This window comes from Pseudomonas sp. SHLD1 (assembly GCF_028640935.1).
Lineage (GTDB): Bacteria > Pseudomonadota > Gammaproteobacteria > Pseudomonadales > Pseudomonadaceae > Chryseomonas > Chryseomonas aestiva.
The window spans coordinates 1-53,844 of sequence record NZ_JAQZAD010000034.1 but is presented as its reverse complement, the minus strand read 5'-3'; the positions used below and the strand labels follow the sequence as shown (position 1 = coordinate 53,844).

General features: G+C 61.1%; 60 protein-coding genes and 1 pseudogene (1 of these 61 only partly in view). 26 read left to right on the top strand and 35 right to left on the bottom strand.

Annotated features, from left to right (window positions below):
• Positions 1–842, top strand: partial view of an alpha/beta fold hydrolase gene (locus PVZ77_RS23540; RefSeq protein WP_273806395.1) — the 3' portion only. The gene continues 49 nt to the left of window position 1, outside the view; only the last 842 of its 891 coding nucleotides appear in the window; its start codon lies beyond the left edge, outside the window; the stop codon is at positions 840–842.
• Positions 839–1,759 (top strand): alpha/beta fold hydrolase, encoded by a 921-nt coding sequence (locus tag PVZ77_RS23535; RefSeq protein WP_273806394.1) that lies wholly within the window; start codon positions 839–841, stop codon positions 1,757–1,759. Before PVZ77_RS23540 ends, PVZ77_RS23535 begins: the two co-directional genes overlap by 4 nt.
• 473 nt (positions 1,760–2,232) lie before the next feature.
• Here the strand turns inward: PVZ77_RS23535 and PVZ77_RS23530 are convergent, their stop codons facing one another.
• The 4 genes from PVZ77_RS23530 to PVZ77_RS23515 form a co-directional block, all read right to left on the bottom strand.
• Positions 2,233–2,739: a hypothetical protein gene (locus tag PVZ77_RS23530; protein WP_273806393.1), complete on the bottom strand. Its 507-nt coding sequence runs from the start codon at positions 2,737–2,739 to the stop codon at positions 2,233–2,235.
• Between the two features lie 11 nt (positions 2,740–2,750).
• The gene (locus tag PVZ77_RS23525; protein WP_273806392.1) at positions 2,751–3,224 is read right to left on the bottom strand and encodes a hypothetical protein; all 474 of its coding nucleotides are present in this window, start codon (positions 3,222–3,224) and stop codon (positions 2,751–2,753) included.
• Positions 3,225–3,949: 725 nt separating this feature from the next.
• Positions 3,950–4,270, bottom strand: coding sequence for a hypothetical protein (locus tag PVZ77_RS23520; RefSeq protein ID WP_273806391.1), 321 nt, complete (start codon positions 4,268–4,270; stop codon positions 3,950–3,952).
• Between the two features lie 289 nt (positions 4,271–4,559).
• Positions 4,560–4,853 carry a hypothetical protein gene (locus PVZ77_RS23515; RefSeq protein WP_273806390.1) on the bottom strand — a complete coding sequence of 98 codons (294 nt, stop codon included), beginning with the start codon at positions 4,851–4,853 and terminating at the stop codon, positions 4,560–4,562.
• Between the two features lie 820 nt (positions 4,854–5,673).
• On the opposite strand from PVZ77_RS23515, the gene PVZ77_RS23510 reads away from it, so the two are divergent.
• The 6 genes from PVZ77_RS23510 to PVZ77_RS23485 all read left to right on the top strand — a co-directional run bounded on the left by PVZ77_RS23510 (position 5,674) and on the right by PVZ77_RS23485 (position 12,155).
• Complete coding sequence (locus PVZ77_RS23510; protein WP_273806389.1) at positions 5,674–5,916, top strand: hypothetical protein; 243 nt, start codon at positions 5,674–5,676, stop codon at positions 5,914–5,916.
• A gap of 27 nt (positions 5,917–5,943) precedes the next feature.
• Positions 5,944–7,539: a hypothetical protein gene (locus PVZ77_RS23505; protein ID WP_273806388.1), complete on the top strand. Its 1,596-nt coding sequence runs from the start codon at positions 5,944–5,946 to the stop codon at positions 7,537–7,539.
• A gap of 204 nt (positions 7,540–7,743) precedes the next feature.
• The gene (locus tag PVZ77_RS23500) at positions 7,744–8,136 is read left to right on the top strand and encodes a hypothetical protein (RefSeq protein ID WP_273806387.1); all 393 of its coding nucleotides are present in this window, start codon (positions 7,744–7,746) and stop codon (positions 8,134–8,136) included.
• Entirely contained in the window at positions 8,133–8,693 is a 561-nt protein-coding gene (locus PVZ77_RS23495) for a hypothetical protein (RefSeq protein ID WP_273806386.1), read from the top strand. The genes PVZ77_RS23500 and PVZ77_RS23495 overlap by 4 nt, the downstream gene beginning before the upstream one ends.
• 35 nt (positions 8,694–8,728) lie before the next feature.
• Complete coding sequence (locus PVZ77_RS23490) at positions 8,729–9,451, top strand: hypothetical protein (protein WP_273806385.1); 723 nt, start codon at positions 8,729–8,731, stop codon at positions 9,449–9,451.
• Positions 9,452–9,491: 40 nt separating this feature from the next.
• The gene (locus PVZ77_RS23485) at positions 9,492–12,155 is read left to right on the top strand and encodes a DEAD/DEAH box helicase (RefSeq protein WP_273806384.1); all 2,664 of its coding nucleotides are present in this window, start codon (positions 9,492–9,494) and stop codon (positions 12,153–12,155) included.
• A 231-nt stretch (positions 12,156–12,386) separates the two neighbouring features.
• Here the strand turns inward: PVZ77_RS23485 and PVZ77_RS23480 are convergent, their stop codons facing one another.
• From PVZ77_RS23480 to PVZ77_RS23465, 4 genes are all read right to left on the bottom strand, one after another.
• Positions 12,387–13,418 (bottom strand): ParB/RepB/Spo0J family partition protein, encoded by a 1,032-nt coding sequence (locus tag PVZ77_RS23480; RefSeq protein WP_273806383.1) that lies wholly within the window; start codon positions 13,416–13,418, stop codon positions 12,387–12,389.
• Positions 13,419–13,689: 271 nt separating this feature from the next.
• Positions 13,690–14,817 (bottom strand): ParA family protein, encoded by a 1,128-nt coding sequence (locus tag PVZ77_RS23475; protein WP_273806382.1) that lies wholly within the window; start codon positions 14,815–14,817, stop codon positions 13,690–13,692.
• Positions 14,818–15,287: 470 nt separating this feature from the next.
• A complete protein-coding gene (locus tag PVZ77_RS23470; protein ID WP_273806381.1) occupies positions 15,288–16,109 on the bottom strand; it encodes a RepB family plasmid replication initiator protein in 822 nt (273 codons plus the stop codon).
• 791 nt (positions 16,110–16,900) lie between these two features.
• Positions 16,901–17,977, bottom strand: a complete 1,077-nt coding sequence (locus PVZ77_RS23465; protein ID WP_273806380.1) for a phosphoadenosine phosphosulfate reductase domain-containing protein — start codon at positions 17,975–17,977, stop codon at positions 16,901–16,903.
• A 147-nt stretch (positions 17,978–18,124) separates the two neighbouring features.
• On the opposite strand from PVZ77_RS23465, the gene PVZ77_RS23460 reads away from it, so the two are divergent.
• Both PVZ77_RS23460 and PVZ77_RS23455 read left to right on the top strand, forming a co-directional pair.
• The gene (locus PVZ77_RS23460) at positions 18,125–18,700 is read left to right on the top strand and encodes a hypothetical protein (protein ID WP_273806379.1); all 576 of its coding nucleotides are present in this window, start codon (positions 18,125–18,127) and stop codon (positions 18,698–18,700) included.
• Between the two features lie 279 nt (positions 18,701–18,979).
• Positions 18,980–19,390, top strand: coding sequence for a hypothetical protein (locus tag PVZ77_RS23455; RefSeq protein ID WP_273806378.1), 411 nt, complete (start codon positions 18,980–18,982; stop codon positions 19,388–19,390).
• Between the two features lie 637 nt (positions 19,391–20,027).
• Here PVZ77_RS23455 and PVZ77_RS23450 read toward each other — a convergent pair.
• Positions 20,028–20,609, bottom strand: coding sequence for a hypothetical protein (locus PVZ77_RS23450; protein ID WP_273806377.1), 582 nt, complete (start codon positions 20,607–20,609; stop codon positions 20,028–20,030).
• Positions 20,610–20,677: 68 nt separating this feature from the next.
• Here PVZ77_RS23450 and PVZ77_RS23445 point away from each other — a divergent pair, with 68 nt between their 5' ends.
• The 3 genes from PVZ77_RS23445 to PVZ77_RS23435 all read left to right on the top strand — a co-directional run bounded on the left by PVZ77_RS23445 (position 20,678) and on the right by PVZ77_RS23435 (position 22,524).
• Positions 20,678–21,880 carry a hypothetical protein gene (locus tag PVZ77_RS23445; protein ID WP_273829841.1) on the top strand — a complete coding sequence of 401 codons (1,203 nt, stop codon included), beginning with the start codon at positions 20,678–20,680 and terminating at the stop codon, positions 21,878–21,880.
• Between the two features lie 113 nt (positions 21,881–21,993).
• Positions 21,994–22,167 carry a hypothetical protein gene (locus PVZ77_RS23440; protein ID WP_273806337.1) on the top strand — a complete coding sequence of 58 codons (174 nt, stop codon included), beginning with the start codon at positions 21,994–21,996 and terminating at the stop codon, positions 22,165–22,167.
• Between the two features lie 6 nt (positions 22,168–22,173).
• Positions 22,174–22,524, top strand: a complete 351-nt coding sequence (locus tag PVZ77_RS23435; RefSeq protein WP_273806338.1) for a hypothetical protein — start codon at positions 22,174–22,176, stop codon at positions 22,522–22,524.
• A 45-nt stretch (positions 22,525–22,569) separates the two neighbouring features.
• Here PVZ77_RS23435 and PVZ77_RS23430 read toward each other — a convergent pair whose 3' ends face one another.
• The 4 genes from PVZ77_RS23430 to sppA all read right to left on the bottom strand — a co-directional run bounded on the left by PVZ77_RS23430 (position 22,570) and on the right by sppA (position 26,037).
• Positions 22,570–23,763, bottom strand: coding sequence for an ATP-binding protein (locus PVZ77_RS23430; RefSeq protein ID WP_273806339.1), 1,194 nt, complete (start codon positions 23,761–23,763; stop codon positions 22,570–22,572).
• A gap of 330 nt (positions 23,764–24,093) precedes the next feature.
• Positions 24,094–24,258, bottom strand: a complete 165-nt coding sequence (locus PVZ77_RS23425; protein WP_273806340.1) for a hypothetical protein — start codon at positions 24,256–24,258, stop codon at positions 24,094–24,096.
• Positions 24,259–24,499: 241 nt separating this feature from the next.
• Positions 24,500–25,087: an HNH endonuclease gene (locus PVZ77_RS23420; RefSeq protein ID WP_273806341.1), complete on the bottom strand. Its 588-nt coding sequence runs from the start codon at positions 25,085–25,087 to the stop codon at positions 24,500–24,502.
• A 5-nt stretch (positions 25,088–25,092) separates the two neighbouring features.
• On the bottom strand, positions 25,093–26,037 hold the full coding sequence (sppA, locus tag PVZ77_RS23415) for a signal peptide peptidase SppA (protein ID WP_273806342.1): 945 nt from the start codon (positions 26,035–26,037) through the stop codon (positions 25,093–25,095).
• 181 nt (positions 26,038–26,218) lie between these two features.
• Between sppA and PVZ77_RS23410 the strand changes: the two genes are divergently transcribed.
• The 4 genes and pseudogenes from PVZ77_RS23410 to PVZ77_RS26235 all read left to right on the top strand — a co-directional run.
• Positions 26,219–26,812, top strand: coding sequence for a hypothetical protein (locus tag PVZ77_RS23410; RefSeq protein ID WP_273806343.1), 594 nt, complete (start codon positions 26,219–26,221; stop codon positions 26,810–26,812).
• Between the two features lie 112 nt (positions 26,813–26,924).
• Entirely contained in the window at positions 26,925–27,128 is a 204-nt protein-coding gene (locus PVZ77_RS23405; protein WP_273806344.1) for a hypothetical protein, read from the top strand.
• A 104-nt stretch (positions 27,129–27,232) separates the two neighbouring features.
• Positions 27,233–27,550, top strand: coding sequence for a hypothetical protein (locus tag PVZ77_RS23400; RefSeq protein ID WP_273806345.1), 318 nt, complete (start codon positions 27,233–27,235; stop codon positions 27,548–27,550).
• Between the two features lie 159 nt (positions 27,551–27,709).
• A pseudogene (locus tag PVZ77_RS26235) lies at positions 27,710–27,790 on the top strand (hypothetical protein); the annotation flags it as partial.
• 54 nt (positions 27,791–27,844) lie between these two features.
• Here the strand turns inward: PVZ77_RS26235 and PVZ77_RS23395 are convergent.
• The 11 genes from PVZ77_RS23395 to PVZ77_RS23345 form a co-directional block, all read right to left on the bottom strand.
• Positions 27,845–28,183 carry a hypothetical protein gene (locus PVZ77_RS23395; RefSeq protein ID WP_273806346.1) on the bottom strand — a complete coding sequence of 113 codons (339 nt, stop codon included), beginning with the start codon at positions 28,181–28,183 and terminating at the stop codon, positions 27,845–27,847.
• A 92-nt stretch (positions 28,184–28,275) separates the two neighbouring features.
• On the bottom strand, positions 28,276–28,527 hold the full coding sequence (locus tag PVZ77_RS23390) for a hypothetical protein (RefSeq protein WP_273806347.1): 252 nt from the start codon (positions 28,525–28,527) through the stop codon (positions 28,276–28,278).
• Positions 28,528–28,537: 10 nt separating this feature from the next.
• Positions 28,538–28,957 (bottom strand): hypothetical protein, encoded by a 420-nt coding sequence (locus PVZ77_RS23385; RefSeq protein WP_273806348.1) that lies wholly within the window; start codon positions 28,955–28,957, stop codon positions 28,538–28,540.
• A gap of 93 nt (positions 28,958–29,050) precedes the next feature.
• Positions 29,051–29,323, bottom strand: coding sequence for a hypothetical protein (locus PVZ77_RS23380; protein ID WP_273806349.1), 273 nt, complete (start codon positions 29,321–29,323; stop codon positions 29,051–29,053).
• 226 nt (positions 29,324–29,549) lie between these two features.
• Complete coding sequence (locus tag PVZ77_RS23375) at positions 29,550–30,176, bottom strand: phosphohydrolase (protein WP_273806350.1); 627 nt, start codon at positions 30,174–30,176, stop codon at positions 29,550–29,552.
• A 407-nt stretch (positions 30,177–30,583) separates the two neighbouring features.
• On the bottom strand, positions 30,584–30,838 hold the full coding sequence (locus PVZ77_RS23370; RefSeq protein ID WP_273806351.1) for a hypothetical protein: 255 nt from the start codon (positions 30,836–30,838) through the stop codon (positions 30,584–30,586).
• 173 nt (positions 30,839–31,011) lie between these two features.
• Complete coding sequence (locus PVZ77_RS23365) at positions 31,012–33,222, bottom strand: DNA cytosine methyltransferase (protein WP_273806352.1); 2,211 nt, start codon at positions 33,220–33,222, stop codon at positions 31,012–31,014.
• Between the two features lie 213 nt (positions 33,223–33,435).
• Entirely contained in the window at positions 33,436–34,614 is a 1,179-nt protein-coding gene (locus PVZ77_RS23360; protein ID WP_273806353.1) for a tandem-95 repeat protein, read from the bottom strand.
• Positions 34,615–34,655: 41 nt separating this feature from the next.
• Positions 34,656–34,967, bottom strand: coding sequence for a hypothetical protein (locus PVZ77_RS23355; RefSeq protein WP_273806354.1), 312 nt, complete (start codon positions 34,965–34,967; stop codon positions 34,656–34,658).
• Between the two features lie 68 nt (positions 34,968–35,035).
• Positions 35,036–36,505: a tandem-95 repeat protein gene (locus PVZ77_RS23350; RefSeq protein WP_273806355.1), complete on the bottom strand. Its 1,470-nt coding sequence runs from the start codon at positions 36,503–36,505 to the stop codon at positions 35,036–35,038.
• A gap of 22 nt (positions 36,506–36,527) precedes the next feature.
• Positions 36,528–37,964, bottom strand: a complete 1,437-nt coding sequence (locus tag PVZ77_RS23345; protein WP_273806356.1) for an Ig-like domain-containing protein — start codon at positions 37,962–37,964, stop codon at positions 36,528–36,530.
• A 163-nt stretch (positions 37,965–38,127) separates the two neighbouring features.
• Between PVZ77_RS23345 and PVZ77_RS23340 the strand changes: the two genes are divergently transcribed.
• A complete protein-coding gene (locus tag PVZ77_RS23340) occupies positions 38,128–38,781 on the top strand; it encodes a hypothetical protein (protein WP_273806357.1) in 654 nt (217 codons plus the stop codon).
• A 94-nt stretch (positions 38,782–38,875) separates the two neighbouring features.
• On the opposite strand, the gene PVZ77_RS23335 is transcribed toward PVZ77_RS23340, so the two are convergent.
• Positions 38,876–39,088: a DUF3892 domain-containing protein gene (locus tag PVZ77_RS23335; protein WP_273806358.1), complete on the bottom strand. Its 213-nt coding sequence runs from the start codon at positions 39,086–39,088 to the stop codon at positions 38,876–38,878.
• A gap of 1,021 nt (positions 39,089–40,109) precedes the next feature.
• Between PVZ77_RS23335 and PVZ77_RS23330 the strand changes: the two genes are divergently transcribed.
• From PVZ77_RS23330 to PVZ77_RS23320, 3 genes are read left to right on the top strand one after another with little or no spacing between them, the layout of a single operon-like run.
• The gene (locus tag PVZ77_RS23330; protein ID WP_273806359.1) at positions 40,110–41,603 is read left to right on the top strand and encodes an ATP-binding protein; all 1,494 of its coding nucleotides are present in this window, start codon (positions 40,110–40,112) and stop codon (positions 41,601–41,603) included.
• Between the two features lie 15 nt (positions 41,604–41,618).
• Positions 41,619–42,008, top strand: a complete 390-nt coding sequence (locus PVZ77_RS23325; RefSeq protein WP_273806360.1) for a hypothetical protein — start codon at positions 41,619–41,621, stop codon at positions 42,006–42,008.
• Positions 42,002–42,193, top strand: coding sequence for a hypothetical protein (locus PVZ77_RS23320; RefSeq protein WP_273806361.1), 192 nt, complete (start codon positions 42,002–42,004; stop codon positions 42,191–42,193). The genes PVZ77_RS23325 and PVZ77_RS23320 overlap by 7 nt, the downstream gene beginning before the upstream one ends.
• 448 nt (positions 42,194–42,641) lie before the next feature.
• Here the strand turns inward: PVZ77_RS23320 and PVZ77_RS23315 are convergent, their stop codons facing one another.
• Positions 42,642–42,791, bottom strand: coding sequence for a hypothetical protein (locus PVZ77_RS23315; protein WP_273806362.1), 150 nt, complete (start codon positions 42,789–42,791; stop codon positions 42,642–42,644).
• Positions 42,792–42,793: 2 nt separating this feature from the next.
• Between PVZ77_RS23315 and PVZ77_RS23310 the strand changes: the two genes are divergently transcribed.
• The 4 genes from PVZ77_RS23310 to PVZ77_RS23295 all read left to right on the top strand — a co-directional run bounded on the left by PVZ77_RS23310 (position 42,794) and on the right by PVZ77_RS23295 (position 45,024).
• Complete coding sequence (locus PVZ77_RS23310; RefSeq protein ID WP_273806363.1) at positions 42,794–43,183, top strand: hypothetical protein; 390 nt, start codon at positions 42,794–42,796, stop codon at positions 43,181–43,183.
• A gap of 2 nt (positions 43,184–43,185) precedes the next feature.
• Complete coding sequence (locus PVZ77_RS23305) at positions 43,186–43,989, top strand: hypothetical protein (protein WP_273806364.1); 804 nt, start codon at positions 43,186–43,188, stop codon at positions 43,987–43,989.
• A 196-nt stretch (positions 43,990–44,185) separates the two neighbouring features.
• The gene (locus tag PVZ77_RS23300; RefSeq protein ID WP_273806365.1) at positions 44,186–44,419 is read left to right on the top strand and encodes a hypothetical protein; all 234 of its coding nucleotides are present in this window, start codon (positions 44,186–44,188) and stop codon (positions 44,417–44,419) included.
• Positions 44,420–44,484: 65 nt separating this feature from the next.
• Positions 44,485–45,024: a hypothetical protein gene (locus PVZ77_RS23295; RefSeq protein ID WP_273806366.1), complete on the top strand. Its 540-nt coding sequence runs from the start codon at positions 44,485–44,487 to the stop codon at positions 45,022–45,024.
• Positions 45,025–45,056: 32 nt separating this feature from the next.
• On the opposite strand, the gene PVZ77_RS23290 is transcribed toward PVZ77_RS23295, so the two are convergent.
• From PVZ77_RS23290 to PVZ77_RS23270, 5 genes are read right to left on the bottom strand one after another with little or no spacing between them, the layout of a single operon-like run.
• Positions 45,057–46,046, bottom strand: coding sequence for a hypothetical protein (locus tag PVZ77_RS23290; protein ID WP_273806367.1), 990 nt, complete (start codon positions 46,044–46,046; stop codon positions 45,057–45,059).
• A gap of 43 nt (positions 46,047–46,089) precedes the next feature.
• Positions 46,090–47,244, bottom strand: a complete 1,155-nt coding sequence (locus PVZ77_RS23285; protein WP_273806368.1) for a glutathionylspermidine synthase family protein — start codon at positions 47,242–47,244, stop codon at positions 46,090–46,092.
• A 10-nt stretch (positions 47,245–47,254) separates the two neighbouring features.
• Entirely contained in the window at positions 47,255–48,037 is a 783-nt protein-coding gene (locus PVZ77_RS23280; RefSeq protein WP_273806369.1) for a DUF1190 domain-containing protein, read from the bottom strand.
• Between the two features lie 11 nt (positions 48,038–48,048).
• Entirely contained in the window at positions 48,049–48,486 is a 438-nt protein-coding gene (locus PVZ77_RS23275) for a DUF350 domain-containing protein (protein WP_231357325.1), read from the bottom strand.
• 15 nt (positions 48,487–48,501) lie between these two features.
• Complete coding sequence (locus PVZ77_RS23270) at positions 48,502–49,146, bottom strand: DUF2491 family protein (RefSeq protein WP_273806370.1); 645 nt, start codon at positions 49,144–49,146, stop codon at positions 48,502–48,504.
• Positions 49,147–49,695: 549 nt separating this feature from the next.
• Here PVZ77_RS23270 and PVZ77_RS23265 point away from each other — a divergent pair.
• Positions 49,696–50,967: an aspartate carbamoyltransferase gene (locus PVZ77_RS23265; RefSeq protein WP_273806371.1), complete on the top strand. Its 1,272-nt coding sequence runs from the start codon at positions 49,696–49,698 to the stop codon at positions 50,965–50,967.
• A gap of 136 nt (positions 50,968–51,103) precedes the next feature.
• Here PVZ77_RS23265 and PVZ77_RS23260 read toward each other — a convergent pair whose 3' ends face one another.
• From PVZ77_RS23260 to PVZ77_RS23245, 4 genes are all read right to left on the bottom strand, one after another.
• Positions 51,104–52,009 carry an arginase family protein gene (locus PVZ77_RS23260; protein WP_273806372.1) on the bottom strand — a complete coding sequence of 302 codons (906 nt, stop codon included), beginning with the start codon at positions 52,007–52,009 and terminating at the stop codon, positions 51,104–51,106.
• A gap of 238 nt (positions 52,010–52,247) precedes the next feature.
• Positions 52,248–52,451 carry a hypothetical protein gene (locus tag PVZ77_RS23255; RefSeq protein WP_273806373.1) on the bottom strand — a complete coding sequence of 68 codons (204 nt, stop codon included), beginning with the start codon at positions 52,449–52,451 and terminating at the stop codon, positions 52,248–52,250.
• A 189-nt stretch (positions 52,452–52,640) separates the two neighbouring features.
• A complete protein-coding gene (locus PVZ77_RS23250; RefSeq protein ID WP_273806374.1) occupies positions 52,641–53,339 on the bottom strand; it encodes a PspA/IM30 family protein in 699 nt (232 codons plus the stop codon).
• Positions 53,336–53,844: DUF2170 family protein (locus tag PVZ77_RS23245; RefSeq protein ID WP_273806375.1), on the bottom strand; the 509-nt coding region annotated here is incomplete at its 5' end. The genes PVZ77_RS23250 and PVZ77_RS23245, both read right to left, overlap by 4 nt.

The window sequence follows — 53,844 nt, the reverse complement described above, 5'->3', positions numbered from 1 at the left end:
GTCTGGCCGCCCAGGCGCGGGAATGGCGAGTGACGGCCCCCGACGGTGTGGTGCTCGCTGTCCAAGAACAGGGCAATCCCCGCGGTATGCCGATCGTCTTCATCCACGGTTTGCTGGGCAGCCGGTTGAATTGGGACGCCCAGCTTACGAGCGCTGAGCTGAGGCGCTTTCGCCTGATCACCTACGACCTTCGTGGCCATGGCCTTTCAGGCAAGCCGTCCGATGCTGTGGCTTATCGGGAGGGTCGGCGCTGGGCCGACGATTTGGCGGCCGTCATCGCTGCTACCGGTGCGCGCGAACCCGTGCTCGTAGGGTGGTCCCTGGGCGCTACGGTCATATCCAACTACCTGGCCGCCTATGGGGACAGTGCCATTTCCGGTGCGGTCTACGTGGACGGAGTCATCGAGCTTGCGTCGGAGCAGATCGTGCCGCACCCGGAGATCTACAGGGACCTGGTCTCATCTGATCTGCGCACGCATCTGGATGCCATCCGGGATTTCCTCGCCCTATGCTTCGCCACGCCGCCGGCGCCGGCGTTGTTCCAGCGCCTGTACGCCAACGCTGCCATGGCATCCTGGGACATGCAGAGCGCCGTGCAGGGTCAGGACGTGGCGGCAGCCGCCGGGCTAGGCCGTGCGGAGGTGCCGGTCTGGATGCTCTACGGCGAGAAGGACGCCCTGGTACGACCAGAGGCATCTATCGCCCGGGCCCAGGCGCTGAATCCGCGCGTCATGGCCACGCGCTACGCTGAGTCGGGGCATGCGCCGTTCCTGGAAGAGGCCCCACGCTTCAACCACGACCTGGCAACCTTCGTCGACCGCGTAAAGAGACAGCAGCCATGACTCTCTCCGACTTCCCCGGTTTTGAGCGGCTCTACCAAGACACCTCGTCAGCAGCCTTCCGCGGTGTGATCGGCGGCCAGGGACCGGCCGTGCTGCTGCTGCACGGCTATCCCCAAACTCACCTCGCCTGGCGCTGCATTGCTCCGGAGCTCGCCCGGACGCATCGGGTGGTGGTGCCTGATCTGCCAGGCTACGGCGCCAGCCGGCAGCTGGACCAGGGATCTCGCTGGACCAAGCGGCGCGTAGCGGCGGCCTTGCTGGAGCTGATGAACGCGCTTGGGCTTGAGACCTTCGCCGTGGTTGGCCATGACCGCGGCGCTCGCGTCGGCTACCGACTGGCGCTGGACCATCCGGCTCGCGTCGAGCGCTACGCATCGCTCACTGTGGTGCCCACACCAGAGACATGGGCGTCCCTCGACCGAGCGCGCGGGCTTGCGAATTTTCACTGGACCTTTCTTGCTCAACCGAGCGACCTACCCGAGCGCCTGCTGGCGGCCGATCCCGATGCCTTTCTCGAACAGGCGCTGGCGCGCATGGCGGGTGGGCTCGACCGCGTTGAGCCACATGCGCTGGCAGCCTATCGACAGGCCTTTCGCGATCCTGCGGTGCGCCACGCGATTTGCGAGGACTACCGCGCCGGCGCTGATGAGGACCTGGCGGACGATCTTGCGGACCAGGTTCGGGGCCAGCGCGTAGATTGCCCGCTACTAGTACTTTGGTCGGCAGCACAGGTCACCGGTGAGCTGCCTACCGCTATCTGGCGCCGGTGGGCGAGCGACGTTCGCGGCAAGCGCTTACCAGGTGGTCATCTGCAACCGGAGGAGTCGGCGGCCGAGGTGCTCGCCGCGCTGGTGCCATTCCTCGCGGGACGACCGGAAGCCGGCGGTAATACGTCGTCCGCAGGCGAGGAAACCTGACAATCAGCGCTTGCGCCGATGACGGTCGTGATACCCGCGAAACAGCTGGTCGGCGCGTGGCCGGGTACTTTTCGGAAAGTCCGGCAATCCGGGGTCAGGTCGTGACATTGAAATAGGTGTTCCCCAAAGCAAAGGAACACCTCATGACACCCTACAAAGCTGCCACACTCGCCCTGAGCGCAACCGCGACCCTCTTCGCCGCGTTGGCCTACTTCGCCCCTCTAAACGCTCCATCACCAGGGCCCAGCATCACGCCCCCAACTGCAGTTATTCAGATCTTTCTCGCGGGAGACTCGGGTAGAGGTCGGTGACGGTCATCTGCAGGCCCTATAGCGCTATCAGAGCGATAGCGCTTCCTACCGAACCGCGTGAGCATCGGGGCCGACGGACTGCTCGAGAGGCAAAGTGAGGCTGCAGGAGCCGCAATTCACTGCCGGCAGCGCTGGTCGAAGCCGGCCTAGCTTGCAGCCCTCTCACCGGATGTCGTAATCGCGCCGCAGGCTATTTTCAGCGAGTGGTACCTGCCGAAGGGTCTGCAGCATCACATGTGCATCCTCAACTGAGCGAAGCGCCTCCTGGAGCTGTTCCAGATTTGCGTCAGTCCGGATCTCGACGTCCACGTCTGGGAACCCGTTGGCATCCGGGCGTACGACGCTATGAATGGCATGACCCTGCGCTTCGACTGCGCTGATAAAGCGGGCCATGTCATTGCCGCATTCAGCACGCAATGAAAACGTCTTCACCCCCTCCGACGGAACAAACGGGAGCACCCAATCGCCTTTCGCAGCGCAAGCGAGGGAGTGCAACTCGGCTGCTTCCTCCTGAGATATCACCCCGCAGCTACGTAGACAGGTGGCGTAGCTATGCGCCCTACCCCAATTCCATATCACGTTCGGCAGATCACGTTTTGCGGCTGCGTCAGTAATCAAGCTGATCAATGAGTGAACGCTCTGGAGCTGGATCTCTTTCTGGGTTGGCATGACGCCTTCTCCTAAAAATGCTCGATGTTGAAGCGCGCCAGATAATTCGAGTGCTCGTCGCCCCTGGTCACAGCTTCATGGGGATAAGGAAGGCGAGGCTGCCCTTCCTCGCCAAACCAGCCGGGAGCCGCGCGGTACCGGCGAAGATGCTCAAGAAACGCTTCGCGGTCGAAGCGCAGGCGCCGCCCAGGTTGTCCCGCGAGCTCAAGGTCGAGGCATGCGCTATGCAGCTCGAGAAAGCCATTGTGCAGCCTCGGGCAGTCTTCGATGACGCCGATGTAGAGGCAGTGATCGAAGCTGGCCCAATCGGCATACGTGTACCACTCGAACCATTCCCCAGGTCCGCCGGTAGAGATGCCAGATAGTACAGCTGACGACTCCTGGCCCATTCGCTCAAGCGAAACACTGAAAGCTAGGGCTTCATCGAGATAGGCCTTCAACGACACCGGATCTTCGGTGCGAAGAAAAAACTGCATGGACGACACGGGTACTTCCTACGCGCTTTGATGAGATGGTTTCTGTCAGAAAGGTAGCCGTTCAGCTGGCATCGTCTCATACCGGATTACAGCACGTGCCCATGGGTCACCTGCGATCGCTGCCTGTTTAATCGATGATGGCGATGTCGCGAGCCATTTGCCGATCCTTGCCTTCACCAAAGGCCGTGTCATGCGGGCATTACAGGCTGCTAAGAAAGGGACCATCTTTTCCACGATGTGTGGCTCAAGCCCAGTCATTTCGCCGGTCACATAACGAGCTTCCGGAACATATCTCAAACCTTTGGGCATGGGATAGCGTTCGTCCCAGCAAAGAGCCGGCATCGGGCTCGCTGAAAAGCTCGCGCCTACCGGAAGGTAATGGGTGCCTAAGTCAATAAGTGCGCCGTCTAGTTCTACCCAGTAGTGGGAATGCTCCGTTGGTGACATCCCGTACCCCTGCATGGAGGCCTGGGCCTGATCGCGAGAAACAACAAATGCCAGGAAGTTACCGCCTACTATAACCGGCTTATGCCCCAGAGACTGCAGAAGGCTATGCACACCAAAGGCAGCGTATAAGCATCGCTTGTGATAATCATCGGGAAACTGAGCTTTTAGACATCTGTCAGCAACACATAAAACACGTTCGACAACAGAAGTAGTTACCAAAATAATTCCCTTACCAATTGGCGGATGAAAGTGTTCGCAGCATCTAAGTATTACTGCTCTTAGAACAACTACTGAGGTTCGATCTTCGCTTGCGATGCGCTAGCGATACGAGCAACGCCGTCATGCCCGAGCACCTCTATCGTCGTCGGCATCAAGCCAAATACGTCGTTGGCAAGTCCGACTGCCATCAGGTGCTCGCTTCGCCCATTTGCCTGGCTGATGTTCTTCACGAAGTACTCCACGCAGCCGCTGACACCGTGCTGCGCTACCGCGCTGCATAAGGCTTCAGCATGGTCGCCGTTGAGTACGAAGAACACGCGCTCATGGAGGACGATGGCGGTCGTATCGCAGCCGTAACCAGCGCTGCTAGGGTTGTAACTGATGTGCAAGGCAGCACCGAAGCTACGCGTGACGTTCGGAGATCGCGTCCCGGTCACTGGACAGGAACTGCTCTTCATTCCGAGTGAAGCTAAAGCTGCAGGGCGCATGGTGTGAGTCCTCTTGATTCGGTGTGGGATCAAGGTCGCACCACTCGCCAATAACGCAAGCCCGTCTGCTGGTCAGGGCGTTTCTGCCGCGTCGAGGGCAAGTTAGTCATAGAGTAATCGAAGACCACACTCACCTTAACAGAATACCTGATAGCTCCACCTCTGTGTTCGCAGCCCACCCTTCTATCTCCTATAGGGTGGAACCACCATTCCTGATCCACTGCATTGCAGTTGCACTGTGCTCGTGCAGCTTGGCGGCGGTCGTCTCACTCATCGGAAGTCCGCCAATACCTGGATAAGCTAAGTCAGTCAGCGCGGTAAGACGACTGACTTGTGCATGTACATCAGACTTCTCTACTCCATTTGTTTTCTGATACTCGCTTTTAATGAGCCATCGAAGCTGTAATAGCTCTTTTTCGACCGCAACTATCAACGCAACTTCCCAATTATCTGGCATGCCATTTGCGTCACGACTTTCGTTCATAGTGCGTCCTTCAGAAGCGGCGGCTTCTGATTTTCACCGCCATTTGGGCCGTCCGCGGAGTTGGTGCGGGCACATCGGTCAGCCAATCACGCGCTACAGGTTGATCGAAGACCAAGCCGACCACAGCAAAGAGCCGGAGAGCGCCGTCATCAGGACTGACTCTGCCAAGGGCGGCCAGGGACTCAGCCGCGCCTCCTCAAGCATCTGCCGCATTTGCGGATCCGATATGTCGGCATGACCTGTTCGATTGCCATGCCAGCGGTACCAGGCCATCCGACCCGCACCAAACGCGCGGAGAAGCGTAAACGCGCACACCAGAAGGGCTATCCATCCGAATGGTTGGACCAGGGAGGCCGCTGGAGAAATGACCTGTTCAGTAAAGGTTGTCATAGGAAAGCTCGGTTGATCTAACGAGTACGGTACCAAAACCAGCGCCATCGTAAGGCGGGCATCGATCGGCCCTAGCCATGACGACTGGCAACGGGTAGCAACCCTGGACCGGGCCGGTGGCCGCTGCGGGTTTTTCTATCGCTATTGTCTGTCGCTGCGCTAGAGATGCGTGGCCGATCTACGCACCAGCCAGGGGTGAACCCGCTTGTTTTCGGCGATACCTGGCGCCGCCCGCACTGGCGGTAAGGACCAACTCCAGACCTGCGCCCGCTGGCGCGCGTCGGCTACCAGCAGCTGAGTGAACCGGCCTCCTCGCTCATGGGCCCGCCGGCCCGGGTGGGGCCGCCCACTGAGGCCTGCCGGTGCCCAGACTTGCATTCTGGAGATCGCCTGTAGCTTGAAGGTACCTCAAGACTTTCGAGCTACCGCCATGCAGCACGTCGCCCCGACCCTCTTCCGCCCCGCCGACGAACAGGCCATCAGCCTCTTGGACATCACGGCGCCGGCGCGGCTGGTTGAGCCCTCTTTGGCAGAGAAGGTGCAGGCGGCGGTCGCGGTGGTGAAAGGTCTGCTGCGGGCCCGCAAGCACCTGGTAGCCGCGTCGTCCTTCGGCAAGGACAGCAGCGTCATGGTCGCGCTAGCCCTGCGAGCGATGGAAGAGCTGCAGGCCTAGGGGTTCACCGTCCCTGAGCTCCACGTCATGAACAGCGATACGCTGATGGAAAACCCGGTGGTGCACGCCTATGCCCAGGGCGAGATCAAGGCACTTCGCGCCTATGCCAAGGCCAAAGCGCTTCCGGTACGGGTGTGGATCTGCCGGCCGAACCTCACCGAAAACTGGCTGGTGTCGATGATCGGCGGCCGTACGGTGGCCAGCCTCCCGGGCAACAGCGCCAAATGCCAGCAGCAGTTGAAGAAGGCGCCGCTGGAGCGCACCAAGCGCCAGATCCGCGCCAAGATCAAGGCCGAGCTGGGCAAAGCTTTCCGGGACGAGGACCTGGTCCTGCTGATCGGCACCCGCCGGGACGAATCGGCGGCCCGCGAGCGGAACATGGAAGCCCGCGGCGAGCGCGCCGATGTCCCTGTCAACACGGCCAAGCCTGGCGAGACTTCGACTTGGGTGCTCAGTCCGATCGCCGACTTCACCACCGAGGACATCTTCTGCTTCCTGGCTGAAGTCACCAACGAGCGCTTTGAAACCTATTCCGACTTCAAGCGCCTCGCTGACGTTTACCGGGACGCGGCCGGCGAATGCATGATCAACGTGTTCATCCGTGACGGCGGCGCCGAGCGCAAGACCTCGTGCGGCAGCCGTCATGGTTGCTGGGGCTGCCTGCGGGTGAGCACCGATCGCAGCATGGAAAACATGCTGGCCGAGGAGTCGGGCAAGCATCGTTGGATGAAGCCTCTGAACGACTTCCGCAACTACCTCAAGGCCCGCCACTATGATCCAGCGGCCCGCAACTGGGCGTCGCGCACTGTCGACCCGGACACCGGCTACCTGACGATCGCCGCCAACGCGTATTCGCCGGAATTCTGCCTGGAGCTGCTGCGCTATGCGCTGACGATCGATGCCAATGAGGCCGACTGGGCCATGGCCAACCGCAAGCCGCGGCGCTTCACGCTGCTGGGCATGAAGGAGATCCTGACGATCGACCTGTACTGGGGGCGCTACGCCTACCAGCGCCCATTCACCGCTCTCAACGAATACCGCGAGATCTGCGAGCGCGGCCGCCGGTACGCGATTCCTGAGGCCTACGAGGAGCACCCGCGGTCTGCGCTGAAGGTCGGCCAATCGATCCAGGTTCCTTTCGCGGATCGCCACTTCAACGGCTTCCACGAGGGCCTGCGTTCGGTAAGCGCTGCAGCCGCCGGCGCCGAGCATGTGATCAACAAGGGCGGGGTCTACTACACCCACGTGAACGGGACCCAGGAATTCGATATCGACGACGAGGGGGTGGAGCTGTTCTACGAATTCGAGCTCGACCGCGCGCTCGAGTATTACGGTCCGCACACGGACGTCTATCCCTCCGAAGTCGTGCACTACCTGGCGCGCTTCGGTGTGGTCTCTTTCAAAAAGGGTGGCCACTCTTCCTGGGATCGCATGTTGCGGATTGGCAACCAGCTGCATCGCGCCGGTGTGCGCGACGTGCTCAACGATCCAGACGCGCTGGCTGCGCGGCTGCGTGCGTATGCGGCGTCCGCCGAACGCCCTGCTGCAGCTGCCCGGCCGCAAGCGGCGGAACGGCCGGCACACGCGGTGACTGACTCCGGCCAGTACCTGATGGCTTTCTGAGCCAGGGGGTCTACAGGCATGCAAGATACCGCCGGCGCTGGCATCCCGGATGCCCCGGGCGCATCGACGTATAATGGGGTGCCTGGATTGCGCCAGGACGCACAAGGTAGCAGAGCGTTTCACCGGGTCGTGGCCACTGGGGCGAGCGCCCCCAACCGAGCAGTTGACCGCGGTTGCGCTGCGCCATCGGACCGAGGATTTGATATGCGTTTTCTCCTGAGCATCGTCTGGACGATCATGTGCTTGGCCTTCTTCATGAGGCTCGGCTTCGCCCTGCAGATCATGGATCCGGTGGATGTGTTTCTGGACAAGGAACGCTGCGCGGTTGTGAAGTCGTACGGTGCGTCGAGCTGCAAGGTCAGGGGCAGAGCCGAGGGCAACCTTGACGGTACCTGGACCCTTACGCTGCCCGAGCCGCCACTGACGATCCAGATGCCGGACGGCCCGATGGCCTATCAGCAGCCATATTGGCGGCTGCAGGGAGGCAACCTGACCGGTGTAGGACTGTTCGCTGGTCTGGTGCTCTCTACCCTGGCTGGAAGCTACCTGATCACCCGGCGCCGCCCTGAGCGCCAGGCCGATGGATCACGCGCATGACCTCCCTTTCCGTTGGGTGCCCCTACGTTCTGAAGGCCGCTGAATTCCTGGCAGATATCGGCCTCACCGTTCTGTGGCGCCCGGGCGCATCGGGCTTCATCGACCATATCGAGGTCGTTGCCGGGGCGCTTCACCTGGATCCGCGGTGCTCGATCTCGGCACTGCTGCACGAGGCTGGCCACCTGGCGCTGGTGCCGACACCCTACCGCGTGATGCTGTCCGGGGATGTCCACCGCGCGATCGGCAAGGTGTTCGACGACCCGTCGGTATCGGAGCTACCTCCGGATTACCCGACTCTTCGAGCGCTTCTGCAGGCGAGCGACCCAGAAGCCACCGCCTGGGCCTGGGCTGCCGGCCGCCATCTGGGCGTACCGGATGAGCTCATCATCCTGGACAGGGAATACAGCGGTGGCGGCCGCGACATCCGTCTTGCTTTGGCGGCACGTCGCTATATCGGCATCCATGGCTTGATGCACGCCGGTTTCTGCGTCGTCCGCGCCACCCCTTACCGTCCGTTGCCTACCTACCCCGACCTCGCGTTCTGGCTCCAACCGTGAAGAGCCGTCCTGCGCACCCGGCGTCGAACGCCTCGATGTTGACCTGGCGTGAGAAGCGCGATGGCCCGCCCGCCGAGGTGGCCGAGCTTCTTGGAACGCTTCCCGATGCCGAATTGGCCAAGCGACTAGGGGTCAACCGCCGCTTGATCTGGAAATGGCGTACGGAGCGTGAGATTCCGTCGCCTCCGCGCGCTGCCCCAGCGCCTGCGGTCTTGAGCCCTGACCAGGTAGCGCAACTCGGCAAGCGCTCGGATGGCGAGCTGGCGCGCGAATTCGGGTTCAGCGACTTCCAGATCCAACAGGTACGCACGCGGCTAGGCATCCCCCGGCACGTGCCGGATCGATCAGAGATGCACGCCATGCTGGGCACCGTCACGGACCTGGCGATCGGCTCGACGCTCGGCATCGCTCAACCCGTGATCAGCAAATTGCGTCGGGACCGTGGCATTCCGGCGACCCGCGACGCCCTGACCTGGACGGCCGAGTTGCAGGCGCTGCTACCCCTCCTATCTGACGAGGCCTTAGCCGCCCGGGCCGGCTGCGGCTTGATGCAGATCCAGGCGATCCGCCGCGGCGAGCAGGTGCTTTCGAACAAGACGCCGCTCAGGGAAATTGCCGGCCTGCTGGGTACCCGGTCAGATGAGGACCTGGCGGCGCAGCATGGAGGGACCCCTGCCCGATATGCCAGCGCCCGTCAGCGCCGCGGTATCCCTGTGCGCGGGCGCGCACCTGAAGCACAAGCCGATTCGGTGCGATAATCACCCCCCTCCCCTACTACTTCACCGCCGCCCACTACCGATGCAGTTTTCCTCCAGCCTCCTCGCCCCTCACCAGCTCGAAGCCCGCGCCCGCATCCTGGACGGATTCAAGCGGCGGGCCCGGCTGCAGGTGCATATGGCGTGTGGGACCGGCAAGACTCGGCTTGCCCAGGGTGTCGCCGCAGCGATCGATGCTCGCAGCATCGTCATTTTCCTACCGTCGCTCGCACTGGTCAGCCAGACGCTGCAGGCCTGGGTGAGCAACGCCGAGCTGGATCTTGAGCGCGTGCTGTGCGTCTGCAGCGACGAGAGCGTGGCCACGCTCGACGATGAGCATGAGGTGCTCGAGGATCTGCCGGTGGCGGTCACCACTTCGCCAGAGGATATCGGGCTCAAGGTCGGCACCCTGGGTCGAGAACTGATCGTGTTGTGCACCTACGCCAGTGCCCCTACCCTCGCCCTGGGCCTGCCGCCCGGCTTTGCTTTTGACCTGGGGATCCTCGACGAGGCGCACAAGACAGCCGGCTCCGCCGGCCGGCGCAACAGCTTCGCGCTGGATGACCACCCTACCCTGCGGATCGACAGACGCCTTTTCCTCACCGCAACGCCGTTGGCCATCGCCGAGGAGGAAGGCCCGGCCGGGACCGGGCCCACCTACTCCATGACGGATGAGGGCGTTTTCGGTCCGGTTGCCTACGAGCTCAGCTACTCCGCCGCTGTCTCCGCGGGGATCATCTGCGATTTCCGCGTCATCATCTCCGTGGAGGAAGCAGACGACGAGCAGCTCGCCGAAGCACTGGGTGATGAGGAGCGCCGCTACGCCGTGCATGCCCAAGAGCTGCTGCGCGCGATGACCGACGTCGGCGCCCGAAAGGCCTTCGCCTTCTACTCGCGGATCTCGCAGTCGAAGCGCTTCGCGACGGCGCTGCGGGAAGCCGTCGGCGAGGGCGAGTTCTGGGCGCGCCACATCGATGGCTCTTTCCCCTCGTGGCAGCGCACGCGTTTGCTGCACCAGTACGGCCGGGCCCCGCGCGCAGCGCTGTCTTGCGCGCGCTGCCTGGCTGAAGGGGTGGACGTGCCGGATACCGATCTGGTCGCCTTCATGCACCGGCGGGAAAGCCACGTGGACATCGTCCAGGCGCTCGGCCGCGCCGTACGCAAGGCGCCGGGTAAGCGCTACGGCTATGTCCTGATACCCCTGCGTTTGAAGCGGAGCTCCGGCGAGTCCCTCATCCAAGCCGTAGCGCGCAGCGACATGTCCACGGTCTGGCGGACACTGGCGGCGCTCGCCGAGCAGGACGACGCCATGCTCAACGAGGTTCATCGCGCCGCGGTGGACCAGGGTGAATCCGGGCAACCGTCCTTCCCCGGCTGGTTCAACAAGCTGCACGTCATCGCACCTGCAGGTCGTCCCGACGCGGGCGCCTGGGCCGCCAGCCTCAAGGCTGTGCTTTCAACGGAGCTCGTTGGGCGCATCGCCGGCAGCTGGCCGCACTATTACGGTCTCCTGCGCGCTTTCGTAGCCGACCGGGGCCATGCCCGGGTCGCGCGCAGCTATCGCACATCGGGTGGGCACACCCTGGGCGCCTGGTGCTCTCGCCAGCGCGCACTCCACCGGCTAGGCCGGCTTGCGCCCAACCGTGCCGAGCAGCTGGAGGCCATCGGCTTCGAGTTCGATCCGCGAGAGCATGCCTGGGAGCGGGGGTACGAAGCCTTGCGCAGCTATCTGGCAGACACGGGATCGCCCTCCCCCGCCGTCGACATCGTCACCGCAAACGGGCTCGCCCTGGGCCACTGGTGCAGCGAGCAGCGCAAGGCCTACCGCCTCGGTCGGCTGGCGCCGCGGAAAAAGCAGCTGCTCGAGGCCTTGGGCTTCATCCTGAGCCCCTTCGATGACGCCTGGGAGAAACGGTATCAAGCGCTCGTCGCGTTCAGGGAGGAGCATGGCCACCTGCGCGTTGCCCAGCGCCAGGTGCTGGTAGACGGTACCGATCTGGCGGACTGGTGCCGGAACCAGCGCAGCCGTCAGATCGACCTGTCCAGGCGTGATCGGCTGGCCGCCCTGGGCTTCGACTTCGACGCCGGCGTGCTCGATGCCCGCTGGGAAGCCGCCTACACCGCGCTGCACGAATTTGGCGCACGGCATGGCCATGTGAATGTGCCGCTCGACTTCGTGCTGCCTGATGGGACAGCGCTCGGTACCTGGGTGGGGAATCAGCGTGCCCGCTACCGCGACGGCCAAATTGACGAGCAGCGCATTGAGCTCCTGAATCAGCTGGGCTTTGTGTGGGAGATGTTCGGTGCGGCGTTCGACCAAGGCCTGCAGCACCTGGAACAGTTCAAGGACGCGCATGGCCACTGCGATGTACCGATCGCCTATGTGGCTGGCGACGGTTACAAGCTCGGTAGGTGGTGCTCGAATCAGCGTACGCGGCTGAAGGAAAAACCGGACGATCCGGATCACGGCCGGCTGCTGGCCCTTGGGTTTTCCTTCGATCCAGCGGAAGCTGCCTGGCAACAGCACTATGCGGCGCTCCAGGAATACCTGTCTGCGAGCGGCGACGCCTCGGTACCGGTGAAACACGTGACGGCTGCCGGGCTGCGGCTGGGCTCATGGGTGTCTCGCCAAAGGACCATGCTGAAGGCAGGCAGGCTCGGTGCTGCGAAACAGGCTGCGCTTCGCGAACTGGGTATGTTCTCTTAGCAATGCAAAACTCGCGTCGAAACATCACTGGCGAGCGATGCTTAGCGACCGGTTCGACGTCGTTTTCTTCGCTAAATCCACCGGTTGTAGCTGTAGCCAGCACCGACGCTACAGAACAGGACGCTGGACAGAGATACAGACCTCGAGCACATCCCGTGCGCCTGTTGCAACGAGAGCGCCTGCACTCGGCAGCCTGAAGCTGGTGCTCAAGGATCTGTCGCTACCCCCTCTCTACCCGCTTACTGCGAACAGATGTGGGTCCAACTCTGCCAGCAGCTCCTTTAGCTTTGCTTCTAGCTTTGCAGCGTCAACCGTGGCATCGCACTTGAGCTCTATCCTCTTGCCCGACCTACGCAAATAGCCAACCCCTGGAACAGAGACGGGAGACTTAGAAGGAGCACCAGGGTTTTGAAGCTCGTGCAATGTGGTCGTCAGCCATCTCAGAGCCTTCTCCTGGCTCCAGCCCTGCTCTGCGATATGAAGCAGTGATTCAACTACCAGATTCTCGTTCTGCTTTGCGTATTCAGCGAAGTCTCGAGCCCACTTGGACCCAATAACACCTGGATATTTATCCAGTATTTCCCTTGCGCGATAAGGCAGTTCGTTCAAGGCAAGTCGCCGGCTAACGACAGAGTGATTGACCCCAAGTGACCGCGCGAGTGCTCGGATGGACATGGAAGTGCTTTGCAAGATGAGCGCGTATTGCTTGGCATGTTCGTAGTCTGAGAGCGGCTCCTGACCTTCGTTGTCCGCCAGCGCAAGCAACATTGCGTCACCGTCAGAGGCGTCCTTTACCTCTGCTGTAATCTCGGTGAGTCCTAGCAACTGATGGGCGCGCAGGCGGCGTTCCCCCCCAATCAGCTCGTATGCTTTGTCGTCGGTCTGCCGAACGATGATCGGCTTCGTCAAGCCGATCGTAGCAATTGAGTCTGCGAGTTCCTCAAGCGCCTGCTGATCGAAAGTCAGACGCGGTTGAAAGCGGGATTTGATGACCTTCGCTACGGGGATCGCCTTGAGAACTCTATCGCCGGTGCTACCGACCTTCGACTGATTCCCCAAGGAAGGAGTATTTTGAGTCTCTGATATGGAAACGTTTGCCTGCTGTGCCTTTTCCGTACCCTGGCCCTGCTGGGACGTCTCTTCAAAGAATTCAGATAACGGCTTGTCTAGCTTCGCCTGGCTGACGGTCGCTGGCGCTCGGAGCCCGCGAATCGCGGCACCACCCTTGGATGTGTTGCCTGGAAAGTCGTTGGATTTAGCCATCAATTAGGTCCTCCAGTTGGCTCCTTTGAGCCGCTTATTCTTCTGATCAGGTTTGTGCTGAGTTAAAGCAACCCCGTACACGCAGTCGCAGGTGTTTTGCCGGCTGAGCAAGTGGTGCACCGTGCACCACCGAAATTGCTGTTCATCGCAGCCGCTTGATCTGAGGGCCCAATGCAAGTGGTGCACCGTGCACCACTTGTAATACGGCTTTTCGCCCTCGCCTGATCAAAGCGCCCAACGTATGTGGTGCACCGTGCACCAATCAGCGCCTTCAGCCTGCGAGTTCTCTGATCCTGTCCAGTGCTTCGGCGAAAACCTTGCGCATTGAGTCAACCGTTTTCGACGATGCCCCTTTCCAAACCAGCAGCGGGACGCCTTGATCAAGCGCTTTGCCATAGTCTTCCGAATAGAAAAGCACTTCCTCCGCAACACCTCCGGGGAAGAGCTCATTCAACACACCGAGATTATTGAGAATCCGCGGACGATTGCGAATGAACATAGTTGGGATCGCGAGAATGCCGGGCGACCGCTGGTAGGCGTCAGCGAACCGTACTAGCCAGTCATTCAGCCTGAGAAGCGCTCGAAAGCTGAATTTGTCCATCCGCACTGGACTAATCAGAAAATCACTTGCGACGATTGAGTTCTTGGTAAGTCGCGAGGCGGTCGGAGCATTATCAAAAATGATGACGTCGTAAGCTGAGAGATCAACACCAGGTACGTCGCCCCGACGAGCCCGGTCAAGCCAGCGCGCGTACCAAAAGTCGGAGTTGTCTTCGGCATCCAGGGCAACGCCGAGGTCCTCCAGATGAGCATCGGCCGGTATGAGATGGGGACCATGCTCACCGAAGGGCTTCTTGACGACTTCTGAAAACGATTTCGGGTCGAACATACGCCCACGGAGGTCGCGACTCAGAATGCTTCCTAGATGCCCGTCGACATAGCGATCAGCGGGGATACCTAACGCCTCTAGGTCAGCAGGCTCCAAATCTGGATCATAGCCGAACATACTGGACAGATCCCCTTGAGGATCGTTGTCAATGACAAGGACACGTAACCCAGACAGCTGGAGGTAGATCGGCAGGTTTGCAGTGGTGGTTGTCTTACCCGTGCCGCCTTTTTGGACAAACGTCGAGATAACGATTTGGCGTGCTAGGCCTTTCGTGTATCCCTTGGTTCGACGCAGCGTAGCCAAGCTGAAGATGTCTGGCAGGGTATATGACCTAGAGGTGACGGTACCTCTGGCGATACGTCGGATCTCTATACCGTTTTCTTCCTCAATATCCTTGAGTCGCCGTGTAGTCACCCCAAGGCAGTCAGCGGCGAATTTTGGCGGATACGGTATGGTCGTGAAGTCGGTGTAATTAAGCTCGCCAGAAGGCGTTTCTACTTGCTCGGCCATTCTTGATAGTCCCCTTAGCGAAAACGCTATCGTAACCACCATTTTTTATCACGCAAGTCAGAATTCAGGAATTAGTCTGTTTTTCTGCATTAAACCTGAACTATAGGCGAGCGAACCCCGTGACATGGTCGCGTGATAGAAGCGGGACGTCTGGCGACGGTAAATTTGGCGACTTTGGGAGAAGATTCAGCGCATCGCCTTCGCTGTACCTGAACAGAGGTAGCTCAGGGACTCATTCTGCTGCGCTCGTAGCACAGCGATAACGCGCACCTACAGAGGCAGGTGCTCCAGAGGAAGGCGGGTGCCTACGTCCCACCGAGCATCGCTGTCGTGCAGTGCGACGGAATGATGAGGAGACCGCAGTGGCAGATACGCTGTGCCTTTCATAGGCGCGCCGCTGATTAGAGCCCCTCCAAGTGAGGGCGTCGATCTACGCTTTGAGCCTAGACCCTAAGGGTGCCGGCAGGGAGCTAGCGGATACTGCGAGTACGAAGTCTGGCAAGCGCTGCTGCTTCACTTTCGCCAGGCATCGCCAGATTGCTCAGCTCAAGCTGAGTGATCGGCTCCGTGCCAATATTCTTCGCCTTTGGCTCGAGCTTTACCCGCTTCTTAGCCGTCTTGGGCCCGTAGCTGAAGATGATGTGGCTGATTGAGCGGCCAGTGCGACGCTGGCTGTACTCGACCTTGTAGGGTGACCACTGGTTCAGCTGCTCACACGCCACATCCAGCACCCACTTCTTGAAGTCTTTCAGCACAGGGTAGGTGTTTCCAAGCGCAAACCAGTCGCGGAGCGATTCAAGGCTCACCTCACGCATACCTTTCGGTCCCCAGGTCAATAGCAGCTCGTACAGCCGGATAGCGTACTGGGACTCTAGGTGAGCAATGTCAGGGTAGGGGTACTGCGTGAAGTAACCTGTGAGCTGAGTCAGGTAGGGCAGGATGTCCTTTGAAAAGCGAAGCTCTACGCGGCCTTCGCCATCAATGTAATCCACGGTCTGTACCCAACCCGTCTGACGCCGTTTCTTTGGTATAGGCCCGGCCCCATTTGGAAGGTGAGTCAGCCACACGTCTCGCTTTTTGAGGTTGAACGCCGCCTGCTTCATACGGCTGTACATCGAGTTCGGCGAAACGCCTGACTCACCAGCTAACTCCTGAGCTGAAACGGAGTACATGACGTCATCGGTGACAGGCTCATCGCGCCGAACCTTGGTGATCGCCGTCAGGATGATGCGCTGCTCCAGGACGGTCAGCTCATACGACGCTTCAATCAAGGCATTGCTTTTGTAGATCATCGGAGCGGTCATTGCGCGATCACGGGCTAGCTCTGGGTAGCCGAAGACTACACCTTATGCAGACACCAAATCCCTCCCTTTTAAGCGTTTACACCGTTTCTTCCTGACACCAAATCCCTCCCTTTTTAGCCGGCAAATCGGGACCACAACGCCCAAATTTCAACGCCATAGCACCAAATCCCTCCCTGTAAACGGTCAATTCACCCCAAAAAAGGGCGTAAATAGGGCAACACCAAATCCCTCCCTGTTTAACACCAAATCCCTCCCTGCTAAGCACCAAATCCCTCCCTGGCAAACACCAAATCCCTCCCTTTTCTGCACCAAATCCCTCCCTTTTAAGAAGCTGGAAGCCTTGCTAGGCGCGGGTTTCAGGGCCCCGTAAAGGAAAAAGTACTAAAGGAATAAATTGGTGAAAGGGCCTGTGGATAGCACACCAAATTCCTCCCTTTTAAGGGCGTAGAATCCTCTTGAAACCGGCATAGAATGCAGGTTTCAGGGCGTTGCAGATGCCGGAGAATTCACAGTCGACCTACCTAGCTGCAGACAACCATCCCGCGAGAACGTGAAAACCACTATCGCCAGGTCACTGCAGAGGACGATCAGCACAACCTTCGAGTCTTTCCAAGCTTGCCCGCGCTCAACGCCATGGCGCGTTCGTTCACGAATCGAGGCTTACGATGCCCTCACGCCAAACGCGAAGCCGGCCGGGCAGAGTAGACCGATGAATGGCTTTACACTCAGAACTCGAACGCGATCTGCAATGCAGCGGGATGAATGAGGCGAATGGGAGCCTAGACGACCTCTTCAGGCTTACACGCGTACAACTCCGCGTAGCGAGCTCTGACCTCAGAGCCGGTTCTGCACGCTACGTCGAGCTTCAGCAATCGTGCGACGGTCAACCGTACGTTCGCGAGAAGATCCGCTTCCTCTGCGGTTGGGATACAGGTAGGCCAACCCGAAACGTAGTGCAGATGCCGAGGGATCGTCGCTTCCGCGGTTTCGCGTATGCGGCATACCTCTTTCGCGTTACGGAGTTGCTCCAATGCTTTGGGGTCGAGCAGCTGCGGCGCGATATCACCGAGCCAGGCGCCAGATTGAAACGCGAACGAGGACACTGCTTCCAGGGCGACCATTCGACGATAGGTGTCCTGATTGCCAACGCAGGTCGCGGAAGCGATCAGGTCCGGTTTGGAAGCCATGATGCAAAACGAGCAGCTCACTCGGCTCATGCCGTACCGGGTGTAGGCTTCATGCAGCTCCCGGCCGTGGCCAGCGATCTCACCCAGGACCTCTGGAAGAGTCCATTCGATGATCGAGTTCCACACCAGGCCCTGCAGGCCTCGCCGGCTGAGTCGGGTGTCTACCTTGGATACCGGCATCTTGCTGCGGCTGGAGCTTTCCTGGCGGCGGATGCCAGTGACGTTGATGATGTCTTTTCTGGGAAACCGCTTCTTCAGGTAGGTAGCGATCACCGCGCTCTTGAGCTCCGAGGTGCAGAAGCGCATGGACGGTGTGCTCCAGGGCAGGATCAGCTTGACGCATGAGAGCTCGGCATAGCGACGAACGTTGTTCTCCCAACGGCCCTCCCAGCGCTCCATCATCCCGCCCGCCTCACGTCGCACGACGGCGAGCTCCCAACCGATCGCCTTCGCCAGTTCCTCGCACTTGGGGAGGCTCTGCTCCCACTCGACCGAGCCAAGATCGGCATGGATCAGCAACCGGGGCCCACGGTGGCCAACCTGGTCGAGGTAGGCGGCCGTTGCCAGTGCACAGGCGTCCGAGTCCTTGCCGCCGCTGACGCCGATGGCGACCACGGCATCACGGGAGAGGAGGGCATCGATTTCAGCAGTTCGGGCGACGACAGACATGGGGAGATCCACAGTTGGAAGGACCTCTGCAGGATCTCCCATTCCCCAGGAATGCAACGTTTGCGCGGTTTGCGTCTTTACCGGATTACCCTTGCATTCTCAGGAAAGGTGTCAGGGTATCGGAGTACCCCTCATGGACCTGAGACGATGGATATCCGCTACGACGACTTTGTGGAGTTACTCGAACACCTTTCTCACGCTCCCGAGAAAGACCTGCCGCCGATGAGCGTCGTGTCGGTCATCAAGAAAGTGCGCGGCACCGGCAACCCGCGGTTGCACTACGCCCGAGGGCACGTGACGGTGAAGTTCCAGACGCAGTACGGGCCGTTGCAGATCGGTGAGGCCTGGGTGGCCTACCCAGGGCCGGATAACGATACGACCGAGTGGGAAGTGTTCATGGCGGTCGAACTGGACGAGCAGACCTGGTCGTTTGGCGACACCCGTATTGTCGATGAGCACGGTGCCCCGTCACCGATCGAAGGGGGGGAGTTGTGCATAGAGCTGATGGATGCGATCAGTTGGGTCGGCTGGGAGCCCTATGTCGAAGCCACCCTGCCACCGCGTGAGGCGAGCTGGAACGCGGTCAAGGATCAATACCCTGACATCCGGGTCGACCCCTGGGGTGCGGGGTGGGGTAAATCAGGCAAAAAGGGCCGGAAGAATCGAAACGGAAAAGGTCGGTCAGGCAGAAAATCCGGTACCGCGCGCCGAGGTGGCAAATAATGCGCAGTAGCAACCTGCAGACGATCGATGAGCCGGTGTCCTGTCCGTCTTGCGGAAACCAGGCAAATTTTTTCATCAAGCGACACTACCAGGGGTCAGGCGAGTACTACGTCGACCTGGACGGGGGTACTGCGGACAACACCGACATGTACTCGAACCTGAAGGTCCGCGATGGGAAGATTCTCTATTGCGCCGACTGCGATGAGCCGGTTGCCCAATGGCGCCCAGGTGACCTGGGCAGAGTTCTGTCGGGACGCGTCGGTGAAGAGGGGAGGGGAGATGGATGAGACAAAGCCTGCAGGCGCCGTCTGGCACCTGCTACACCTGGTCTCGCTGGATAAGCCGCCGCAGGGCAAGCCGTGCAACGGATGCGGCCTGTGCTGTATTGCCGAGGTGTGCGACCTCGGCAAGGAGCTGGGTGACGAGGAGAGGTGCCGAGCGTTGATTTCGCTCGGTACCGGCCGTTTTGCCTGCGGGCTGGTGGCCGATCCCTATCGGTTTCTGCCGCCGGAGCGGTTGGTACCTTGGCATGCGATCGACCAGCTCGCCCCGGGCGGCCAGGGCGAACAGGCCTTGAAGGCGCATTTCGCCGGCCTGCTGGGCGCCGGCCGCGGGTGTGATGCTGATGACGAGGCGATCCAGGCGTTCTTGGTTGAAGCTGAGGTTAATGAGCAGCTAGCGCTGTTTTGACGACCGATCCAGCTCCCGGAATACAGGCATTTCGTTGATGGATAGGCCGGCGTCGGAAAGCGACCTGGCGCTTGTCGGCGCGGATACTGCCTGGTGAGGGGAAGGCGGGCTTTCGCTCATTTAGTCGCTAATACAAGTCCTCTCGATAAGTACCTGCTTCGGAACCTGTTCCATCAGCTGGTGGGTACAGCGGACAACCACGGCCGGAATACTGTCATCCCCGCGCGATGGTGAGTCCGTTCGGCTTGCCTCGGGCTGCGGCCTGGCGACCATGCTATGGAAGAGCACGGTATAAGCCGGGCCATTGGATGGCCGGCGCCGATGGAGCGCGCGGACACTATCGATGTGCGCAGCTTGGGGTGATCTGGGGGCTAAGGCTCGTTTGAGAGTCCGCGTGCGCTGTCTGGAATCCTGCAGCCGAGGTCGCCGACCAGTGCTTGTAAGGACGCCCTGAGCCCGCTCCGGCAGCTGGATGGTTACCTGCTGGACGCTGATCTGCGATAGCGAAGCCCAGCACCGCGTGATGCTGGGTGGATGCGAAACAACTCACCGGGCACGCCGGCGAGATTGGTATCTAGGTGGACGGTCCCTACGAGAAGGGCCTTCTGAAACGAGTGGCTGTGGGCGGCCGGAATGGCTAGCTGGCGAACGCCGCGGCCAGAGCTTTGGCGCGAGCTGACACCTTCAGATGCCGCAGCTCAGGTTCTTCGATGGTGAGGGCACCGATGAGCTCCTCAGCCAGCTGGTCGGCAGTGCTCAGGTCCGCCTGGTCGAAGTCCAACTCCAGCTTCTTGTACTTGCTGTAGGCCGTGATCTTCGAAGCGATCGCCTGGATGGCGAGAGGCCCGTATGCAGCCGGATCCTGGTGATAGAACGCGAAGTCGCCGACGGCCAGGTCACCCGCTTGGCTATGCGCGCCATAGGCCTCGGCCAAGGTACGAGCATAGGCCGCCAACTGGTCCGCGCTCGCAGGTGTCGCCGCTTGGCCGGCGAGATCAATGATGACTTCGGCCAGCTGCGCGGCAGTGAGAAGCGCCTCCGGCTCAAACGGCAGGATCTGCTGTTGCTTCATCGACAGACCCTTCACCAGGGCATCCTGGCTCATTACTTCGATGGGACCGAAGCGGGATGGCTCGTCGCGATGGAAGACCAGGCGGCCTGGTACGACAGTGCCCGGTGCTGTAGCGGTGGTAGTGGAGGGGAGGGTTTCGGTGTTCATGGTGAGGCTCCTGGTTGATATGTACCATCCACCCTGACACAGCTTTTCAAAACGCAAGGGGCCGCTTCTTGATAGGCCTTGCGTTCTATCAATTCTCCGTACGCTGGCTGCATCAACTGCAGCCAGCCAAGATGAATTCAATAGAACCTCTCGCCCAGGAAAGGGCTTCCTTCCCCCTGGAACACTACCGCAAGGCGATCCTGCGCAAGGAGGCCTATCCCTGGGCGCGTAGGTATCTCGCCGCTCGCCAGTCGGCAGCTCACCACGACGTGCTGGCCGCGGTGCCACCTAGCCTGCAAACACCCGTCCAGCTCATAGCCGAAGCGGTCGAGTGTGGTTGGTTCGTGGTGCCCAACGGCAAGAACGGGACGTTCAGCGCTCGCCAGTTTGCCGAGCGCCGGGGAATGGCCGCAGCGCTGCCGTGGCTGCCGGACATCCTGCAGCGCGCGCTACAGGCGGAAGCACGGGCTCGGCACTACCGCCCCGCTGAACGCCACACCTTTGGCGTTCGGCGGATGCCCGGGTTCGTGGATCAGGCCCTGGCCCTGCCTCACCGCCTGTCTCGGCTCCCGCTCGATCACCAGAACGGCGCCATCACGGCAGAGCTCTGGTTCCAGGTACTGGCTGACGTGCACGCTGCGACCGCTGCGCTCGCGGCACAGATCGAGTGCTTTGCGCCGGCGTGGATGTGGGATCCGGCCGCCTCACTTGAACACCAGGTTGAGCGCCTGCGGCGGCATGGGTGCGCGCACCTGCTGATTGCCTACGTGTCGCAGACCCGAGATCGCTGGATCGATAGTCCTGAGCAAAAGAAGCTCGAGGATGTGTTGTACCGAGGGTTACCGGTGGTGGAGTACGAATGGTGGTACCTGGAGAGGGCTGCGCGAGCGCGAGCAGAGGAGGAGGGACGCTGGCGCGCGCACTTCGCCCGGATCCGCGAACTCGCCGGAATCTTCGATGACGCTCGCAGCTTTGCGCGGATACCGCTGGGGCGGCTGATCCGCGAGCTTTCGGGCGGCCGCTTCATATTGCGGCGCGAGGCAGCCTCAAATCCCGGACTGGTCGTCGAAGTCTCGCCAAACTACCTGGTCGGCGCGGGAGAGGGGATAGACGAGCCTTTCGCGCTCGCAAACTTTTGCCAGGCGCTTGCCGATTCGCTGGCCGATGTTCCGTGTTCCTTTCCTGGCTACCTTGAGGCGTGCCGCCAGGCGCGCGCCTCGCTCGTCGCGTTCCAATCCGACATGGCTGCGCCCTGCGAGCGTGCCGGCTAGCGCCTGAGACGAGCTAACTGGCGGTTCATGCCCCTGACCGGCATGAACCTGGCCCGCGGCGGTACTGAGCTATGTGAGGATGATGGTCATCTGAACTATAGGGGAGACCAACGATGAAGGTACGCATTGAAGTAACAGCGGACGAGCTCGAGGACATGGGGTGCGATTCGGTCGAGGAGCTTGAGACCCGGCTGCGGGAGCAGCTGGATAGCGTCGTGGGCGACGCCGGGGAGGCGGGTAGTGATTGGCTCGTCTCCTACGAGTTGACGGCCAAGCTCGGGGAGTAGTTGGAAATGGATCTTATCCCGGCGTTCTATGCCTTCTATGCCGACGTCATGTACGCCCTGATGTGGCTCTGTGTGGTAGCCAGCGTCTGCAGCACAGGTGCGTGGCTGTGGAAGCTCCTTATCAACCTGGATATCCGGCAGGACTATGCTCCGGCCCTGTGGGCGATAGGGCTTGCGTTGGGCGCCCTATTGCTGTGGTGGGGCCAGGACTCAATTGGCAGTAAGGCGCCGCGCTATGAGCGAGGCGAGGCGACGTTCATCACCTTCTGGATCTTGCTGTCGGGCGTCTGCCTCTTTGGGCCTTTCGCGCTCCTATTCCATCGCTCGCCGGATTCACCCAAAGGGCCCAGCGGCTAGCCCTCCAGCCAGCCTCTTGCTGGACGCCCGCCCAGGCGGTTCGTGTCACGTGGCATCCCACTCATCCCCCGGCATAATCCGCTTCATGAACTCGTCAAAGAGCGGCACGGTGAATGCAGTATCACCATGGTTAGGGCTCCAGATCATGCCTTTGGCAATCAGGCTATTGCGGGTCGGCCCAAGGGCTGTCACACGTCGCCCGAGCTTCTCTGCAATATCCCCAGACCTATGCGGCCCTGCACCAAGCTCAGCCATGGCGCGGAGGTACTTTTTCTCAGCTGGTGTGAGCCGATCAAAACGAACCCGGAAGAAGCTCTCATCAAGAGCGGCTATGGCCTCTCCAGTGGCGCGCTCTACGTCGCGCTTCGTGATAGGGCTCTGCTCTGCCACATCCCACGCATGCTTACCCCACTCCTGAAGGAAATAGGGATAGCCCCTGGTCTGATCCACAACAAGCCCTACAGCCTCGGCTTCGAACTCGACACCCTCGTCTTCAGCCGGCTTTACGATAGCTATTGCCGCTTCAGCCTGGCTCAGCGGGCCAATTTCCGGGTAGTCGAATAGCCGCTCTGCATAAGACTTTGCGTTACCAGCTCGCCCGCGCAGTTGAGGCAGGCCAGCACCTACCACAGTCACTGGCAGCCGGCTCTGAGCGCACCGATGGAGAGCAGAGATTAATGCGGCAAGCTCACCTTCACCCACGTATTGAAGTTCGTCGATAAAGATGACCAGCGCGGTATCGCCTTGCCGAGCGGCTGAGCCTGCTTGCTCAAGCAAGGCGGCCAAATCGCTTTCGAGATCACCGTTGTCGGCAAGGCCTGGCTCAGGGTCGAAGTCCAGCCCTACCTCAATGTCGTTGTAGGTCACCTTCAAGGCCTTGGCGAAGCCTGCCAAGGCGCGCAGGCCACGCTGGGCTATGTCTTTCGCTGCCTCAACCCGGCTTAACCGAAGTAATGCGAGGCGTAATTGGGGGGCCAGCAGCGCTGGCAGGGAGCGACCTTCAGGTGCCTCAATACGGATCGTATGAATCCCTTCGGCCTCGGCATCTGTACGCATCTGGTCGAGCAACACGGTCTTGCCCACGCCGCGCAACCCGACCATCAAAACGCTTTTGGCCGGGTTTCCTCGGCGCAATCTTGCAATGCCAATCCTCACGCGCTCACGAAGTTCACCTCGGCCAGCCAACTCGGGTGGCGGCGTGCCGGCCCCCGGAGAATAAGGATTGCTAATAGGATCCATAGCTATACAAACCTTTGGAGGTTTATCTGATTTACATAAACCTACATAACTTCGCTACAAACTGCAAGGTGAGGGACTTCGAACAGCCAACTCGAATGCCCAGCGAATCGTCGCCAGATCTACCGTCAAATAAGGCTTTGAGTGGTTGAGGTGCTGGTGGCCCAGGATCGTCTGCACCATCTCCCATCGCCGGCCGCGAGTACGCGAGCAGCCAGGGAGCGCTGCCTACTAACCGACACGTAGCGCGGCAAGGTCCTCGGGCTCGCCTTTAGCATCAAGCTCACGAGCCGATGCAGCAGGTTCACGGCCCATGAGTCGTTTTGCCTGGATTCAGTAACCGAGCCAGATAAGCACATCGCAGGCTTTGTACTCGGGGTGGTCGCCCAGCTCTGCGAACATTTCAGACGGATCGAGCGTGTGCTTCCGGCATTCACGTTCCGCGTCTTCACGGGTCACCATTCTTTTCTCATCCATCGCTTCATCGAGCGTCATCATGCTTGCTACCTGTTTGGGTTATTCGGCCACGCTTTGAAACTCGGCCGCCTAAGAGGCCCCCTTCCAGCGGATATTTACCTGGGGCTGCTGATCTCATGCCATGCCCTGTAATGCGCGGTAGCGCATCTGTATGGGGGAGGCGATTACGTCATTAGCCAAGGCAAGTTTTTCGAATTGCCCATCCGGATTCTCCACGCCGTCGACGATCACGCCGTCTTCGATTGTCGCGTCCGGGTACCCGTCAGTTCTCCACCGCCATGATCTTCAGCTGCTGCAGAAGGCGATGGGTAAAGTCGGGGCTGGCAGTGAGTAGAATGCGGGTGAGGTTGCGTTCTCGTACGCGGACTTTCTCCGCGGTACTGAGATGCCCGGCCGCCTCGTTGCATCGCGCGTGCGTGAGCACAAGGTTTTCATTGCGGTCTGAACCACCCGTATGTAAAGCGAGCAAATGCTCGCGAGTCATCTCCTCGCGCGTCATCTCATTCAGGCAGTAGAAGCACAGATCCCCATCGCGTTTACGCAGTGTGGCTACGTTATGTCGGCGGGCCCTCGCCGACTTCGTTTCTCCCAGCTGGTCCTGGTTAGGATCGACCTGCGCAACGATCATGAACGGAACATAGGTCAGTTGGAGTGCGGACAGCTCGCCTTTGCCCCCGCCTGGCATCCATTCGGCTCGATTGCTGAGCACCAACTCTTCAGCACGCTGCCAAGAAGTGCTGGGGTATTGAGTGCCCATCGGATCAAATACCTGAACCAGACGTACTTCATTTGCTGGGGCTAGCGCTGGTGCGATAGAGGCCTGAAGCAGTCTTGGGGTCATCTTCACCATGTGACTCATCGGAGCGATACGCCGCTGAAGCCCAGCGCCATCGACAGCTGCTGCGCGGCAGAAGCGCCCAGGCGCTTCGCGAAGCGATCGAAGACATTGTCCTTGACCGTGAAGTCGACCTGGCTCGTGGCGCCCACCAGGTCCCGGGCGACGTAGTCGACATCCCCCAGCTTGTCGATCAGGCCCAGCTGCTTGGCCTGCTCGCCGGTCCAGATCAGGCCGGAGAAGAGCTCCGGATGATCGGCATCCTTCAGGCGATCGCCGCGGCCGGTCTTCACCGACTGGATGAACTGCTGGTGTGTCTGCTTGAGCACGTCATTCCAGAAGACGGTCTCTTCAGGGTTCTTCGGCTGGAACGGATCCAGGAACGCCTTGTGCGCGCCGGAGGTGTAGGCCCGGCGCTCCACCCCGACGCGGTTCATCAGGTCGACGAAGCCGAACGACGCCGCCGTCACGCCGATGGAGCCGACCAGCGAGGCTTTATCTGCCACGATCTCGTCAGCGGCCGCGGCGATGTAGTAGGCACCTGATGCGCCCAGGTCCTCGATAACGGCGTAGACCGGCACCTTCGGATGCAGGCCGCGCTGGCGCTTGATCTCGTCGAACACCTGGCCAGCCTGTACCGGGCTGCCGCCGGGCGAGTTGATCTTGAGAACCACGGCTTTGGCGCGCTCGTCATCGAACGCGCGCCCGATGGCCTTCTTCAGCGCGGCGGCGTTTGCCTCGGCACCGTCGGCGATCTCGCCCCGCACTTGGATGACGGCCGTGATCTGCTTGGCTTCATCCGCCTCGTCGAGTTGCAGGTGCTCGACCAGTACCGCGCCTGCAACCAGCAGCAGGCCGGTACCCCAGAAGGAGTACTTGAGCAGCTTCAGCCGGCGAGATGCGCGCCGCTCTTTGATGAGGTCGCGGATGAGTTCGGGAAGCAGCGTGTTGTCGTGTTCGGACATTGGAACCTCGTGGCGGGTATCAGACCGTCAGTGTCACGAGCCCCGCGCCGAAAAAGTCACGAGTTTGCCCCTCGAATGGGCGTGTACCGGCTCGGTTCTCGCCCGGGAAAGGCTTGAATCGGCCGCCTAGGGCGTGGTGGCGCGTCGATACTGATGATCTCTACCAGTCGGGATTCCAGCCATGAAATACGCACTCGAACACACGGGAGGCCGCACCCTGCCAGTCGACCCGGCCATTTACCTGAAAGCTATCAAGGCCCGTTTGGCATGCGCCCAGGCGCAAGGTGCCAGGAGCATCTGGATCGATCACCGCGATGGGCTGTGGCATGGCAAGGCGACCCATACGGCGCTGATCAGCGCCCTGGAGCAACTCACTGCAGAAGGGTACGGATTGAGTTGGGACGAGATGCGAGGCATCCAGGTGCTGCGGTTGGATGTCGATCCGAAAGTGTATCTGGCGCCGGCGTCCGTCCGTAGAGCGCTGGGCCTGGTCGAGACCTGGGACACCACTCCTTTCAAAGCACCGGGGCCGGTGGCAGCGCCGGTGAGCCATAGCAGCCAGGTCGGCGACTACCTACTCTTTATCGTGCTGATCGTATTCTTTGGCAGCCTTCCATTTACCTTGGCGCGAGTGATGGGCGATCCGACGCCGCGCCTATGGTTGCTAGTGCTCTACTACCTTGTGTTTGGGCGAACCCTCTATACCTGGTGCTCGGTTCTCGTGCAGGGCGTCTGGGCTGCGGAACGTTCGCGGCGGCACACCCCGCCGGCGTGATCTGCCCCCGGCGCCTATCGATGGCGCCAGGTGCTGGCGGCTGGCTGAATGTCCTCTTGACGCTGCGCGCTACCGGAATGACATTCAGCGGCCCACATTTCGGAGGGTGAACATGACTCAACCTCGTGCCCAGGCACCAGGCCCGACTCCCGATCGGCCGGCGCCGGCGGCGGATCACGATGCCTACTCACTGGCCCGCCAGCTCCTGGCAGAGCTCACCGGCACGCCTGGTGAGCTCCAAGCCGAGCTCGATGCAGCATCTCGGGCAACCCCCGAATCCCCTACCAAGAAGGGCGTGAATCGACGCTTGCGCTGAGGGCGGCAGCAGCACACTAGGCCGACCGCCCGGGTCGACGCCTTTGCTGCCATGTGGGAAAGCGCGTTGATCTGGGACGGACCATTTCTATCGAGGACGGCCCCATGCTCGACCTGTACAACATGATCGGTGCACTGATCCCCATGGCTGGCCCCACCAAGGCCCATCCAGATGACGCTTACCGTGAAGGCTACGCCGCCGCGATTGACGACGCGTTGAAGAAGGTCGACCAGGCGCCTGACGCATCCACGGCCGCGATCGCCTTCGCGCTGGAGACCGACGAAGGCATGACCTTTCTGCGCTGCTGGAACGAAGGCGACTTCGATGCCATCCGCCGTGAGTGGCCGGAAGCGCCGGATAATGTCTTCGAGGGCGCCGATCCGCTGTTTAAGCGAACGAGCTCCCAGTTGCCGGCCGGCTAGCGCTCTTACGCGCGAGGCTGCTGCAAATGCTCATCCACCTGGTACCACGGTTCCTGACCTGCCCGGTCTCGGGGCCGCACGTCCAGCTGATCAACCTGCGGATCAAACTCGGTAGGCCTGCTTCTGCGTGACCGGGTGGACCTGGCCAGGCGCCGGCCGATGCCGAACAAGCGCATGGCGATCGGCTGCAGCAAGCGTGGCCGCCTGGCGCGGGTAGGTCTGCTGATCGATACGCTCCGGCCGGCTCAGCCATTCACCGTGGTGTATCGCTGGGCGGTAGGGGCGTGTGTTTTCCTACACGTCAGCCGGTTGTCCAAAGAGGGCACCGTGATCGCCCGGTGCAAGCATCCGTTGGAGCGCTTCCAGAACCGGCGACAGGGCCTCGTACTGCTCCACTGTGACGCCAAGGCTTGCGGCCTCCCGCACCTTGATTGCTTCATACAGATCGCGCATGCCTGCGCCCTCTGGCAGCTCTGAAATAACGGTGAGGATCGAGGCCTTTTTTTCGGCACTGAGCTTCGTACCTGCGAACTGTTCCAGTAACTGAACAATAAAATCAGGTTCAGCCCGGCCCGCTTCCAACAGGTTGAATTTGAATGGTTGTACAGCGGATGGATCAATCTTCAGGATCATGGGCCTACCTACATCTTCGCGGACGCGAAATCCGCGCCCTGGTACTGCAAAAGGCCCAATCAAGGGCCGGTTGTGCGCAGCGCTTTCCTTGATCAATTGGTCTTGGCCAACTCGCGGACCTTCGCTACGAAGGCGTTGAGACTCTCCGCAACCGCCTCAATCTGATCGAGGGGCAGATTGCGAGGTACTTCCAGCGAAACTGACGGTTGCTCATCAACGAGTAAGGTGGCGTGAGCAATACGCTTTTGCTTGCCCTTGATCTGCATGAAGGCATTTACCATTCCCCGGACGTTGCCGGCGAGCTGTTCGAACACGATGACTTCGATTTCTGCAGTGGTGGCCATCGGTGTTTTCCTATAAGTCTGAGATCGGGAACCCGGCACCAACGAGCACTGCTCGAAGTACCGCACGTTCCTCTCGATACGTCCAAGCGCCTGGATGGTGGACTGCGGGGTGCCGCGACGCCTCCTCCCAAGAGCTATACCAGCTGTCTCCGGCCGCTATGTAAACCGGCGGCCGACCTTCAAATTGATCGCTGGTGATGTCGATGATGACACCATCACACTCAATCCAAGCATGGGAGCCTCCGTCCTTTTCTCCACACACATAATCAACCTGAAGGCCTAGCTGAGAGTTCAGATAGTCACCAAGCAACTCCGACACCACGCCACAGCAGCCACGGGGAAAATTTTTCAGATGGCTTGGGAGTTGATCCAAATCCTTCTGATTTTCAAGCTCAGTGCGGAAAGCATGCGCTACGCAGGTGTAATCCATTGCTTTTTTCTTCTCGATCCCGGGGCTGAAAGTGCCTTGTTCGTACTGGCAAGGCCTGCATAGAGACGGGCTTCCAGGTACGGCGACGTTTTCCTAATCGGTGGTGATGTTCCGGCAATGAGGGCAAGCCCATACGGTGTGCCCATCCTTCAGGTACTGCTGCGAATAGTTCGCCGTGCCTACCGGGCAGGCTGGGCAGGCTCGAAGTTTCCCACAGCGATTGACGAGAACTTCTTCATAGCCGCCCAGCTTCATGGCCATCACGAAAGGCGTAATCACGGGATCGCGGGGGCCTCGGTTTGGATCGCTCATCGTCGCGGCGCATTGTTGCCGGCCTTGTTCAAGGAGCGCGGTCGACATCTGCATACAGAATTTTCCTCGGGTTCGTTATGGACTCAGCGTCTCACGGGTCGCCGGAAACGCAAGGCCATGATCGGGCGCCAATCAGCGTGCCAGCAGGCCACTCATGAAAATATGCTCGGAGTACAACGGCCATGGTCGAAGTCCCAACTCTGTCCCGGCTTTTTCCCACACGCCAGCAGCTTGGAACTTTTCGCCCCCTGGACACCGCCTGGCCGGATCGCAGCTGCCGCTACGCCTTTGTAAGATTCTTACACGGTGGAATGCCGGACAGCGTCCCAACGCGCTCAAGGGCTCGGCCTCGGCCGCCTGGCGCAACTGAGCGATCTCGCGCCCTGGATCGTACGAGCTGCCTGAAGCGTCTTTTGAATGCCAGGCGCGTGAAGGCCGGCGCCCAAGGCACTATCTGGTTGGGAAGCGGCTGGATCCCCTCGAGTGACGGCCACGGGGAGCCTGGGGGTAGCAGGTCGCGGCGCTCGGTTGCCATTAGCACCAGGTCTGCCTCCTTGATGCTGGCCGGCATCTCCTGAGCAATCCCGAAGCGCGCCGCGATGGCCATCCAGATCCGCGCCTCGATTGCCTTGAAGCCGGGCAGCAGGTCCTTAAGGGGACTCACCATGTCGCCGACATAGGCCTCGGCGGCATCATGCAGCAGCGCGTGAAGCGCGTCCGCCGGCGGCACCAGGTGGCTGGCCAATACGCTGTGCTGGCCAACGCTGTAGTGGGACTGGGTGTAACCCGCGAATCGGCAGATGTTCGCCAGTGCATGGGCGATGTCATCCAGCACCACCATGTCGGCTTCAGGGGCCAGCAGGTCAAACTGCTTTCCAGACTGGGTGAGGATCCAGCTTGCGCTCATGCGCTACTCCCGTGAGGCAAAAGACCAAGTAGTGGCCAACGTAACCCATCTCCGTCGATGCGCTAGTGCCAATACCCGCCTGTGGCGGGGCCTCGATAGCGAGGGCGCTCCTCCGCCCGCGCAATTCTCCACGCCGCGGGATCGTGGACCGCAGCGACGCTCAATCGGCGAGCTGGGCGCAGCGCAGTGCCAGCTTGTGGTGGTAGTCGGCACCGGTGCAGGTGCGCTCCAGGCGGATAACTTCGTCGAGCGCCACGTCGCGTCTGCTGCACTCAGCAGCGGCCCGGGCCAGCGCTGCGCACATTCGGACGACATAGCCGGGCGCGAGATATCTCGGATCGCGGGCGAGATCACCCTCCGCGGTACCGCGTGCTTGGAGCGCTCGCTGGATGATTCCTGCATACGGTTCATAGTCCACCTGGGGCACGATCCTCTCCTTCAAGGGTTTCCGCGTAGCGCAATGCGGTCCGTACCAGGCGACGTCCGCCGGCGGCACGCGTGGCCTTCTGCGTTTTTTCTATCACGCGGCGAAGGCCATCGCGCGCAAGATTCAGGCTGGTCGCCTCTCCGTCCGTGGCTTCGAAAAGCGCGTACAGAATACCGTCGGCTTCCTGCAGGGCATCCAGGTCCTCGGCCGACACGTAGATCGTTGCGCCGCTCATGGCTGGTCCGCCCGGGTGCTCTGGGCTGTGTTCATCACTAAGTGGCGACGGCGCGGCGCCGCCTCCATCGTTGTGCCTTGAAATGAGTAGTTCACGACGTTCTTCTCCTGAGCAATGGGTGTTGCACCGATCGGCCAGGCGGCGGCGCCACCGGCCGAATCGGTGACTTGACGCTATGCCGCAGCTGTTCGCCGCGGAGTGGCCACTGCGGCGCGCCAGGGGTCGTTGGCCCGGGCAATGGCCGCCATGTGCGGCGGGGAGACACTGTTGCCGCACATGTGGACCTGCTCGGATTTGGTGAAAGGCTTGCCGTCGTGGCCAAACTCGATTTGGTAGGAGTCCGGGAAGCCCTGGGCGCGGTACAACTCGCGCGGCTGCAGCATGCGCAGGCCGATGTCGACCACGACGTAAGGGGTGCCTCCGATCGTGACGGTGACGAGCGCCAGGCGGTCCTTCGTGGTGATGGTGGGGGAGGGCTCATCCGGCCGGCTGGTGTTGTCTGCACCGTAGTAGCTCATCAGGAAGGCGGCGACGCGCAGTGCACCCGCTTCGACTTCGGGCGAGAGCTGCAGCTCGACCACTGAAGTCTTGCCGCCGCCGCCGGCAGTGATGGTCGGCGCCGGCTCGTCGATGCGCTGGCCAACGGAGCCGCCAAACTGCCGAGACAGGAAGGCGGTGATCGCGCCGTGGTGCTGGCCCGAGGCACTGATGGTGTGGAGCGGCTCCTCGAGTGAGCGGGCATCGCAATTGCCGCGCAGATGAGCGAGGGTGGCCACCGCCAGGCGCTGCTGGCTGCCCGTGTTGGTGATGGTGGTCATTGGCCGCTCGCAGCTGTGTGCAGGCGTGGTGTTGAAACCGCCGTTCGCCTGTTCCAGGAACGCCGTGCAGACGCCCATCGCATGTGCTGCGCCGGCGGGGCGCTGGCAGTCGCCGCCACTGGTGATGGTGGGCATCGGCTCATCGGCAGCGGCGCCGGCGGAGTCGAAGCGGAATTTCACCAGGTGCGCGGCCGCGACCGCGTGCTTGATCCCACCGGCCATCACCGTACCCAGCGGCTTGTCCCAGCCCGGTACGCGCGGTTCTTGCCCCTGGCGCTCGCCGTAGCCCACCGATACGAGCGTGGGCGCCACCACCGCGCGATGGTTCTCGGTCAGGATGCTACCCAGCGGGGCGCCGGCGTCGGCAGGCTTCCCTGCATAGGCGGGGCCTCCCAGGCCGATCAGCGTGGGGCTCACCAGCATCTGCTCGCCGCGGTTGGCGCACGTCACGGTCGGCAGTGGCTCGCGTGGGTCGTGCACCCGGTCAGCGCCCTGGTGGGTAGCCGGCGCGATGATCGGGCTGGCCACCGCGAAGGATCCGCCTCGCGGCCAAGCTGTGATGGTGTGTAGCGGCTCACCTATCGATACGGCCGCCTCTCGGGACCAGTTGGCGATCGGCACGATAAAGGGGTCGGCCGACTCCAGGACGAACTTGCGCAGGCCCTTGGCGACACGGCGGAGAGTCGCCGCGGCCAGCGGTTTTTTGCGCTTGAAGATCGACGGGCATGGGACCGACCAGTCGATGCACTCCGCAGCGACGCGCAAGGGCTTCTGTCCCTTGGCCGGCTTCTTGGCGTGGGTCTGCGCTGGCCAGACGATCGGCTGACCGTCGCAGCGAGCAATCATGAACAGTCGTTCGCGACTGGTCGGCGCGCCATAGTAGGAAGCGCGGCCCACCTCCCACTCGACTTCGTAACCCATGCCCTGCAGCAGCTGCACGAACCGGCGCCAGGTTTGCCCCTTGCGCTTGGGGTCAGGCACAAGAAACTGGTTGTGGACCGGCACCTGCTCACCGACGTCAGCTACCCGGTTCACGAACTTCTTGGGCTTCGTCGGGTGAGGGATACGGTCCAGGGTCACGACCCGGCCGGTTGCAGGGTCACGCTTGGCGATCAGCGGGCCCCACTGCAGGATCTGCTTCACGTTCTCGAGGCTGATAACCCGCGGCTGCTTCTTGCCGGCCCATTTCAGCCCAATCCAGGAGAGGTTGCGGATTTCGTGCTGGCGCGGCTGGCCGCCGGCCGCCTGGCTGTGGTGGGTGCAGTCGGGCGACATGTGAAACCAGCCCACCCGGCGGCCGCCGCATTCAGTGTCCGGATCGCCGTCGAAGACATCGGTGGTGAAATGCCGCGCAGCCGGGTGGTTGGCGGTGTGCATGCTGATGGCTTTTGCAGAGTGGTTCTTGGCCACGGCGACTGGGCGGCCCAGGCCCATCTCGAGTCCGGTACCGGCGCCGCCGCCGCCGCAGAAGAAGTCGACGACGATCTCATCTTCCTGGGCGGTGAAGCTCAGGCTGTACTGAGTCTTGAAGTCGACAGGTGGTTGCTTGCGGGGAAATGCGGTCATGGGGAGGGGCCTCAGTACGTCGAGGCGCCAGCCGCCTCACTGAGCCCATCCTCCAGGCATCGCTGAAAACGCAAGCTCGCGGCTCCGCGCCAGAGGGCGGCCGAAGTCCCCACATGCCGCTAGAGGCTGGCGGTTTCGCATAGGAGGCCTAGGCAGGGAAAGAATCTTTCGCCGGCTTTCAGCATCCGGAACGAAAGATTCTTTCTCCCTCCATCATTCAGGTGTCGTCACTCGGGCACGGACGGTCACAGGCCTGGATTCCACCGTCTTCATCTGCAGCGGTGTCGTTGCGGTAGGAGCGTCGTTGATCGGCCGCACCAGCACCGTCACCCTTTCAGCAGCGGAATAGGCGCCCTCGGGGTCTCGCGCCCGGTAGGTGAAGCTGGCTGTGCCATTCCAGTCCTTGGCCGGCTCGAAGCGCAGATTGGTGCCCTGGATAATTGCGACGCCCACGGTCTTGAGGGGCGGGGAGACCAGTTCGAAGTAGGAGGGTGGCGCCGAGTCGATGTCGGTACCTGACAGCGTCGTCTCGACCGGCGTGTCCTCGTCAGTGGTCAGGGACACCGGTTGGACGACGGGAGCGTCATTCACCGGCATGACGACGATGGTGACCGTGCCAGGGCTTGACGTGGCTCCTCGGTTATCCGTGACTTGGAAGGTGAGGGTGGTTGTGCCAGACCAATCGGCTGGTGGCCAGTAGGTGATGGCCGAAAAGCTTTGGGTGATGGTGCCGACGCTCGGCTGTTGGAGGATGGTGTAGCTGCTGATGCTACCGTCAGTGTCCGTCGCCTGGAGATTGAATCGGCCGATGGTGTCTTCGTTGACGGTAGCAGTGGTATTTAGCGCCGACGGTGGAGAGTTGGGTATGACCCGGGTGATCTCACACATGTTGCCGGTATAGCGAACGTAACGGGCGTCGACGACGTAGCTGCCGTACTGGCGCCGTGCCGAGTCCAGGCAGTCGCGATCGAACATCGATTGATAGGCTGCTGGGCCGCCCTTCGACCGCACGTCTGCGTCGGCCGCTTCCTGCCACCGAGAGCTGAAGCTTGCGTAGGTATCACCGTGCTGGCGTATGTCGTCCTGCCAATAGATCCAGCCGCCCTGGTCAGGGCAGCGTCCGAGGTTGGTCGAATACTGTCGATAGACCGAGATGATGTGGTTCTTCCAACCAGTGTCTAGCGATCCACCCCAATAGCCATTGGAGTTCGAGTCGCAGATGAAGGAGTTCTGGCTGAAGGTCGTGCCAGTCTCGTCCGCACGCGACAGCTCGCTGAAGAGGCTGAGCAGGAGGATTAAGGCCGCAGCGACGATCGTGATCGGTGCAGGTGCGGTTGGGCGCGAAGGCATAGCCACCTCGGCATAGGGGAATGGAACAAGTAAACGGGACATGGGGTAGCCCTTGGGCGCGAGTTCACGCCGTGGAAAGGGAGTCAACGGACCGTTCCAGACGCGCGGGCGTCGATGAAGTCGAGGATGCGGTTGATCCTCCACATCGCATGACGGCGGGAGCCCGGTATCGGTCGAGGCGTTTTTTGCACCGCTCGAACCAACAGCCGTCCAACCTGAGCCGCCGGCCGATCCGAACGCTCCAAGGCCTCGAAGGCATCTGTCGCGTCCTGCAGTTGCAGAAAGCTGGCGACGTAGCACCAACGCGTGGCCAGGCGAAATCGGCTGGTGGTTGGCTGGAAGAGCAGGTAGACCCGCTCGCCGCTGGCAGTGAAAGAGCTGCGTAGTACTTCCATGGGGCGCCTCACATGACTGGGTCAGTCGAGGCTATGTCCTATCTCCAGAATGCAAGTCCGGCGTGTCCTCACGGGATTACCCGGGCACGCGTGGTGACCGGCACCGATTCCTTCGTCCTTATCTCCAGCGAAACATCGGTCAGCGCAGGTGTGTCGTTTACCGGCCGCACGGTGACGGCGACCGCCGCCGGCGCCGACCAGGCGCCGGCGGTGTCCTGGGCGCGGTAGGTGAACTGGGTGGCGCCGTTCCAATCCTTCGCCGGCTTGAAGGTGGCAGTGGCCCCGGCGAGGGTGATCTGGCCGACCGCGGCCGGTGGCACGCCGACGAGCTGGAAGACAGTGGGGACAGGGGAGTCGATGTCCGTTGCGGACAGCAGCACGCTGGCCTCGGTGTGTTCATCGAGAGCGAGGGTCTTCGCGTCGGCGACAGGGGCATCGTTCACCGGCCGGATGGTGATCGACACGGTGGCCACGTTCGACCAGGCGCCACTGGGGTCCTGGGCGCGGTAGGTCATCGACGTGCTGCCATTCCAGTCGGCTGTCGGCGTGAAGACGACGGTATTGCCGGCGAAGCGCGCGGTACCCGCGGCTGCAGGCGCCGCGCTGACGATCTGGTAGGTGAAGGTCGAGTGGTCGTCGGTGACCGGCAGGGCGCCGCTGGCCGGCGTGTCCTCGTCGCTGGCGATCGCAAGGTTGCCGGCAACCGGCGTCCGGTTGTAGCAGGTCGCGGTATCGGTCCAGGCGGACTCATTGCGCCGGCTGCCGTCGCTGTAGACGTCGTAGGTGCGGCGTTGGGTCCAGGGGCCTGTCGGCGTCGCGGCCGGGCAGGCGAGCTGGCGCGTTTCCGATCCGCTCGAGGCATAGACCGCGGTGCAGGTGTTGCTGGTGGTGGTCCAGCCAGAGTCATTGCGCTGGCTGCCGTCGGACCAGACCTCATAGGTCCGCCGCTGGTTGATAGTGCCCTGGGGCTGCGTAGCGGGGCAGCTCAGGTTTCGGTACTCGGTCTGGTTGGAGTTGTAGACGGCCTGGCAGGTGCGGCTCGTCTCGCTCCAGCCGGAATAGTTGCGACGACTGCCGTCGGACCAAAGCTCATACGTTCTGCTTTGGGTCACTGACCCTGCGGGCTGATTGACGGGACAGTTAGCCTGTTGGCTCTCGGACTCCGTCCGAACGTAGTACACGTTTGCGGCCTGGCAGATCGACCAGGTGTACGCGGTACCTCCGCTGTCTGGTTGCGATGAAGAGTATGGTCCGACGAAGTAGCGCCTACCTTCCCGCTCTATGATCGCGGATCCATCGCCTCCCCACTTCGACCCTGGCCAGTCATCCCAGACCATCCACGATGCGTCCGGCGGGCCAAGCACCGCGGTGTAGCCGTTCGCCGCGGAGCGGGTCGTGAAGTAGCCGTAGGAGCAATCGGCTCCTGACATCAGCTCCGGGTGATAGCCCTGCGTCGGCGGGTTGGGATAGGCCATGCCGTAGTTGGGCGACATAAGTGCGCCGCCAGCAGACAGTGCGATCAGCAAACGACGGATCATGGTTACTCCCCCTATGGAGCGGTCAGCGGATGATTACTGCCCGCGTGGTCACCGGCAGGGACTCCTTCGTCCTTATCTCGAGCGAAACATCGGTCAGCGCAGGTGCGTCGTTTACCGGCCGCACAGTGACGGTGACCGCCGCCGGCGCCGACCAGGCGCCGGCGGTGTCCTGGGCGCGGTAGGTGAACTGGGTGGCGCCGTTCCAGTCCTTGGCCGGCTTGAAGGTGGCGGTGGCCCCGGCGAGGGTGACCTGGCCGACCGCGGCCGGCGGCACGGCGACGAGCTGGAAGACGGTGGGAGCGGGGGAGTCGATGTCCGTTGCGGACAGCAGCACGCTGGCCTGGGTGTCCTCATCGAGGCTCAGCGTCTTCCCCTCGGCGATCGGGGCGTCATTCACCGGCCGGATGGTGATCGATACGGTGGCCACGTTCGACCAGGCGCCGCTGGGGTCCTGGGCGCGGTAGGTCATGGACGTGGTGCCATTCCAATCGGCTGTCGGCGTGAAGACGACGGTATTGCCAGCGAAGCGCGCGGTGCCCGCGGCTGCAGGCGCCGCATTGACGATCTGGTAGGTGAAGGTCGAGTGGTCGTCGGTAACCGGCAGGGCGCCGCTGGCCGGCGTGTCCTCGTCGCTGGCGATCGCAAGGTTGCCGGCAACCGGCGTCCGGTTGTAGCAGGTGGAGGTGTCGCCCCAGGCCGACTCGTTACGATGGCTGCCGTCGGTGTAAAGGTCGTAAGTGCGGCGCTGGGTCCAGGTACCGCTCGGCGTCGCGGCCGGGCAGCTCAGCTGACGGCTCTCTGATCCCTTGGACGAGTAGATCGCCGTACAGGTGTTGCCGGTAGTCTTCCAGCCGGAATCATTGCGGCGGCTCCCGTCCGACCAAACCTCATAAGTCTGCTGCTGGGTGATGGTGCCCTGAGGCTGGGTCGCCGGGCAGTCCTGATTGCGGGACTCGGTTTGCGTCGAGTTATAGACCGCCTGGCAAGTGCGCCCAATCTCGCTCCACCCGGAGTAGTTGCGGCGACTGCCATCGGACCAAACTTCGTATGTGCGCTGCTGAGTGATGGCGCCGCTGGGATGAGTCGCAGGGCAGTTCGCCTGCTGCGTTTCTGATTGCGTGCTCTGATAGTTAGGTCCGTATTCCCCACAGACCGGCTGGCGCAAGGTGTTTCGGTCCACCTCCGGACCGATTCGATACCGCTTTCCGTTGGAGGCAGTGAAATACATGCCTCTATCGATCTCGATCTGATCAACACTGTATAGCTCTTGCCCCTCGATCCAGAGGTAACGGTAAACGATGTCGTTGCCATCGTTGCTGTTCTCGTACAGAAACCACGTTTGGTCATCCAGCTTGCACGTCTCTGCGATCGCGCTTCCTGACCATGTAAGGGCGCAAAGGATGATGGCCAATAGGTAGCGATAGCCCGCGAACATACGCGTCTGTTGGTGGCTGGACATTCTGATGGCTCGATTGGCAAGACAGATGAGCCATTGTGTCGCCGTAGGGAGCAGCTAAAACTGTCGATTCGAGCCAGTCCAGGGCGTGGATAGAGCGAGGCCGAGGTCAGCGTTTGCGTTTTCAGAAGTGGGGGGATGCTTGAGCTTTCTCTCGGAGCACGCCATGACCACTACCCACTTCTCCGCCTCTACGCGCCGTGTGTGCGGCCACACCGACAACGCGTCCTTCCACTACCACTCCAGCAAGGCGCGCCAGGATGAAGAGCGCTACGCACGCTACTCGCTGTGCAGCGATTGCTCCAAGCAACTGCGATCGGCCTGGGCGTGTGCGCCGGCGCCGCAGGCGGTCGCCGAATCGGGACTTCCTGACCTATGGGGTGGCTCCGCCAAGCAACAGGCCTGGGCGGACCGCATTCGGCGTTCGCGGCAGCTTCAGATTGAGGGCTTCCGCAGCCACGCTGCTGCCACGCAAGAGCCTCTGCTCGAGCTGGCGCGCCTCACCCTCGATCTGATGTTCCGCATCCAGGATCCGAGCTTCTGGATTACCTCGGAGAAGGCCGGCTTCCACGTTGACGCGTTCAAGGTCGACATGGAGCTGCTGTTGAAAGGCCGGCTTTCGCCGCTGGATCGCACGATGACCGGCTCCGTCGTCGGATACTGGCTGCAGGCCGATTGGTCGGTCATCAGCACGCTAGCGCGTGACGTCGCCGAGTGGATCAAGCCGCGGCTTGCAGGCGAAGCGTCGGAGGCAGCACCTGCGCTCATACAGACCGCGTTGGGCGGCGTGCCTGAAATCGCCCAGGCCGCGCCAGTGTGAATAGTGAGCTCTTGACCTCGGCTTGCACCGATCATGCGCAGGCCAGGTGCTCCTGCGCGGAGGAGGTGGTAGGCCATCCGTGGCCTGAGTGAACCTAGTGCTGGTCGATGTTGTTGCCTTTCCGCCCGTCAGGGTTTGCCCGAACATAAGGCGTCCCGTTGCGAGTCACGATCCCGAAATCCGGGTGCTTTCCTGCCTCGACCTCCCGCACCAGTTGGGGTCGGGGCACATTGCCTCGTCCCGGAATGGTGTAGGACTGGTTCTCGCCGTTCTTGCCGTCACCGTTGCCGCGAATGTGCTTGGCCATACTCACTCCTCCCCGAAATCGAAGACAAGCTGTGGCTGCGGCAGGCTGCGGTAGTGGTGTCGGACGTCCTCCCAGCGCCCAAAGCGGAAGCGCCGATAGCGGTGGACGAACACGGTTTTGATGCGAGGAATGCGCCGAATACGGCGCCGTCTAACGATGTGGCTCATAGTCTGCAATCTCTATAGACAGACGTTATCGGAGGGTGAGCGATCCCTCAGCCGTCATCAAAACGCGTTGACGTGATAATCACGCCAGGCGTTAAATACGGCCTTCCGAAGTGCTGCTCACCAGTGTCATTTCGGAGCCACGGGTGGCTGCGGTGCGCCGTCGGAAGCTAGTCGCAGTCCACCCGTATCCTCTCTCCAGGATGGCCCAGGCCACCCTCATCACCGGCATCCATGCCAAGCCAACTCATATGAGGTGGCTCTTTATCATCACATCCTACGTTTAGTGCCTTCTGCCATCCACAACACATGCAGTGGGGTTTTAAGTCTAGGTCATGGTGGTGATCTATCACCCTAGTATTAGGGCAACAGGATAAGCCCTCCTCGCTAGGGGAGACAGTCTTGACAGAGGGGTGTTTCGCCGTCCCAGGCCTACCGACGAACTGCTATATATGGTGCTGCCGCGTCCTAAGGACCACTAGATGTCGCGTTTGTCACGTTTGCACTTGTGGATAAGACGTGGATAAGCAGTTCGAGACTGTGGTGTATTCCAAGAGTGGTACCCGGCCATTACACGTCGAGGCTGGGCTCAGGGCGGAGTGGTCAAATAACGTACGACTTTTCAACCCCGCAGGCTCGAAGTTGAAGGGGGTTATAACGGGTCGCTATAAGTTTTCTCCCGAACAGAAGAAAACGTTCGTACGCTGCTGCGACGTTTTGCCCTGGTTTGCCCCTGCGCAGACCACGCCGCGTGGGATCCTTCCGGTTCATCCCTGCCAAGGGCGCAAACTGAGCCTGATTTCATTCGCAGTAATGACAACCTAACTCCGTCGCCAATTGGCATAGGTGCTTGGGCCGTGTCTCAAGAGAGCGAAGTCCTCGAACGCATCACCGCGGCTTTCCGCTGCGCCTTCCCGGTTGTAGCCCTCAAGACGTTCGAAGTCGCCCGCGCGCGCGCGGCGGTCAAGAAAGTCGCCGCCGACCTGGGCCGGCATTACCACGAGATGCCGTTCAAGCTGGTACCCGATCCAAACCAGATCAAACAGATCGCGGAAGGACCGGAAGCCAAGCGGGGTGTGGTGATCTTCGACCCGTATTTTCAAGACCGCCAGCGCAGCTCCAGTGAAAACCTGCCTGCCCTCAAGGGTAGTCTCGGGGCCCTCGAAAAGTACGGCGTCAGCTACGTAATCGCTGGGCGAGAAGGGCTTTCGGAGGAGTTCGTCTACCACATCGACCTGCCGCCCATGACCAGGTCCGAAGTCATCGCCGTCATCAAAACCGCGGAGCAAGACGTGCAGCGGTCGCTCACTGGCGGCCGCGCCACGGGGAGCGACGCGGAAGCGTCGATATTCACGGAAGAGGAACGCGGCGTGGTCGCGAACCACGCGATGGGGCTGAGCCACACCCAGATGCGCAACGTCTTCATCCTGGCAGCCAACAGCCGCCGCAATGGGAAGGAGTACTTGTCGGAGATTCGCCGCGAGAAGCACCACATCCTGCGCGAGGTTGGCCTGGATGTCCTGGAGCCGGTGGAGATCGACACCGTAGGCGGCCTGGAGCCGCTCAAGCGCTTCCTGCGAGGCCGCAAGGTAGGCTGGGAAAAGAATCTGCCGCTCAAAGGCGTGCTGCTGGCCGGCGTACCAGGCGGTGGCAAGACCCTCATGGCCAAGGCCGCCGCCGGCGTCTTCGGTACCACGCTCGTGCGCCTCGACATGAACCGCTTCTACTCCAAGTACCAGGGTGAGACCGAGCAACGGTTCCGCCAGGCACTGCAGACGATCGAGCAGATTGCGCCCGTCACCGTGCTGATCGACGAGATCGACAAGGCCTTCGCCAGTGGTGAGGCGGACAACGAGATCTCGCGCCGGCTGCTTGGTAGCTTCCTGTACTGGCTGCAGGAGCGCCGTGAGCAGGTCTTCATCGTCGCCTCGGCTAACCGGGTTGCAGCGCTGCCGCCGGAACTGATGCGTGCCGGCCGTTGGGATCGCTGCTTTTTCATCGACCTGCCGAGCGCGGATGAGCGCGAGGCCATCCTGGACATCCACCTGCGGATCGCTGAGTGCCGGGCAGAAGATCTTGATCTCGCCGCACTGGTGCGTGTGAGCGACGGCTACACCGGCGCCGAGATCGAGCAGGCCATCACCGATGCGCGTTATCTGGCGGCTGAGCACGACACTCCGGTAGGCCAGGCGCTGCTGCTGCAGGCGCTGGCGGACATCAGCCCTTCGAGCGAGACACGCAAGGCCGACATCGATGCCATTCGCCGCCTGGGCGAGGACGGATTCACCCGCGCCAACACGCTCGACCCGATCGTCGAGCCGTACGGCGGACGCGCACTGGAACTAGGTTAAGAGGAGTTATCAGACATGAGCCATATCGTGAAAGGGAAGGTTACGGTCGCCTACAACGACGCGGTGGTCTTCAAAACAGCCCTGGCTGAACTGGGCATCGTGCTGACCAACGAAAGGCTGTACCGGGTCATGGTCGGCTACACCACGGAACGCTACGACCTGGTGCTTCAGCACCCGGAAAGGCCCCAATTTCGTCTGGGCTTCAACCTCGAGGGCGGCCGCTACATGCCCTACCAAGAAGACTACGGTGACGTGGGAGAGTGGACGCGCCGGGTTAGCGCAGAGCTGGCCGATATGTACCTGGCGCAGCACTACGCCGCAGCCCTGCGTGCCGAGAATTACCAGGTGGAGATCCGGCGGGAGAACGGCCATTTGGAAGTGATTGCCGAGGAGGCAGTATGGTGAAGCGCGTAGTGGTGACGATCAAAGCGGCAAAGGTGACCGCCGACTTCCAAGGCTTCGAGGGCAAGACGTGCGAGGACCTAGAGCATCGGCTGCGGCTGGAAGGGACTGAGGTCACCGAGGTCGAGCTGAAGCCGGAGCATGCATTCGAGCTGCAGGCCGCAAGCACCCAGAAGGTCATCTACTGACCTCGCCGACTACCTACCGCATGGCCTACTTATGAAGAAAAGACACCACTGCACCCTGATTGGGATCGCAACCCTGCCGCCGGTTGCAGCATGTCTCGCGCTCAACTGGTTTGACTGGCCATCTGCATCGGTCATCGATCAGCATGTACGACTGTGGGTCTTCGGATCGTTCGGCATCTTCTGCATGTCAGCCTGGGTGTGGTGCCTAGAACACTACTACGACTCCGGATGGATATATGTTCCAACGACCGGTGCTTGTTTCGCCGTCGGACTGGGCTTAGCAACCGATCTCTCTCCAGCGCTGATGGTGTTCTTCGAGGTAGTCGCCGTAGTGGTGATGCTCGGATCCCTATTCTTGGCGCTTGTTGATCACTGGTGGACACCAGGGCCTGGTGGGGCCGCAACGCCTATGGAAGGAGAACCCCAGCCTGTTACCCCTGTGCCGGCCTCACCTCAGCCCGTTGCGCCACAGCCGCTTCAGCAGCCTACCGTCGCGCCGGTGACTCAGCGCCTTGGTGGCGAGCAGCGCGCTACCGCAGAAATAGGGATGGATACCGGCCATGTAGGGCGCCGCCTGTTCCTTGATGAAGGACCGCAAGCATGACCTGCTCCGTGCATCGGCAATCTGCCGGTGGCCGGGCCGCAGCGCCCCGGCGCATCGTGATTTCCGCAGGGACGGTGACCGGCTTCCAGGACGAAGTGAGCTTTGCCGGCCTGCAGCTCGAGTCATTTGAGCGCAAGCGGGTTTCTCACGTGGTACCGGCCGGCGTCCTTAAACGGCTGTTCTTCGGCGCCATTCGCAGCGTCGCGGGAGAGTCGACGAGGCTTGCCGCCTGGACCAGGAGCTGGCGGTGCGCCTGGCTCGTTCTGGTCGACGAGAACGGGTACGGCCCGTTCATTGAGCGGCAAGAGGCGATCGCCTTCGAGAAGCAGCTGATCAGGGCCCAGGGCAAGCACCTGCCCCGAAATGATCACGAGGCTGGAGCATAGTGGTGACCCGTATTCGCATCTTCTGCGTCGCTCTGCTCTGCTTGATGACGTCACCTGTGGTCGCCGCACTCCCTGACCTGGAGCCGCGGCGCCCGCCGATTCACATGGCCGTGGAGACGTATTTCGTCGCCCACGATCAGTACCTGGTGATGACAAAGCCTGATGGAACCGACGAAGTTCGAATCTGCCCAGGACGGTATGTCGAATTCGCCGGCGGGCCCGTGTGCCGCGTACCGGATCCTGAAGGTCTGAACCACTTTCTTGGCGGCAGCGTCACCGGCGAGACATTCACTCTAGAGGAGACGGTAAAGCGGCTCTCCGGGGGCAACGGCACGCTCGATCAAGTGATTCGCTCGAATAGGGACAACCCGAGCTACCTCCTATCAGTTACCTACCCCTCTACGGCCAGCCGGAAGATGCAGAATTCGCTAGAGGACATCGCCGTAGCCGTGCCTACTGTGGCCGATATCGTCGGGCGATCAACCGCGTTGCAGATGCTTGGGATTGGAGTTGGGATCAGTGTGTTGGTATTCGCAGCATGCTTAGGATTTTGCTGGTGGGAGAACCGACGGGTATCCGCACGGCGGGGCTCCCAGAATGACCTGATTGAGGCCTACGCCGCGGCTGCAGCACCTCAGGTAGAGAGCGGACCGCCGTCGCTGACCAATCTGGCGGCGGCGCAGACTCCCTCGAGGCGGTCCCCGCCGACCGAGCCGCCCGAGCTGCCTACCGCGGCGCAGCCGTCGGCCGCAGTGAAGGTCGTCAGTGAGGAAGCACAGTCTGGCCGCAAGCTCTTTCTGGACTGATCAGGCGTTTTGGCTGTGACCCTGGAACGCCTCTGGACCGAGCGTTTGGCGCGTCGTAGAATCGAGATTCTTGATCTGCAACATGCGTTGCGGTCCAGACGGCCATTTGGCCACCCTCAGCTGCTCAGCAGCACTCTCCCACCCATACGGGCCAATCCCCGTATGGGGAAAGGTCCGTCCATCGATGAGACCTTTCATGAAAACCTCTCGCTTTCTCCTGTTCCTCCTCACCTTCGTGTTGGCGTCCTGCACGCTGCTCGGCTGCACCAGCGCACCTGTAACGCCTGCCGAACCCGGATCTCTGGTCCAGGCGAAGCGGATCGTGCCGGTCTGCCAGGCGTTAGCCGGCACCTACCAGTGCAACTGGATCGAACTGAACGCACCTGCCGCCCGCCCGGTACCGGCAAGCGCGCGTCGCATCATCCTCTGACCATCACACGGACGTGACGGCTGCACCCCGCTATGGGACGCAGTTGGAGATCCAGGAGAACACCCATGCACTACGCACGCTTCGCCAACGGCAACATCTGGCCTATCGAGGGCTCGACGCTGACCGCCAATGTCGGGATGGGCATCGCCGAGGTTCATGACTTCGACGAGCACAACCTTCGCGACCAGGTACATCAGGCAGCCGTAGGTACCTTTGCCCTACGTCGGGTGCAATGCACGGTCGCCTGGGGCAACCCCAAGGAGATCGTGTTCCGGCTGCAAGGCTGGATCAACTGGAGCGCCTTCCCTGTTCGGCCGGACGAGGTCTGGCAGATCAGGGAGGTCGTTGAGCACTACGGTCAGCTGTTCGGCTGGTCGCTTGATGAGCAGATGCACGCGCTGAAGGCGCATGGCGCTCCGGCGCCGGCGGAGGACATCGTGATGCTCGGCTCCGGCCGGGAATTGCGAACCCCTGCCGTGCCCAGCGTCAGCAGCTACGCACGGGTCTGCCAGTTCGGGTTCGAGCTGGCCAGGCTCGATGTGCCTGCCGACGAGATCGGGCTGGGGCTTCATGGCCTTGTCCGAGCTTGCACGGTTAGTGGTTGATCAATAAAAAAGCCCGGCATTGCCGGGCTTTTTTATTTATTAATTTGAAGTCCGGTCGTCCATGGAAACAACCGTGATCCGATCGCAGGGTAGCTAGCTACCAGATTGATAATTTCCCATGTGGTCAATTTTCTTATTGGTAATAGGTTTACGCTTCTATCAGGGTCTAATGCTTTCAGTTTTTTCAATACTATTGAGATGGCGCGAGTAGTGGGCGCGTCGGAGACAGAATGACTGAGCTTATCTAATTCAGGCATCGTCATTCTATACATGGCCCTGCTAATTCTTGCTGCGCGAGTTAGTAGTTTTATCATTATCCTATACCTAATAACGGTATGGCATATCTTGTTCCGAATCCCTTTCGGCTGGTCCTCTAGGCGGACTAGCTGACCCGTAAGGTTAGGAAAGTAGATTAAATGATGCAGCTCAGTAAGTTCTGCGCTTATCGCGGTTTCATTAAGTCGTAGAAAAAGCCAGCTTTCCAATCGGATTGTGGAGGGCAATCCCGCTGCTTCAAAGGTTCTCGCGTACTGGTCGATCCGCTCGATCATATCGCTTTTCAGTGTCTTCAGTACCTGGCGTGGCTTACCTGCTAGATGCAACGACAGCACATCTCCGTGGTCCCAGGTTACCTTTACATCATCATCCAAATAGCAGCCAATACCCTGGGATTGCTTCATCCCGACTAGAATGTATGTTGTCAGAAATACCGCAATAAATTCAACCGCATCGAAACTGTAAGGAGATATGAAGCACGGATCGCTCTTGCTTATCTGGCTGGTAATTAAAGCGCTTCCAAATGCTATAATTGCAAAAGAAGAAGTCATCACCCATTTGTGCTGATTTAGACGGATGAAGGAGCGCCAAATAGAGCCTTTTTTTAGTATCATAGGTTCCCTTGTAGCGTAGCGCTTGCCATATTTTATCCATACTGTCAGGAATATAATTGCGGTAACCATTGCAGCAATGGCGAGTATGGATTTGAAAAATGGCAAAAAGCTTGGGAGCGAGCAAATTTCCATAATGAGTTTCTTCTAAAAGATTGGCGAACTGTTCGTAGACTATCTAAGCGCGTATTAGATGAGGGACGAAGCGCGAACTGTCCTTCGTAACAAGCGTGCTGTCCTCCCGAATACCGATCCCGGCCGCACAGTCGCCGATCACCCAGCTGCCGATCAGTGTGTAGTCCTGGCCGAAACGTGGCAGCGGCGCGCAGCGCTGCAGGATCTGGGGCGAATCGCCGTACGGGCCATCCACGACCTCACGCTCGCCGGCGGCGGTGTGCAGCTCGATGTTCGAGCCCTCACGCGAGAAGAACGGTTTACGCACCCAGCCCGCCGGTACCGGAGCGGAGCGCGTCGTATCGACGTGGCACTCCAGCAAGTTCGGGTGCCCGCGGTGCATCTCCCAGAGCAGCGGCAGCATGCCCTTGTTCGAGATGATGGCCTTCCACATCGGCTCGATGAACTGGGTGTCCGACTTGGCCACCGCCGCGCCAAACTCTTCCTCGAAGATGAATTCCCAGGGGTGCAGCTTGAAGAGGTGGGGGATCCACCGGTCCTGTAGGTCGACGAAGCGACCTTCCTGCAGACCAATCTCCTGCAGGTAGATGTGCTCGGTCTGCAGGCCGGCCTTCTCGGCAACCGCGCGCAGGTAATCGCAGGTGCCTTTGTCTTCCTCGGACCCGTCGATGGAGGCGAAGTAAAAGGGGTGCTTCAGGCGCAGCGCCTGGAACGCCTGGCCCAGTCTTTCCTCGATGCTGTTGAACTGGTCGCTTCCCTGGGGGAGCAGGCCGCGCGCCATGCCATCCTCGAGCCAGTCCCATTGGAACGCTGCCGCCTCGTAGATCGACGTGGGGGTGTCATAGTTGGCTTCGATCATCTTGGCCGGGCGCTTGCCATCGTAGACCAGGTCGAAGCGGCCGTAGAGGTGCGGATGCCCCTCTCGCCATGATTCTGCGATCGAGTCGAAGAACGCCTCTGGGATGCCCAGACGCTTCAGCAATTGCTCATCGCGTACAACACGGCCTACCAGGTCAAGGCACATGTGGTGCAGCTCTTCTGTGGGCGCCTCGAGGTCCTTCTCGACCTGGTCGAGGGTGAAGGCGTAGTAGTGACGCTCGTCCCAGTAGCGCTCCCCCTCGATGGTGTGAAACTTGAAACCGTTGCGCTCGGCCCGGGCCTGCCAGTCTGGTCGTTCTTGATGAGCAATGCGTTGCATGGTGTTCTCCCTAGCCGCCGAAGCTGCCGCCGCTGAAGCCGCTTGCTCTCGCAACGGCGCTGCCGCCAAAGCCACCACGCGAGGTAGCGGCGGAGGTGTTCATGGAGGACCGACTACTGCCGATCGAGCTGGTAGAGCTGGTGCTGGGGGAGCTGGAATAGCGACTGGTAGACGGCGGACTCGTGTAGCCGCTGCTCACTCGGGGCGCTGGCGCGGTGTAGGCATTGCTCGTGCGTGCCTGGGTCGAGTTGCTGAAGCGTGATCCCGTCTCGATGCGTCGATTGAGGCTGGAGGAGGCGAAGCCACCGCGATCATCCCGGTAGCGGTAGACCGGCTCGCTGAAGCGGCTGGCGCCGCCGTTGTTGAGCATGCTGCCGATCAGCAGACCGGTGAGCAGGCCGTCGTTCGAGCCGCCCGCATGGCTGGTGGTTGCCGCCGCTTGCGCCGCGGCGATCTGCGATTCGGTGGCACGCCCGCTGGCGGCGATCTCGAAGCCGCCAAATTTCGGCGCGAATTTGCCGGCATCAGCCGTTTCGCAGTAGCCGGCGACGAAGTCTTCCTCGCACTGCGCCTGGGTGTCATAGGTTGGCGCGCGCCGTTTGTGCTCGGCCAGCGCGTCCATGTAGGACTCGGCGCAGATGTTCTCCGGAATGCGCGCGTCGACGCACTGCTTGACGGAATCGAAGGACGCCACCTTGTTGAGGACCCGGCCTTTTTCCGGGGCATCGCAGCCGCTGACCGATACGACGGCTACGGCGAGCAAGGACAGTTGGACACGTGAACTGCGTTTCATGGCGGTCTTCCTTAGGCGCTGGGCGTCATGCAGGCGGCGTTGATCAGGCCTACGGCGATGGCTACGGCCGCAACGTAGATGCCGGCTGCAATTTCACCGTTCTCGATCCGCGTGCGCAGCGGCCGCAGCACGAGCGAGGTCGCGAAGAACGCGCCCAGCTGGATGAAGGCGCCCAGGACCGCCCATACGACGAAGTCCAGAAGATTCACGGAATAGGCGATGACGTTGCTGGCCGGCAAGGCAAATCCGATGATGGCGCCGCCCAGGGCGATGGCCGCTGCGGTGTTGTTTGCCCGGATCAGCGCCCATTCGTTGTGCGGGGTCACCTTGGTGTAGGCGAACTGGAACAGGGCCAGGAGGACACAGGCAGTGGCCACGTACAGGACGAACCCCAGCAGGGCGGTCGGATTCAGGGACAGGGTCAGGGTGAGTTGCAGAGCGTCGAGCATGGGTCAGTCCTTGATTCAGATGAGGTCGTGAGCGAAGAGCGTCAGTCCACGCGAGGTTGAAACGGAAACCTCGCCCAAGGCGTTTTCCTCGACTGAGAACAGCAGAAATTCCCGCCGGCCAGGAATGCCGAGGTCACGGCTGTAGAGCATGGCCCGGTGCTGCACCTGGTCCCGTTCGTGGTTTGCTGGAGGAAAGCGCTCGGTAAAGCTCTGGAGCTCCGCTTGATTGCCGGCGGTACCCCAGTCGCGACTGAAAGTGACGCCGTCGAGTAGGTAGGTGGGGCGGCCGATGGGACTTCCCGGGCCAGCGGTCTGGACCAGGTGGTCTTGCGATTCCATGGGCACCCAGCTGAGGTAATTGAACAGGACGATCGACTCGACCTGCCCGTGCTCTGTGTGCACCTGGAGCCAGTAGTCCTCATCGGCAAGGTAGACCCGGTAGAGCTCCGCGCCAGCACCGAGGTCAATGACGCCGATGTTCTCGATTGCCTGCGGGCTGGGGAAGGTGACCAGCGTCAGGCCAGTCATGGCACTGGGCAGCTGGGTGTCGATGGTGAGGGGAAGACCCTCGCGCAAACCTAGGGGATAGCCTACGACGAGTTGGCCGGTAGGCACGGCGCTGAAACCCAGTGCGCTGCGGATACGTTGCAAGAGAGACATTGAGGATCCTCGTGACGGTGGGAATGGCTGATGGCCGCCGGCAAGGTCCGTAACGCGTCGCCGGCAGGATCACGCTACCGGCAAAGGTAAATATGCAAGCTCCGAATGGGTGGCGAGTTCGCCCCGAGACAGGGCGTGAACTTGGCGCTAGCCGAAAAGAGCAGATAGGGAAGTGGTCCCACGCGAACAGCACATCCGATGACACCCAGCTGTCGGTTTTCTAGATTGTTGCGAGATACTGGAAATACCAAACCTGGGATCAATCAATGACAGCAATCGACCCAAAGCCGACATCGGGATCACATCATGTAGGAGATTCTAAGGTTCGCTTCAACTTCACTGGGTAGGAGTCGGCCTATTCTTCGCGATGGTGGCTTGCCTGACACACCGCGATGCAGGCCGGTAGCTTCACCGCAAATGTTGCGGTCAACCATAGAATCTCCTATCGGCCGGCACGGCCTGTGAGATTAGCCCAAAGTCTACGCTTGAGTCGCTTGATTTGGCGGGTGACAATACGCATTGTGTATATGTCGACCGAGATCATCCCTAATGTCCCAACAAGTCTTTCTGCGCGATGCCATGCGTCGTCTGAACTTCACTCGTGACGCGCTCGCCCAGCGCATTGGCGTCTCACGGCGAGCGCTGGACAGCTGGCTGCTGCCAGACGAGTCGCCGGAGATGCGCAAGATGCCAGAGATTGCCCAGCGGTTTGTCCTGGAAATCCTTAAAAGGGCATCGATCGATACGCAGGATGTATACAACCATCCGACTGGTAACAGTGAATCGGGTCAGCACCTGTTGTCGGTGGACGGCTATACCCGAGATTCGGTAGAGGCGCTGTTGCGTGTCGCCGATATCATGCAGCCGGTTGCACGCCGACAGAAAACCACGCGCGTGCTGGAAGGCGCGGTGCTGGCTAATCTGTTTTTCGAGGCCAGCACCCGCACGCGCCTGAGTTTCAGCTCGGCCTTCGCCCGGCTGGGTGGGTCGGTGTGCGACACCACCGGCTTCACCTTTTCCTCGATGGCCAAGGGCGAGTCGATCCATGACACCAGTCGGGTCATCAGCGGCTACGCCGATGCGATTGTCGTGCGCCACCCGGAGCAGGGGGCGGTGGCCGAGTTTGCCCATGCCACCCACGTGCCGGTGATCAATGCTGGCGACGGGCCAGGTGAACACCCCAGCCAGGCATTGCTTGATTTATACACTATCCAACGCGAATTCTCGCGCCTGGACAAGCTGATCGATGGCGCCCATATCGCCTTTGTCGGTGACCTCAAATACGGCCGCACCGTGCACTCGCTGACCAAACTGCTGGCGTTGCACCGCAACTTGAGGGTCACCCTGATCTCGCCGCCGTCGCTGATGTTGCCCGAGCATCTGGTGGAGTACCTTGCGCGCAATGGTCACCACGTCGAACAGACCCACGACCTACCCGGTGGGTTGAAGGGCGCCGATGTGGTCTACGCCACCCGCATCCAGAAAGAGCGCTTTGCCCAGCAGGAAACGCTGGAGGGCTACAGCACCGACTTCCAGATCAACCAGGCCCTGGTCAACGCCACCTGCGGTGCCCACACCCTGATCATGCATCCGCTGCCACGGGACTCGCGCCCGGGCGCCAATGACCTGAGTGTCGACCTGAACTTTGACACGCGGCTGGCAATCTTCAAACAGACGGATAACGGTATCGCCGTACGCATGGCTATCTTTGCCACACTGCTGGGCGTTCAGGACCAGGTCCAGCACTCATTGCGCGAGGTGGGGTGGCGGGTGCCGGTGTACCTAGGGCCGGAGGAAGAAGTGCCATATCGCGACCAATGACCTGCAAGCAGTGTGGAGCTGCCGTAAGCGGGAAAAAGGGTTGCAGGCCCTTCAGAATCTGGGGCGCGCTCCGTGCCATTGCAGCCTGGCGGCAGCTCCAAGTTCGCGTATGTCTGCTCTTGCCGATAGCTGCCACTCAACGTGGGAAAGGCAGTTGTGCTAGTAAGTTTACGATGGTGGATGCTAAGCATCCTTCTGGATCTAAATCAGGATCAAACACAGTTACAGTCATTCCTCTACATCGAGGGTCGGCAACGAATGATGCAATGATGATCACCAAGTCGTCGGGTGGAATGCCTGGAGAGCCGGGTGAGTCCACAGCGGGCATCATAGCCTGATCTAGCACGTCTATATCCAGGTGTATCCAATAGCCCTGTTTAGGCTTTCGAGCTAGCATTTTACGAATGCGTTCTATAACGGCCGCCGGACCTATTCTCAAGGCTTCGAAGATATCGACACGATTAATGGCTGTGCTATTTACATCGGGCCAAGCAAAGTCGTCGTTGCGGTTTTCGCGCTCACCCAGTTGGATGACATCGGTGTCGACAACAAGCGGACCGGCAATGCCTGGCCATTCGGTTACCAGCTGCTCACCACGACCAGTTGCCAGCGCCAAGTCCATGCCTGCTACCGCGCCCAAGCTCTGCGTTGGATCGTAATTACCCGGATGGCGGAAGTCGCTGTGTCCATCAATATGAATGAGGGAGATAGGGCCTGCTTCGCGGACTCCGGCTAATGCGCCCAGCAGAATCGAGCAATCGCCGCCGATGACAAGCGCGAAGTCGCCTTGTCTACTGGCTTCACTCACCAGATTCGCCAACGCAATGTTGAACGAACGAATCGTATGGCCGTTGCGCAACCGCGTTCCTGGCTGCGTTTCCGCCGAATACTTCGGCCGTGGTAAAGCCTTAAAGTCGCGAGGATCGAGGACTTGGAGCAGGCCAGCAGCGATCAATGCTGCGGGGGCCCGCCACGTACCTGGTTCATGACCAGGCCTCAAGGGACTTAACCCAAGGTTCGATGGCGCAGCAATCACAAGCATGGCGTAAGAGTCAGCATTCAGCGTTCTTCCAACGGACGCTTTGGTTTGATTACCTCTCAGGGTAGCACCCACCGTTTCGGTGCGAGTGGCAATCCTGTGTGCCTAATTTAGTAGTGACGAAAAATTTCGGTGATAGGTCGCTATCGACCCATAGTGGTCGATGGTCGCTAGTCGACGGCCGCTAACAGCCCTACAGCAACGGCAACTCGACTCAGCAACAGAAATTGGTGAGAGGCTTCTACCGTTGGTGAGCATTGATGTAGATCAGCCAGCTGATGAGACTTACGAATGGCGCCATCATCACAAGACTGCCTACGACCACCGCCCAGCCCCAGGCATAACCAGTTTCTCCCTTGAAGCGGCCGCCGCTCATCAGCCGTAGCAGACGAACGCCGATTCGGTGAGCTAAGCAATCTATCAGCATGCCGAAAATGACGTCCATACGATTTGCGTGCCTCCTTACTGTTTTGCTCGCCGGGCTTAAGTACTGATCTTCTCATAATCCATAAGCTGGGAAGACCGCTATGGGTCGAACGCCGACACCAGTCAAACATCAAGGGATTTGGTGTGTCAGGTACCTGAGGCAGAAGAACCCGCCCCGGATACCTGATCCGCATTGGGACCGCTGACGTCAGGCGGACGGCTGCTTCAGTCGTTCCAGCACGGCGGCTGCACTCTGATTACCGGGAGTGATGCCGGCATTCTTCAGGCGCTCGTCGAGATCAGCACCCGACGCCTCCTTGGCCAATTGCTCAGCAGCGTCCTGAGTGGCCGTTTGCTGCTGCAGGCGCTGCTCCATGCGTGCGAGAGAGTCAACGGCGGTCTTCATCCGGCCATTGGCCTGTCCGCTGGCCAGGGAGGCGTTCGCCCGGGCGTTATGGGTGACCTGATGCGCCTTCGCAACTTGGATGCGCTGCTCTAGCTGCTGGACGGTACCGGCCGAGGCATCGAGGCTGCCTTTGATGGAGGAGATGTTGCGGGCATAGTCTGCAGCCATGCTGCGCTTCCCTTCGAGGGCGGTCTCGGTGCGTGCGATCCGGCCTGCTACCTCTTCTGCCAGGTCCTGCGCCCCTTTTTCCAGGGCGGCGCGGGCTGCTTTCTCGTCTTGCTGAATAGACGCCTCCAGCTGCTCGATTTCGCGCTGCACGAGGGTCTGCTGGCCCATGAGGGTGGCCAGCTCGCGCTTGCCTTGATCGATCGCTGCCCGAGCATCGCGGATTTCCTGGTCGATGATGGTGGTCGCGTTGGCGTCGATCACCGCGGTACCGGCCTCGGTGACCTTACCGCGGAACAGCGTGACGAGTTTGGAGAGGATGGAGGGGCTGGTCATAGGGAGTCCTGCTGCTTGAAGAAAGATTGGAAGGTCGCGGCCGCGGTTTGCACGTTGGTTGCCAGCGTGAAGATTTCGGTCAGTACGGTGGCCAGGTCGGAGCCGGCATGCAGCGAGCCATACATGACGTAATGGCCAGCGCCATCAGCGTCGGTCTCGAGGCCGATAGCGGAAAGCGGGAATAGGCTGCGGGATGAAAGGACCGCAGCATTGAAGGCCCGGGCGTCGCTGACCGCCTCAGCAGGCACGAGGGCCGAGTCGACCACGACTACGTCGTTGACGACAGCGATGTAGATCTCGAGGTCGCCCATCGCCGGCAATACGACGCGAATCGCGTCTTGCTGGTCCAGAAGGGCGACGTCGAAGGCGAAGCTGCTGACAGAAACGCCAGATGCCAGCGCGGCGTAAAGCGTGGAGGGGGTCCAGTTCGGTGAGGGCATGCATCGCTCCTTGGCGGTGGCAATTTGCAGCGTGGCGCTGCCAGAGCCAAGCTTGCCGCCTCCCG

Excerpts from the sequence above, each read along its gene's own strand:
- PVZ77_RS23530 (WP_273806393.1), bottom strand. The coding sequence starts at position 2,739 with ATGCCAACCCAGAAAGAGATCCAGCTCCAGAGCGTTCACTCATTGATC.
- PVZ77_RS23270 (WP_273806370.1), bottom strand. The coding sequence starts at position 49,146 with ATGTCTCTCTTGCAACGTATCCGCAGCGCACTGGGTTTCAGCGCCGTG.
- PVZ77_RS23515 (WP_273806390.1), bottom strand. The coding sequence starts at position 4,853 with ATGAACGAAAGTCGTGACGCAAATGGCATGCCAGATAATTGGGAAGTT.
- PVZ77_RS23500 (WP_273806387.1), top strand. The coding sequence starts at position 7,744 with ATGCGTTTTCTCCTGAGCATCGTCTGGACGATCATGTGCTTGGCCTTC.
- PVZ77_RS23360 (WP_273806353.1), bottom strand. The coding sequence starts at position 34,614 with ATGTCCCGTTTACTTGTTCCATTCCCCTATGCCGAGGTGGCTATGCCT.
- PVZ77_RS23470 (WP_273806381.1), bottom strand. The coding sequence starts at position 16,109 with ATGATCTACAAAAGCAATGCCTTGATTGAAGCGTCGTATGAGCTGACC.
- PVZ77_RS23405 (WP_273806344.1), top strand. The coding sequence starts at position 26,925 with ATGACTCAACCTCGTGCCCAGGCACCAGGCCCGACTCCCGATCGGCCG.
- PVZ77_RS23285 (WP_273806368.1), bottom strand. The coding sequence starts at position 47,244 with ATGCAACGCATTGCTCATCAAGAACGACCAGACTGGCAGGCCCGGGCC.
- PVZ77_RS23410 (WP_273806343.1), top strand. The coding sequence starts at position 26,219 with ATGAAATACGCACTCGAACACACGGGAGGCCGCACCCTGCCAGTCGAC.
- sppA (WP_273806342.1), bottom strand. The coding sequence starts at position 26,037 with ATGTCCGAACACGACAACACGCTGCTTCCCGAACTCATCCGCGACCTC.
- PVZ77_RS23455 (WP_273806378.1), top strand. The coding sequence starts at position 18,980 with ATGGATGAGACAAAGCCTGCAGGCGCCGTCTGGCACCTGCTACACCTG.
- PVZ77_RS23425 (WP_273806340.1), bottom strand. The coding sequence starts at position 24,258 with ATGATGACGCTCGATGAAGCGATGGATGAGAAAAGAATGGTGACCCGT.
- PVZ77_RS23460 (WP_273806379.1), top strand. The coding sequence starts at position 18,125 with ATGGATATCCGCTACGACGACTTTGTGGAGTTACTCGAACACCTTTCT.
- PVZ77_RS23355 (WP_273806354.1), bottom strand. The coding sequence starts at position 34,967 with ATGGAAGTACTACGCAGCTCTTTCACTGCCAGCGGCGAGCGGGTCTAC.
- PVZ77_RS23260 (WP_273806372.1), bottom strand. The coding sequence starts at position 52,009 with ATGCTTGTGATTGCTGCGCCATCGAACCTTGGGTTAAGTCCCTTGAGG.
- PVZ77_RS23250 (WP_273806374.1), bottom strand. The coding sequence starts at position 53,339 with ATGACCAGCCCCTCCATCCTCTCCAAACTCGTCACGCTGTTCCGCGGT.
- PVZ77_RS23490 (WP_273806385.1), top strand. The coding sequence starts at position 8,729 with ATGTTGACCTGGCGTGAGAAGCGCGATGGCCCGCCCGCCGAGGTGGCC.
- PVZ77_RS23335 (WP_273806358.1), bottom strand. The coding sequence starts at position 39,088 with ATGGCCAAGCACATTCGCGGCAACGGTGACGGCAAGAACGGCGAGAAC.
- PVZ77_RS23485 (WP_273806384.1), top strand. The coding sequence starts at position 9,492 with ATGCAGTTTTCCTCCAGCCTCCTCGCCCCTCACCAGCTCGAAGCCCGC.
- PVZ77_RS23340 (WP_273806357.1), top strand. The coding sequence starts at position 38,128 with ATGACCACTACCCACTTCTCCGCCTCTACGCGCCGTGTGTGCGGCCAC.
- PVZ77_RS23440 (WP_273806337.1), top strand. The coding sequence starts at position 21,994 with ATGAAGGTACGCATTGAAGTAACAGCGGACGAGCTCGAGGACATGGGG.
- PVZ77_RS23495 (WP_273806386.1), top strand. The coding sequence starts at position 8,133 with ATGACCTCCCTTTCCGTTGGGTGCCCCTACGTTCTGAAGGCCGCTGAA.
- PVZ77_RS23365 (WP_273806352.1), bottom strand. The coding sequence starts at position 33,222 with ATGACCGCATTTCCCCGCAAGCAACCACCTGTCGACTTCAAGACTCAG.
- PVZ77_RS23265 (WP_273806371.1), top strand. The coding sequence starts at position 49,696 with ATGTCCCAACAAGTCTTTCTGCGCGATGCCATGCGTCGTCTGAACTTC.
- PVZ77_RS23535 (WP_273806394.1), top strand. The coding sequence starts at position 839 with ATGACTCTCTCCGACTTCCCCGGTTTTGAGCGGCTCTACCAAGACACC.
- PVZ77_RS23400 (WP_273806345.1), top strand. The coding sequence starts at position 27,233 with ATGCTCGACCTGTACAACATGATCGGTGCACTGATCCCCATGGCTGGC.
- PVZ77_RS23395 (WP_273806346.1), bottom strand. The coding sequence starts at position 28,183 with ATGATCCTGAAGATTGATCCATCCGCTGTACAACCATTCAAATTCAAC.
- PVZ77_RS23350 (WP_273806355.1), bottom strand. The coding sequence starts at position 36,505 with ATGATCCGTCGTTTGCTGATCGCACTGTCTGCTGGCGGCGCACTTATG.
- PVZ77_RS23450 (WP_273806377.1), bottom strand. The coding sequence starts at position 20,609 with ATGAACACCGAAACCCTCCCCTCCACTACCACCGCTACAGCACCGGGC.
- PVZ77_RS23320 (WP_273806361.1), top strand. The coding sequence starts at position 42,002 with ATGGTGAAGCGCGTAGTGGTGACGATCAAAGCGGCAAAGGTGACCGCC.
- PVZ77_RS23505 (WP_273806388.1), top strand. The coding sequence starts at position 5,944 with ATGAACAGCGATACGCTGATGGAAAACCCGGTGGTGCACGCCTATGCC.
- PVZ77_RS23480 (WP_273806383.1), bottom strand. The coding sequence starts at position 13,418 with ATGGCTAAATCCAACGACTTTCCAGGCAACACATCCAAGGGTGGTGCC.
- PVZ77_RS23430 (WP_273806339.1), bottom strand. The coding sequence starts at position 23,763 with ATGGATCCTATTAGCAATCCTTATTCTCCGGGGGCCGGCACGCCGCCA.
- PVZ77_RS23370 (WP_273806351.1), bottom strand. The coding sequence starts at position 30,838 with ATGAGCGGCGCAACGATCTACGTGTCGGCCGAGGACCTGGATGCCCTG.
- PVZ77_RS23295 (WP_273806366.1), top strand. The coding sequence starts at position 44,485 with ATGCACTACGCACGCTTCGCCAACGGCAACATCTGGCCTATCGAGGGC.
- PVZ77_RS23300 (WP_273806365.1), top strand. The coding sequence starts at position 44,186 with ATGAAAACCTCTCGCTTTCTCCTGTTCCTCCTCACCTTCGTGTTGGCG.
- PVZ77_RS23325 (WP_273806360.1), top strand. The coding sequence starts at position 41,619 with ATGAGCCATATCGTGAAAGGGAAGGTTACGGTCGCCTACAACGACGCG.
- PVZ77_RS23290 (WP_273806367.1), bottom strand. The coding sequence starts at position 46,046 with ATGGAAATTTGCTCGCTCCCAAGCTTTTTGCCATTTTTCAAATCCATA.
- PVZ77_RS23385 (WP_273806348.1), bottom strand. The coding sequence starts at position 28,957 with ATGGATTACACCTGCGTAGCGCATGCTTTCCGCACTGAGCTTGAAAAT.
- PVZ77_RS23420 (WP_273806341.1), bottom strand. The coding sequence starts at position 25,087 with ATGGTGAAGATGACCCCAAGACTGCTTCAGGCCTCTATCGCACCAGCG.
- PVZ77_RS23475 (WP_273806382.1), bottom strand. The coding sequence starts at position 14,817 with ATGGCCGAGCAAGTAGAAACGCCTTCTGGCGAGCTTAATTACACCGAC.
- PVZ77_RS23375 (WP_273806350.1), bottom strand. The coding sequence starts at position 30,176 with ATGAGCGCAAGCTGGATCCTCACCCAGTCTGGAAAGCAGTTTGACCTG.
- PVZ77_RS23435 (WP_273806338.1), top strand. The coding sequence starts at position 22,174 with ATGGATCTTATCCCGGCGTTCTATGCCTTCTATGCCGACGTCATGTAC.
- PVZ77_RS23465 (WP_273806380.1), bottom strand. The coding sequence starts at position 17,977 with ATGTCTGTCGTCGCCCGAACTGCTGAAATCGATGCCCTCCTCTCCCGT.
- PVZ77_RS23390 (WP_273806347.1), bottom strand. The coding sequence starts at position 28,527 with ATGGCCACCACTGCAGAAATCGAAGTCATCGTGTTCGAACAGCTCGCC.
- PVZ77_RS23275 (WP_231357325.1), bottom strand. The coding sequence starts at position 48,486 with ATGCTCGACGCTCTGCAACTCACCCTGACCCTGTCCCTGAATCCGACC.
- PVZ77_RS23280 (WP_273806369.1), bottom strand. The coding sequence starts at position 48,037 with ATGAAACGCAGTTCACGTGTCCAACTGTCCTTGCTCGCCGTAGCCGTC.
- PVZ77_RS23255 (WP_273806373.1), bottom strand. The coding sequence starts at position 52,451 with ATGGACGTCATTTTCGGCATGCTGATAGATTGCTTAGCTCACCGAATC.
- PVZ77_RS23510 (WP_273806389.1), top strand. The coding sequence starts at position 5,674 with ATGCAGCACGTCGCCCCGACCCTCTTCCGCCCCGCCGACGAACAGGCC.
- PVZ77_RS23310 (WP_273806363.1), top strand. The coding sequence starts at position 42,794 with ATGACCTGCTCCGTGCATCGGCAATCTGCCGGTGGCCGGGCCGCAGCG.
- PVZ77_RS23345 (WP_273806356.1), bottom strand. The coding sequence starts at position 37,964 with ATGTCCAGCCACCAACAGACGCGTATGTTCGCGGGCTATCGCTACCTA.
- PVZ77_RS23380 (WP_273806349.1), bottom strand. The coding sequence starts at position 29,323 with ATGCAGATGTCGACCGCGCTCCTTGAACAAGGCCGGCAACAATGCGCC.